The 57,671-nt window shown below is 34.3% G+C and carries 46 protein-coding genes (1 of these 46 running past the window's edge); 22 read left to right on the plus strand and 24 right to left on the minus strand.

All coding sequences use genetic code 11. The features are described from left to right. Window positions 1-473 precede the first annotated feature (473 nt). The 5 genes from PQO00_RS15185 to PQO00_RS15205 all read right to left on the minus strand — a co-directional run bounded on the left by PQO00_RS15185 (window position 474) and on the right by PQO00_RS15205 (window position 7,506). Window positions 474-1,445 carry a nitronate monooxygenase family protein gene (locus PQO00_RS15185; RefSeq protein ID WP_274185807.1) on the minus strand — a complete coding sequence of 324 codons (972 nt, stop codon included), beginning with the start codon at window positions 1,443-1,445 and terminating at the stop codon, window positions 474-476. Then, window positions 1,429-2,616, minus strand: a complete 1,188-nt coding sequence (gene mnmA / locus PQO00_RS15190; protein WP_274185706.1) for a tRNA 2-thiouridine(34) synthase MnmA — start codon at window positions 2,614-2,616, stop codon at window positions 1,429-1,431. The genes PQO00_RS15185 and mnmA overlap by 17 nt, the downstream gene beginning before the upstream one ends. 306 nt (window positions 2,617-2,922) lie before the next feature. Then, entirely contained in the window at window positions 2,923-3,624 is a 702-nt protein-coding gene (locus PQO00_RS15195) for a toxin-antitoxin system YwqK family antitoxin (RefSeq protein WP_274185707.1), read from the minus strand. Window positions 3,625-3,886: 262 nt separating this feature from the next. After that, entirely contained in the window at window positions 3,887-5,791 is a 1,905-nt protein-coding gene (yidC, locus tag PQO00_RS15200; protein ID WP_274185708.1) for a membrane protein insertase YidC, read from the minus strand. A 74-nt stretch (window positions 5,792-5,865) separates the two neighbouring features. Further along, window positions 5,866-7,506: a CTP synthase gene (locus PQO00_RS15205; RefSeq protein WP_274185709.1), complete on the minus strand. Its 1,641-nt coding sequence runs from the start codon at window positions 7,504-7,506 to the stop codon at window positions 5,866-5,868. A 614-nt stretch (window positions 7,507-8,120) separates the two neighbouring features. Here PQO00_RS15205 and PQO00_RS15210 point away from each other — a divergent pair. The 6 genes from PQO00_RS15210 to PQO00_RS15235 all read left to right on the plus strand — a co-directional run bounded on the left by PQO00_RS15210 (window position 8,121) and on the right by PQO00_RS15235 (window position 14,417). Further along, window positions 8,121-10,259 carry a catalase gene (locus PQO00_RS15210; protein WP_274185710.1) on the plus strand — a complete coding sequence of 713 codons (2,139 nt, stop codon included), beginning with the start codon at window positions 8,121-8,123 and terminating at the stop codon, window positions 10,257-10,259. A 269-nt stretch (window positions 10,260-10,528) separates the two neighbouring features. Beyond that, a complete protein-coding gene (locus PQO00_RS15215; RefSeq protein ID WP_274185711.1) occupies window positions 10,529-10,978 on the plus strand; it encodes a PA2169 family four-helix-bundle protein in 450 nt (149 codons plus the stop codon). A gap of 666 nt (window positions 10,979-11,644) precedes the next feature. Then, a complete protein-coding gene (locus PQO00_RS15220; RefSeq protein WP_274185712.1) occupies window positions 11,645-12,298 on the plus strand; it encodes a porin family protein in 654 nt (217 codons plus the stop codon). A gap of 327 nt (window positions 12,299-12,625) precedes the next feature. Next, entirely contained in the window at window positions 12,626-12,892 is a 267-nt protein-coding gene (locus tag PQO00_RS15225; RefSeq protein ID WP_274185713.1) for a SemiSWEET family sugar transporter, read from the plus strand. A 232-nt stretch (window positions 12,893-13,124) separates the two neighbouring features. After that, window positions 13,125-13,784, plus strand: coding sequence for a guanitoxin biosynthesis heme-dependent pre-guanitoxin N-hydroxylase GntA (gntA, locus tag PQO00_RS15230; RefSeq protein WP_274185714.1), 660 nt, complete (start codon window positions 13,125-13,127; stop codon window positions 13,782-13,784). Window positions 13,785-13,790: 6 nt separating this feature from the next. Next, window positions 13,791-14,417: an urea carboxylase-associated family protein gene (locus PQO00_RS15235; protein ID WP_274185715.1), complete on the plus strand. Its 627-nt coding sequence runs from the start codon at window positions 13,791-13,793 to the stop codon at window positions 14,415-14,417. Window positions 14,418-14,547: 130 nt separating this feature from the next. Here the strand turns inward: PQO00_RS15235 and PQO00_RS15240 are convergent, their stop codons facing one another. The 6 genes from PQO00_RS15240 to bshC all read right to left on the minus strand — a co-directional run bounded on the left by PQO00_RS15240 (window position 14,548) and on the right by bshC (window position 22,196). Then, window positions 14,548-14,775: a DUF3820 family protein gene (locus PQO00_RS15240; RefSeq protein ID WP_274185716.1), complete on the minus strand. Its 228-nt coding sequence runs from the start codon at window positions 14,773-14,775 to the stop codon at window positions 14,548-14,550. Between the two features lie 4 nt (window positions 14,776-14,779). Then, window positions 14,780-15,319: a DUF922 domain-containing protein gene (locus PQO00_RS15245; RefSeq protein ID WP_274185717.1), complete on the minus strand. Its 540-nt coding sequence runs from the start codon at window positions 15,317-15,319 to the stop codon at window positions 14,780-14,782. Between the two features lie 146 nt (window positions 15,320-15,465). Then, window positions 15,466-17,403, minus strand: coding sequence for a LysM peptidoglycan-binding domain-containing protein (locus PQO00_RS15250; RefSeq protein ID WP_274185718.1), 1,938 nt, complete (start codon window positions 17,401-17,403; stop codon window positions 15,466-15,468). 229 nt (window positions 17,404-17,632) lie between these two features. Beyond that, window positions 17,633-19,168, minus strand: coding sequence for a glutamine-hydrolyzing GMP synthase (guaA, locus tag PQO00_RS15255; RefSeq protein WP_274185719.1), 1,536 nt, complete (start codon window positions 19,166-19,168; stop codon window positions 17,633-17,635). A 61-nt stretch (window positions 19,169-19,229) separates the two neighbouring features. Continuing rightward, complete coding sequence (locus PQO00_RS15260; RefSeq protein WP_274185720.1) at window positions 19,230-20,600, minus strand: aminotransferase class V-fold PLP-dependent enzyme; 1,371 nt, start codon at window positions 20,598-20,600, stop codon at window positions 19,230-19,232. A 3-nt stretch (window positions 20,601-20,603) separates the two neighbouring features. Further along, window positions 20,604-22,196 (minus strand): bacillithiol biosynthesis cysteine-adding enzyme BshC, encoded by a 1,593-nt coding sequence (bshC, locus tag PQO00_RS15265; RefSeq protein ID WP_274185721.1) that lies wholly within the window; start codon window positions 22,194-22,196, stop codon window positions 20,604-20,606. A 293-nt stretch (window positions 22,197-22,489) separates the two neighbouring features. Here bshC and PQO00_RS15270 point away from each other — a divergent pair, with 293 nt between their 5' ends. The 4 genes from PQO00_RS15270 (at window position 22,490) to PQO00_RS15285 (ending at window position 28,912) form a co-directional block, all read left to right on the plus strand. Then, a complete protein-coding gene (locus tag PQO00_RS15270) occupies window positions 22,490-24,010 on the plus strand; it encodes a phosphatase (protein ID WP_274185722.1) in 1,521 nt (506 codons plus the stop codon). A gap of 4 nt (window positions 24,011-24,014) precedes the next feature. Next, window positions 24,015-25,826 carry a cytochrome-c peroxidase gene (locus PQO00_RS15275; RefSeq protein WP_274185723.1) on the plus strand — a complete coding sequence of 604 codons (1,812 nt, stop codon included), beginning with the start codon at window positions 24,015-24,017 and terminating at the stop codon, window positions 25,824-25,826. 521 nt (window positions 25,827-26,347) lie between these two features. Beyond that, complete coding sequence (locus PQO00_RS15280; protein WP_274185724.1) at window positions 26,348-27,637, plus strand: carboxypeptidase-like regulatory domain-containing protein; 1,290 nt, start codon at window positions 26,348-26,350, stop codon at window positions 27,635-27,637. A 156-nt stretch (window positions 27,638-27,793) separates the two neighbouring features. Further along, the gene (locus PQO00_RS15285) at window positions 27,794-28,912 is read left to right on the plus strand and encodes a hypothetical protein (RefSeq protein WP_274185725.1); all 1,119 of its coding nucleotides are present in this window, start codon (window positions 27,794-27,796) and stop codon (window positions 28,910-28,912) included. 274 nt (window positions 28,913-29,186) lie between these two features. Here PQO00_RS15285 and PQO00_RS15290 read toward each other — a convergent pair whose 3' ends face one another. The 3 genes from PQO00_RS15290 to PQO00_RS15300 form a co-directional block, all read right to left on the minus strand. After that, entirely contained in the window at window positions 29,187-31,859 is a 2,673-nt protein-coding gene (locus PQO00_RS15290) for a DNA gyrase/topoisomerase IV subunit A (protein WP_274185726.1), read from the minus strand. 56 nt (window positions 31,860-31,915) lie between these two features. Continuing rightward, the gene (locus tag PQO00_RS15295; RefSeq protein WP_274185727.1) at window positions 31,916-33,778 is read right to left on the minus strand and encodes a DNA topoisomerase IV subunit B; all 1,863 of its coding nucleotides are present in this window, start codon (window positions 33,776-33,778) and stop codon (window positions 31,916-31,918) included. Between the two features lie 111 nt (window positions 33,779-33,889). Further along, complete coding sequence (locus tag PQO00_RS15300) at window positions 33,890-34,798, minus strand: DMT family transporter (RefSeq protein WP_274185728.1); 909 nt, start codon at window positions 34,796-34,798, stop codon at window positions 33,890-33,892. A 149-nt stretch (window positions 34,799-34,947) separates the two neighbouring features. Between PQO00_RS15300 and PQO00_RS15305 the strand changes: the two genes are divergently transcribed. Then, on the plus strand, window positions 34,948-36,228 hold the full coding sequence (locus PQO00_RS15305) for a transglutaminase-like domain-containing protein (RefSeq protein WP_274185729.1): 1,281 nt from the start codon (window positions 34,948-34,950) through the stop codon (window positions 36,226-36,228). A gap of 161 nt (window positions 36,229-36,389) precedes the next feature. Here the strand turns inward: PQO00_RS15305 and ychF are convergent, their stop codons facing one another. Then, a complete protein-coding gene (gene ychF / locus PQO00_RS15310) occupies window positions 36,390-37,484 on the minus strand; it encodes a redox-regulated ATPase YchF (protein WP_274185730.1) in 1,095 nt (364 codons plus the stop codon). Window positions 37,485-37,842: 358 nt separating this feature from the next. Here ychF and PQO00_RS15315 point away from each other — a divergent pair, with 358 nt between their 5' ends. Both PQO00_RS15315 and PQO00_RS15320 read left to right on the plus strand, forming a co-directional pair. Beyond that, the gene (locus PQO00_RS15315; protein WP_274185731.1) at window positions 37,843-40,533 is read left to right on the plus strand and encodes a TonB-dependent receptor; all 2,691 of its coding nucleotides are present in this window, start codon (window positions 37,843-37,845) and stop codon (window positions 40,531-40,533) included. Between the two features lie 291 nt (window positions 40,534-40,824). Then, the gene (locus tag PQO00_RS15320) at window positions 40,825-42,300 is read left to right on the plus strand and encodes a carboxypeptidase-like regulatory domain-containing protein (RefSeq protein WP_274185732.1); all 1,476 of its coding nucleotides are present in this window, start codon (window positions 40,825-40,827) and stop codon (window positions 42,298-42,300) included. A gap of 180 nt (window positions 42,301-42,480) precedes the next feature. Here the strand turns inward: PQO00_RS15320 and PQO00_RS15325 are convergent, their stop codons facing one another. From PQO00_RS15325 to PQO00_RS15350, 6 genes are all read right to left on the minus strand, one after another. Next, complete coding sequence (locus tag PQO00_RS15325) at window positions 42,481-42,768, minus strand: type II toxin-antitoxin system RelE/ParE family toxin (protein ID WP_274185733.1); 288 nt, start codon at window positions 42,766-42,768, stop codon at window positions 42,481-42,483. Then, entirely contained in the window at window positions 42,761-43,000 is a 240-nt protein-coding gene (locus tag PQO00_RS15330; protein ID WP_274185734.1) for a CopG family transcriptional regulator, read from the minus strand. Before PQO00_RS15330 ends, PQO00_RS15325 begins: the two co-directional genes overlap by 8 nt. Window positions 43,001-43,330: 330 nt before the next feature. After that, a complete protein-coding gene (locus PQO00_RS15335; protein ID WP_274185735.1) occupies window positions 43,331-43,969 on the minus strand; it encodes a class I SAM-dependent methyltransferase in 639 nt (212 codons plus the stop codon). 6 nt (window positions 43,970-43,975) lie between these two features. After that, window positions 43,976-44,908, minus strand: coding sequence for a M43 family zinc metalloprotease (locus PQO00_RS15340; RefSeq protein WP_274185736.1), 933 nt, complete (start codon window positions 44,906-44,908; stop codon window positions 43,976-43,978). A gap of 44 nt (window positions 44,909-44,952) precedes the next feature. Beyond that, complete coding sequence (locus PQO00_RS15345; RefSeq protein ID WP_274185737.1) at window positions 44,953-45,420, minus strand: hypothetical protein; 468 nt, start codon at window positions 45,418-45,420, stop codon at window positions 44,953-44,955. A 30-nt stretch (window positions 45,421-45,450) separates the two neighbouring features. After that, window positions 45,451-46,233 carry a sterol desaturase family protein gene (locus tag PQO00_RS15350; RefSeq protein WP_274185738.1) on the minus strand — a complete coding sequence of 261 codons (783 nt, stop codon included), beginning with the start codon at window positions 46,231-46,233 and terminating at the stop codon, window positions 45,451-45,453. 186 nt (window positions 46,234-46,419) lie between these two features. Here PQO00_RS15350 and PQO00_RS15355 point away from each other — a divergent pair, with 186 nt between their 5' ends. After that, window positions 46,420-47,196: a hypothetical protein gene (locus PQO00_RS15355; RefSeq protein ID WP_274185739.1), complete on the plus strand. Its 777-nt coding sequence runs from the start codon at window positions 46,420-46,422 to the stop codon at window positions 47,194-47,196. Window positions 47,197-47,208: 12 nt separating this feature from the next. Here PQO00_RS15355 and PQO00_RS15360 read toward each other — a convergent pair whose 3' ends face one another. After that, window positions 47,209-47,775: a Crp/Fnr family transcriptional regulator gene (locus tag PQO00_RS15360; protein ID WP_274185740.1), complete on the minus strand. Its 567-nt coding sequence runs from the start codon at window positions 47,773-47,775 to the stop codon at window positions 47,209-47,211. Window positions 47,776-48,015: 240 nt separating this feature from the next. Next, window positions 48,016-48,369: a 4Fe-4S dicluster domain-containing protein gene (locus PQO00_RS15365; RefSeq protein ID WP_274185741.1), complete on the minus strand. Its 354-nt coding sequence runs from the start codon at window positions 48,367-48,369 to the stop codon at window positions 48,016-48,018. Window positions 48,370-48,445: 76 nt separating this feature from the next. Here PQO00_RS15365 and PQO00_RS15370 point away from each other — a divergent pair, with 76 nt between their 5' ends. From PQO00_RS15370 to PQO00_RS15405, 8 genes are all read left to right on the plus strand, one after another. Beyond that, window positions 48,446-49,504, plus strand: a complete 1,059-nt coding sequence (locus PQO00_RS15370) for an acyl-CoA reductase (RefSeq protein WP_274185742.1) — start codon at window positions 48,446-48,448, stop codon at window positions 49,502-49,504. A gap of 178 nt (window positions 49,505-49,682) precedes the next feature. Then, window positions 49,683-50,747, plus strand: coding sequence for a 3-phosphoserine/phosphohydroxythreonine transaminase (gene serC, locus PQO00_RS15375; RefSeq protein ID WP_274185743.1), 1,065 nt, complete (start codon window positions 49,683-49,685; stop codon window positions 50,745-50,747). 217 nt (window positions 50,748-50,964) lie between these two features. Continuing rightward, window positions 50,965-51,915: a D-2-hydroxyacid dehydrogenase gene (locus tag PQO00_RS15380; protein WP_274185744.1), complete on the plus strand. Its 951-nt coding sequence runs from the start codon at window positions 50,965-50,967 to the stop codon at window positions 51,913-51,915. A 140-nt stretch (window positions 51,916-52,055) separates the two neighbouring features. Next, window positions 52,056-52,694 (plus strand): DUF937 domain-containing protein, encoded by a 639-nt coding sequence (locus tag PQO00_RS15385; protein ID WP_274185745.1) that lies wholly within the window; start codon window positions 52,056-52,058, stop codon window positions 52,692-52,694. A 250-nt stretch (window positions 52,695-52,944) separates the two neighbouring features. Beyond that, entirely contained in the window at window positions 52,945-53,388 is a 444-nt protein-coding gene (locus tag PQO00_RS15390; protein ID WP_274185746.1) for a DUF6146 family protein, read from the plus strand. A gap of 35 nt (window positions 53,389-53,423) precedes the next feature. Beyond that, on the plus strand, window positions 53,424-53,726 hold the full coding sequence (locus PQO00_RS15395) for a DUF6787 family protein (protein ID WP_274185747.1): 303 nt from the start codon (window positions 53,424-53,426) through the stop codon (window positions 53,724-53,726). A 368-nt stretch (window positions 53,727-54,094) separates the two neighbouring features. Further along, a complete protein-coding gene (locus PQO00_RS15400) occupies window positions 54,095-56,494 on the plus strand; it encodes a TonB-dependent receptor (RefSeq protein WP_274185748.1) in 2,400 nt (799 codons plus the stop codon). A gap of 17 nt (window positions 56,495-56,511) precedes the next feature. Then, the gene (locus PQO00_RS15405) at window positions 56,512-57,081 is read left to right on the plus strand and encodes a type 1 periplasmic binding fold superfamily protein (RefSeq protein WP_274185749.1); all 570 of its coding nucleotides are present in this window, start codon (window positions 56,512-56,514) and stop codon (window positions 57,079-57,081) included. A 397-nt stretch (window positions 57,082-57,478) separates the two neighbouring features. Here the strand turns inward: PQO00_RS15405 and PQO00_RS15410 are convergent, their stop codons facing one another. Continuing rightward, window positions 57,479-57,671, minus strand: partial view of a hypothetical protein gene (locus tag PQO00_RS15410; RefSeq protein ID WP_274185750.1) — the 3' portion only. It continues 86 nt past the right edge of the window; only the last 193 of its 279 coding nucleotides appear in the window; its start codon lies beyond the right edge, outside the window — the gene reads right to left on this strand; its stop codon occupies window positions 57,479-57,481.

Below are 57,671 nucleotides of genomic sequence, written 5' to 3' on the forward strand. Positions count from 1 at the left end.
TATTTATTCATCAATTCAAAGTTATTAACATTTTTATTAGCTATGAGTCTCCCCCTGCACCCCCTCTTTAATCATCATCATCATTATAGATATAATCTATTATACAAATCTAAAGGACTGCGCTCAAGGCGACAAATCGCTTTATTAGTGAATTTATTGTTAAAAATTCCCTTGTTTTAAATCGAACTCACGTTAATTATTCTGTCTATTGACAGATTTCAAGCCTATATAGTCTAGGGATTCTTATTCATGCCGTGTCCAATCTATTCCATAATGTATTGGATTCGTGTGAATTTGTGCCATTCGCGTCTTTTTTATAGATGTGTACTCTCGGTAGTTAAATTTAAGAAGAGATGAATTCCAATTTTAAGCTTAAAATTGGAAGAAAGAAGTATTTTTATGGGGTCAAATATGTAATGGGTTAAGCCGAATACAATAAACTCCAGTGAGCGAATTAACTAAGGGGTAATCACTTAAAAACCTGACGCCTCTTTTTTAGCGTCCTCAAACTCTCGCATCATATCTTCAACAATTTTTGATACTGGTTTTACATCGTGAATCAAGCCTGCAATTTGCCCTATTTCTAATTCTCCTTCTTCCAACTGGCCTTCAAACATGCCTTTTTTTGCTCTGGCACGACCTAATAAATCTCTAAGCGCCTCAACTGTTGGTCCCGTTTTGTATAAAGCTTGTATATCGTTATAAAATTTATTCTTTATTAAACGTACCGGGGCCAGTTCTTTTAAAGTTAATTGCGTATCTCCTTCTTTAGCATCTACCACTACTTTTTTAAAGGCTTCGTGCGCAGAGCTTTCTATACTGGCAACAAACCGACTCCCCACTTGTACACCGTCTGCTCCCAAAATCATGGTTGCCAACATCGCTTTTCCCGTAGCTATACCACCTGCGGCTATTAATGGAATATGCACCTGCTCTTTAACCATCGGGATAAGTGTCAATGTAGTCGTTTCATCCCTACCATTGTGTCCTCCTGCTTCAAAACCTTCTGCTACCACAGCATCAACTCCAGCTTCTTGTGCTTTTAAAGCAAACTTTACACTACTAACAACATGCACGACCGTGATGCCTTTTTCCTTTAGCCAATGCGTCCATGTTTTAGGGTTTCCCGCCGATGTAAATACAATTTTCACACCTTCCTCTACAATAATATCCATGATTTCCTCAATATTAGGATATAACATAGGAACATTAACCCCAAAAGGTTTATGGGTCGCTTTTTTACATTTTTGAATATGCTCCCTTAAAACATTAGGATACATAGAACCTGCTCCAATGAGTCCTAAAATACCAGAATTACTTGCTGCCGATGCTAATCGCCAACCACTGTTCCAAATCATACCCGCTTGAATAATTGGGTATTTAATATCAAATAATTCAGTTATTCTGTTATTCATATCATTTTGTCTATTAAGAAATAACCCCAGAACCTACCAATTCATCTTCTAAATACCAAGCTACAAATTGGCCTTCGGTGATTGCAGATTGAAATGCTTCAAATTCAACATACAAACCACTTTCTACTTTATATAATACGGCCTTTTGCAATGATTGCCTATAACGAATCCTAGCCATAACCTCCATGGTTTCGTTTAAATCAAGTTTTAAATCTTCGCGAATCCAATGTAATTCTTGATTTGTTACAAACAATGCTTTTTTAAATAAACCAGGATGTTCTTTTCCTTGTCCGGTATAAATAACATTTTCATCCACATCTGTATCAATAACAAATAATGGCTCTAAAGTACCGCCAACTGCCAACCCTTTACGTTGCCCTTTTGTGAAATAATGAGCGCCTTGATGCTTGCCCACTATTTTACCATAATCAACTTTATAAGCTATCTTACGAGACAAATATTTTAACTTCTCTTCTACAGAATTAAATTCAGGCTCCATATTACCAAAAACAGCTTGCTCTTTGGGTATTTCTACAATAACACCTTCTTTTTGTTTTAGCTGTTGCTGAAGAAAATCCGGTAATTTTACTTTCCCTATAAAACATAATCCTTGAGAATCTTTCTTCTCGGCAGTTACCAAATCCAATTTAGCAGCTATGTCACGTACCTCTGGTTTTGTTAGCTCTCCAATAGGAAATAAGGACTTCGCCAATTGGTCTTGGGATAACTGACATAAAAAATAAGACTGGTCTTTATTCTCATCAACCCCTGCAAGCAACTGATATATTTCCTTGCCATCTTTTTGAATGGTTCCTTTTCTACAATAATGACCGGTAGCGACATAATCCGCTCCGAGGTCCAGGGCAATTTTCATAAAAACATCAAACTTGATCTCTCGGTTGCATAGAACATCTGGATTTGGTGTCCTGCCTTTTTCGTACTCATGAAACATATAATCTACTATACGCTCTTTATACTGCTCACTTAAATCTACCGTTTGAAATGGTATTCCTAATTTTTCAGCAACTAACATAGCATCATTACTATCATCTAACCAAGGACATTCGTTAGATATAGTCACAGAATCATCATGCCAATTTTTCATAAATAAGCCAATAACCTCATAGCCCTGCTCTTTTAACAAATAAGCAGCAACACTAGAATCCACGCCTCCAGAAAGTCCAATAATGACTCTTTTCATTTCTTAAAAATTAAGCAACAAAGATACGTATAATTAGAGAAAATGATATACTTGATAGGGATTGGATAAATGGTTTAATATAAGGTCAAAAAAACGAAATTATGATATTTAGATGACTCATGCATTTTATTTGATTAAATAGGAAATCGTGACATCGAAGATTTGCTTACCAAATCAAGATTCGGCGAAGCCAATGCCTTGCTTTTCCCTTTTTATTCATTCTTTTCTATTTTATATGAATGAATTCATGAATCTTACAATTTCACGGGAATGGCAATAAGGAGCATGTTAGCTAGGTGTACTGTTTTATTGCTTCTTCCTGTAATTCCCTTTTGGAGAAAAGTCTTTCTCGTTTATTAATTTGCCATTTTCATAGTATTTCCAAATACCGTGCTTTTTTCCTTGTTTGTAGCGCCCTTCGATTATCAATTCTCCTTTTGAATCATAATATTTTGAATCCCCGTGCAACTCTCCGTTAACATAAATAAAAGCTTTTAAGACAACATGGTCAACAGAGTACCACGTGGAGACACCATCCAATGTCCCATCATTATAATTTTGTTCTTCTGCTATTTGCCCATTCGGGTAATAAACAAAACGCTCTCCATGCAAATTCCCTTTATTGTTATAATGCTCTAAAGTCAATAGCCCATCAGAGTCTTTTTGATAATATTTCCATGCGCCTATATAAAGCCTTCCATCCATGGCCCCTTCGCTAATAACTTTTCCCTTGGACGTAAAAAATTTGACATAGGTTTTATTATCATTCTCATTGAAAGTTTTTGTTGCTGTTAAAACCGCTTTCTTTCTTATATTCTTGTAAAATTTAAAAACGCCTATTTCCTTGCCGTGCAAAAATTCACCCTCGTATCTAAGAATATTGGTGTTTTTAAATGTCTTTTTCCAAATACCATGACGTTTGCCATTTTCATCAAATTGATTGATACTTTGGGAAAAGCTTAAACCATGAATTAATAAAATAAGTAGCGTTACTATTATCTTTTTCATTTTTCTTTTGAATAAATTTAAATCGAAACTGGTATATAGCTAAATCAGAATGATTTGTCGTAAAATATTCTGACGCTAGAGATCAATTAAACATATGACAGGTCTAAAACTTATGATATTTTTATCTTGACTCGACTATATAACAATTAATTAAACGATAATATTATTTTCAAATTGTATAACAAAAAAGTTGCCATATTTAAATAAATATGACAACTTCTCTTATTAATTCTTAACTCTTATCTCGTTAAGAAAAGGATATTTACTTTTTTCGTTTTTGTTGTGCTTGTTTTTGTTTTTCGGCCTGCTCCATCATTTCCTGCATGCGTGCCTGAAATTTATTTTGTTTCTTAGGTTTCTTTTTATTCTCTTGAATCTGAGCATGAATTTTGTCTTCATCAAGAATATAGTTTTTAATAACCAAGATAATTCCAATACTAATTAAGTTTGAGATAAAATAATATAAACTTAATCCGGATGCATAATTATTAAAGAAAAACAACATCATTATTGGTGAGAAGTACATCATATACTTCATCATTTTTGCCATATCCGGCATACCTTCTTGCTGTGGCTGTGTATTAACCTGTTGCCCCGTCGTTAAGCGCATGTAAAAGAAAATAGCAATGGATGCCAATATGGGAAACAAACTTACGTGATCGCCATAGAATGGAATATTAAATGGAAGGTTAGCCACAGTATCGTATGATGATAGATCATTCACCCACAAGAAACTTTTCTGTCTTAAATCGAAAGCAGATGGAAAAAACTGAAACAGTGCGTAAAACACCGGTAACTGTACTAAAGCCGGTAAACAACCACTCAATGGGCTCGCTCCCGCTTTAGTTTGCAGCGCCATAGTTTCCTGTTGCGCTTTCATTTTATTATTTTTATGCTTCTCCCGAATAGCATCCAATTCCGGTTTCAGGATTTTCATCTTTGCCTGCGATAAAAATTGTTTATACTGTACAAAAGACAGTAATAATTTGATTAATATCGTCATAACAATAATAGCGATACCGTATGGTAAAAAATCACCTAAGAAAGCAAATAAAGGAATAAAAACATACTCATTGATCCAGCCAAAAATACCCCAACCAAGTGGCACCACTTCATCTAAATTTCTATCGTATGCATCTAATATTTTAAAATCACTTGGACCATAATACCAGTCCATGGTTTTATTAATCTCTCCCCCAGCTAATTCCAAAGGTAGTTTTGCTGCAAATGCCTTAGTATAAACGGTATCCACTTCTTCATCCTGAACCAAGTTTTTAGATTCAAAAGTTGCCGTTTTAAATGGTGCATCTGCTAACAATATGGATGTAAAAAAATGTTGCTTAAATGCCACATAACTAACATCTTCCGCCGTATCGTCTGTTTGCTCTTGTTGCCCTAAATAATCATCTTTACCATCTTCATATTCAAAAATCACTTCAGTATATCTATTTTCATAAGAAATACTTTTTGCATGACGATAGGTTTTTAGGTTCCAATCTAAATGAACCGCTTGCGAACTGTTTATAACATCGTTGAATCCTTGTGAACGGATCGTGAAGTCGATCATATAATCGTCCTTTTTCAACTCGTAACGATATTCCAAAAATTTACTTTCAGACACCTTAAGTTTCATTGAAACGATCGTATGGTCACCATTTTTAGTTACAGAAGGTGTAAAATATCTATCCTTGGTGTTAACCGTTCTACTTTCGGTAGTCCCAAAATTAATATTAAAAGAAGCATTATTATCTTTTACAATGTAAATGGGTTCATCATTAAAATCTACGAACTTCTTTAATTTGACCTCAGATAAATACCCGCCTCTATTATTAAACTTTAAAGCCAATAGATCTGTTTCAACAAGGGTTTCTTTTTCTCCGGAATCCAAGGTTTCTGAATAAGCAAATGCACCAAGTTTATTTTTTAGATGGATCAATTGAAGTGAATCTGAAACCTCCCCTGCTGTTGTATAATCTTCTGAAGATGTTATTTTGGTTTGGTTTTGTGCTTCGGCTTTCTTCTCTGCAGCAACCTGTTCTTGTTTTGCTTTTTCTTGAGCTTCCAGCTCTTCTGGCGTTGGTTGGTTTTGCCAAAGCATGTACATTAATATTCCGAAAATAAGTAAAAACCCTATGACCGAATTAATATCTAATTTTTTTTCTTCCATTTATTCTTCCCGTATGTATTAAAAAGATGTCTGCCTACGCAGGAATTATTAGCTAATCAATAAGCTATCCAATTTTAATTTCGTGCCATACTGGCACTTTTTTTATTTTTTTTATGTTTCAAGGCTGCTCTTACAAAAGCCACAAACAATGGATGTGGGTTAGCAACCGTACTTTTATATTCTGGATGGTATTGTACGCCTACAAACCAAGGATGATTAGCTATTTCAATTATCTCGACTAAGCCCGTATCTGGATTTAAACCTGTCGCCAGTAAACCAGCAGCTTCCATTTGTTCCATGTAGGTACTATTAAATTCGTAACGGTGCCTGTGACGTTCTTTTATAATATCGCTCTTATAGGTTTCATGGACAATGCTCCCTTTTTTAAGCTCACATGACCAAGCACCTAAACGCATCGTGCCCCCTTTATCTGTAATACTTTTTTGCTCTTCCATTAAATCGATTACTGGATTCTTGGCAGTCACATCCATTTCAGTTGAATTTGCATCGGCCATACCTAAAACATTTCGTGCAAACTCAATAACAGCCATTTGCATGCCCAAACAAATTCCTAAAAATGGAATGTTATTTTCCCTAACAAATTTTACCGCCGTAATTTTTCCTTCAATACCACGTTCTCCAAAACCTGGAGCTACTAAAACGCCATCTAAGTGCCCCAGTTTTAGTTTTATATTGTCATTATTCAAGTATTCTGAATGAATAGATTCTATTTTTACATTAACCTCGTTCTCTGCGCCCCCATGAATAAAGGCTTCTAAAATAGATTTATACGAATCTTGTAATTCTACATATTTTCCGATCAACCCAATAGTAACTTCTGTCTTTGGGTTTTTATGACGGTGTACAAAATTATTCCATCTAGCTATATCTGGCGTAGAGCTTTCTAAATTCAATCGTTTTAAAACGACCTTATCCAAGCCTTCTTTTAACATTAAATTTGGAACATCATAAATAGTAGAAGCATCGATAGATTGAATAACGGCCTCTTCTTTAACATTACAAAATAAGGCCAATTTACGACGTAAGTCTTTTGGCAGATCATGTTCTGTTCTACAAACCAGTATATCTGCCTGTACACCACTTTCCATAAGTGTTTTAACACTATGCTGCGTTGGTTTTGTTTTTAATTCGCCGGCTGCAGATAAATAAGGTACTAAGGTTAAGTGAATAACAACACCATTATTTTCTCCTAAATCCCAACGTAATTGACGTACTGCTTCTATATATGGTAACGATTCTATATCACCAACCGTTCCGCCTATTTCTGTAATAACAATATCATAATCACCAGACTTGCCCAAAAGTTGTACACGGCGTTTTATTTCATCGGTAATATGAGGAACGACCTGTACCGTTTTCCCTAAAAATTCACCGCGACGCTCTTTTTGAATAACGCTTTGATAAATGCGTCCTGTTGTTACATTATTAGCCTGACTTGTTGGTACGTTTAAAAAACGCTCGTAATGTCCTAAATCCAAATCGGTTTCAGCGCCATCTTCAGTCACATAACATTCCCCATGTTCATATGGGTTTAGTGTTCCTGGATCTACGTTAATGTATGGATCTAATTTTTGAATGGTTACCCGATAACCTTGAGCTTGTAATAATTTAGCTAGCGATGCTGCTATGATACCTTTTCCTAAAGATGATGTAACTCCTCCTGTTACAAATATGTATTTTGTTGTAGTTGTCATGTTGCGCTTATAAACGCAGGCAAATTTACAAAATTAAAATAGTTATTTCAGAATTAGTTTCGGGTTATTTAAAGGGAATTTTAAGCCCTATTTTGGATATAATAAAAATACTTTATTATTCATATAATAAAGTATTTCTTGAACCACACTATCTTCAAGACAAGCCATAGGGGTGTTTCGCTCATTTCCTACCCTCTTCCCTAACCTGGCGCATCCTAGTATAAAACCAAATATTTTATTACTAATAAATTTAATCAATCGTCCTAAACCGATGCAAAATCCTACCAACATAACAGCAACAACGAAAATAATGAAATCTACATTAGTGTTGTCTCATGGTTCCAAAATTTGAATTAACGTAAAGTATAATGTCATTTTAATAATCAATTATAACTCAAAAAATAATCAAGAGTACCATACAAAATCAATTCTCTACTTTTTAAATTCAGTTAATTATTTGATTCTTTGATTACCGTAATACGAAGGGGGCGTTTGTTTGAGGTAATTTTTTTATTAATAGTGTTAATCTATATGTCTAAAAATGAAGAATTTCGAAACAATATTATGAGCAGAACTGGAAGCATATTTATTTACAATACACAAATCATAAAAAAATGGCTAAAGACAAAAAACATCCATTGGAATTAAAAAAAATAAAAGATTTGAAAGCGTCACAAAAGGAAATAAATGACACTATCATGACGACAAATCAAGGATTGAAAATTAATGACACAAACAATTCGTTAAAATCGGGAGAGAGAGGTTCAACACTTTTGGAAGATTTTTTATTACGTGAGAAAATTACAAATTTCGATCATGAACGCATTCCTGAACGAATTGTTCACGCTAGAGGAAGTGCAGCACATGGTTATTTTGAGCTTTATGAAAGTATAGAGCAATTTAGTAAAGCAGGAATTTTTACAGATGTTAATAGAAAAACGCCTGTTTTTGTAAGGTTTTCTACGGTTGCAGGCTCTAAAGGCTCAACCGATTTAGCACGCGATGTACGAGGTTTTGCAGTGAAATTTTATACAGAAGAAGGGACTTGGGATTTGGTAGGCAATAATATGCCCATCTTTTTTATTCAAGACGCAATGAAGTTTCCGGATCTTATTCATGCAGTGAAACCAGAACCTAATAGGGAAATCCCCCAGGCAGCATCGGCTCATGATACTTTTTATGATTTTGTATCACGTACTACCGAAACGCTTCACAATCAAATTTGGGTAATGAGTGATAGAGCCATTCCTCGTAGTTTTCGAATGATGGAAGGTTTTGGTATTCATACATTTAGATTAATAAATGAAAAAGGAGCTTCCCATTTTGTTAAGTTTCATTGGAAACCAATACTAGGTGTGCATTCTGTAACATGGGATGAAGCGGTTAAAATTAGTGGAGCTGATTCCGATTTTCATAGACGCGATTTATGGGATGCTATAGAGGCGGGTGAATTTCCGGAATGGGAATTAGGGATTCAAATAGTTCCTCAAGAAGATGAATTTAAATTTGAATTCGATTTGTTAGACCCTACCAAATTAATTCCAGAAGAACTAGTTCCGGTACAGATTATTGGAAAAATGACCTTAAATAGAAATCCCGAAAACTTTTTTGCAGAAACCGAGCAGGTGGCTTTCTTGCCCGGGCATATTGTTCCAGGTATAGATTTTACTAACGATCCCTTATTACAAGGGCGCTTATTTTCTTATAGAGACACACAGTTATCTAGATTAGGCGGACCGAATTTTCATCAAATTCCAATAAACCGCCCTGTGGCAGAATCCCACAACAATCAACGCGATGGTCACATGCAAATGGAGATCCCAAAAGGGCAAACTGCTTATTTTCCAAATAGTTTAAGTGGTGGCTGCCCTCATTTATCCAAAATAGCCGAAGGTGCATTTCACTCATACGAAGAGCGTATAGACGCCAAAAAGATTAGAACTCGTAGTGAAAGTTTTAATGATCATTTTTCACAACCAGCACTATTTTACAGAAGTTTAGCTCCCTGGGAGCAACAACATATTGCAGAGGCCTATACATTCGAACTTGGTAAATGTAACCAGACTCATATACAAGAACGGATGCTCTGGCTCGTTTCTCAAATTGATACAGATTTGGCAAAAAAAGTAGCGGAAGGGTTAGGTCTTGAAATTCCTGCATCCATCCAACACCCCATTAATCAAGCCATAGGCGCAGATGCCGATGTAGAGCAACAACAACCGCCTAAAAAGAAAAATTACCTCGATGCTGCACCTACACTAAGTCAGGCCAATACTAAATTTGAAAGTATTGCTACAAGACACATTGCGGTATTAGTAGCTGATGGTTTTTCTATGAAAAATTTAAAAAAAATGAAAAGTGTTCTCGAAAAAAAAGGGGCCTTTGTAAAATTAATAGCACCTCATGGTGGTAAAGTAATGTGCGACGAGAATATGGGCCATACCGTAGATGCAGCAATCATGACTACTGAAAGTGTTTTGTTTGATGCACTATATATTCCTGGGGGTAAAAAATCTATTGAAGGATTGAAGAAAGAACCAAAATTTATAAAGTTTATAAATGAAGCCTTTAAGCACTGTAAAGCTATCGCCGTAGATGATGAAGGTGAAGACCTAATTAACGATACTTTTGTTTCACAATCCAAACAGGATCCTGCTATTTTAATTAATAAAGACCCTATAAACTTTGTAGATGCTCTTGCAAAACATCGCAATTGGGATAGAATGGAATTTGTTAAAAACATACCCGTTTAAAAGCTTTTTTTAGGACATTCAATGAAATAGTTATAGTGCATCAACTCGATTCTGGAATCCAGTTAATAAAACAAGTTATTAGAAAAATGACCATTAACGTATTAGTAGGAGTCGTACTTGGATATGTAATTTTTAATATAGGAAAGATAATTCTATATAGACCTTACAGTAACAATGATAAGCAAAATGATATTAGTAAACAGTAAAAAAAGATGTCATCCAATGGGCATCGTTAAAATAAGCCATTGTTAATTTAAAATGTAAAAGTTATGAGTACATACACAGAAAACATAAGTAGTAAATTAAATGATCTTTTAGAAAAAACTTATGATGCAGAAAAAGGTTTTAAAAAAGCCGCAGCGAACACAGATCACACTTACTTAAAAAGATATTTTGAAAGAAAGTCCAAAGAGCGACATAATTTTGGACAAGACTTAAATAATGAGATCCGATCGTTTGGAGAACGTGGTATTGAAAGCGGAAGCATAACAGCTGCTGCCCACCGTACCTGGATGGACATTAAAGCCTTGTTTTCAGTCGATAATGACGAATCTATGCTTGAAGAAGCAATTAGAGGCGAAAAGGCAGCTGTACAGGAATATAAGGATGTTCTTACTGAAACATCACTGCCCATGAGCACGCATACTATATTGCTAAAACAACAAGATGCCATTGAAAGTGATTTAAGAACCATTAAAAGTTTGGAAGATCTACATTAGTTTTTAATGTCATTTCATAGAGAAGAGGGAAGTTTTATACTTCTCTTTTTTTGTGTCTATTATTTATAATATTTTTTTGTGAACTCGTTTAAAATACCCGGTCAATCTGAGCACATGTTTTTGTATGGCAGTAAAAATTAACAATTTCCTCAGGATTCTTTATTAAACAAATGAACCTCCTTTAATGAAATTTTACTTAGCAGGAATAATAGCTTAAGTTCATTTTATTAATAAGTATCATTAGTGTCCGACTAAAGACATAAGACCGCTCCGCTATAAGAACCAAGAATAAAGACTTGACTGTAACTAACTAACAAGCAAAACACATATCATCATTACTTTCCTGAAATCAGAATAATTCAGATAGTCTTAGTCAATATTAAAAGTAAAGTGGCTAAACAGCAAAGCTTTTACAAATACTCTTATAATCAAGTTTCAAACAGTATTCAATAGTTTTAATCGGACAACAATAAATAAGTATAATAAACTATATTTTATATACGATTGCATTTTAGTAATGCTATTGGCATGCTTTTAATAAAAGAAAATTTGTTTGTTAAAAAGGAAAATGGAAATTCTATAAAACATCAATAATATCTTATAATAAACAAGCTTTCAGTATGTCGCATCTTTGTAGCATAAACAAACAATAAAATTTTAATTATTATGAAAAATAAAATTCAATTAGTCGCAGCTCTACTTTTAACTTTTGGAGCATCCATACTACCATTACAAGCTCAAAAGGTTTCATCTTCTGGTGCAGGATTTGGTATAAAAGGCGGTGCTAATTTTTCAAATATGTACACGGACGATGTTGATGATAACAATGTATTAACGAGCTTTAATGCTGGTTTATACGTAAGTATGCCAATTTCTGAGTCCTTAGCTATTCAACCTGAATTTCTGTTTAGCAGAAAAGGATCAGAATTAACGTATGATAATGTCTTTGCAGAAGGAAAAGCCAAATTTAAATTAAACTATATTGAAGTACCCGTGTTGCTTAAGGCAAATATAACTCCAAATTTTAACATTCATGTGGGACCGTATGTAGCCTATTTAATTGATGCACAAATCACCAATGAAACAGAAGGTGGTACGTTCGATTTTGAAGATAATTTTGATAATGATGACTTCAATAAAATTGATGCAGGTATTTCTGCTGGTATTGGTTTTGATTTTGAATCCATTGGAATTGGAGCACGTTACAATTATGGACTTACAACGGTTGGTAAAGAAAGAACGATAGGCACAGATAATTATACTATTCCCGATGGTAAAAATAGTAACCTAAGTGTATATATAGCATTTAAATTAAACTAAATGAAGTAGCTAATATAATGCAATTATTAGGGTATAGGTGGCGTTGCAGAATGGTTGTCCTATTGGTAAATATTAATTTAAGCGTATAGTAGAGAGCGCTTTTTAAAGAGTTAATTATTTAGACTTTTTAGTGTTGTACTTAAAATCTATTTAAATTAACTCTTTATTTGGTTACAACAGAAATAAAATGATTGAAATTCCAATTATTAACAACAAAATCAAACCCCACCAATTCCATTATACAGGTGCTTTTTTTAACTACTAAAGAATATAATAACAATAATGCCATGATTTTTTCACCTAGTGTTGAATTTAAAAAAGATTAGAATGAAACTAGAAGAAATTATAGGGATTTTAGCTGGGGTCTTCACCACTATAGCTGTACTACCACAAATTACGAAAGCTATTAAAACAGGAAGTGTAGAAGATGTCAACCCTTATATGTTTGTAATCTTGTGTATGGGTGTTGGACTGTGGGTCGTATATGGAATTATGAAACAGGATTGGCCAATCATTATTACAAATGGTATTTCCTTCTTTCTTAATGGCATCATGCTTTGCTTAATAATTTTCCCTATTTCCCGAGGAAATTAATCCCATGAGATTACAAGATCAATTTTCTTAATAGATCAGGCTTATTTAGTATTTGAATAGCTTTTTAAACCATTGTAAAATCTATTTATAATTATAAACCCTTTCTAGTAAAGCATCTCTAAAATGAGAAAGAATGATCTTGTTCAATAGAATTCTTAATATTATTCTTTGAGCACATTTAATCATACTGTTATTTATAATTTTAGTATGAACGCATTTAAAAAATATAATTATGAAACAACTAGAATTAAATAAAATTCAACTGGAATATAGAGATTTTATAATTAATAAAAAGCATCCATGTGTCATGGCAAAGACGGTTTTTGCCATGAATAAGTATCACTTAAATATTTATGATGATATATCTTCCGATAAAGTGATCATGCCTATCCTTTTGGACATTAAAAACTATTTAGATAAATATGATGACAAATCTAAGGAATTTGAATCGTTAATAATTTGTTTTAAAAACAGTAAATTTAAATCTGATCTAGAATTTGAAAATGCTTTGTGGAACTTTTTACAAAAACTTCATGATCATGATCATACCGCTTGGGATTCTAATGTAAGTCAAGATCCAAATAATCCAAATTTTAGCTTTAGTTTAAAAGGCAAAGCTTTTTATATTGTAGGTATGCATCCAGGAAGTTCTAGATTGGCAAGAAAAGCTCCTTATTGTACCATAGTTTTTAATTTACATTCGCAGTTTGAAAAATTAAGACAAATGGGGATATACAAAAATATTAAGAAAAGGATTCGAAAACGTGATATGGCATTACAAGGTTCTATAAACCCTGTATTAGCTGATTATGGTTCAGATACGGAAGCGAAACAATATAGTGGCAGGGCAGTTGAGAAAGAATGGACATGCCCTTTTTCTGCCAAAAATTAAAAATACATGAGAACGGTCAATATTATACCACCTCAATCGGGTAAGGCATTTGAAATGAACAAAGGTGATCTCCTCACTGTAATTGATCCAGAGGGAAAGCAAGTAAGCGATATGGTTCTTTTTAATCGTGCAGATAAAAGAGAAAAAATTTCTTCCGGAAAAACTATGGATTTTGAAGAAACCATTTTATTAACGAAAGGAAATTTTTTATGGAGCAATCGCTCCAAAAAAATGATGGAGATAAAAGAGGATACTAACGGAAGAAATGATTTTTTATTAGCACCGTGCAGTCCAGAAACTTTTAAGATTATGTACAACGATCCGTCTTACCATCCTAGTTGTTTGGAAAATCTCCATAAAAATTTGACTAGATTCAGTATTGAAATTGATAATATCCCTACTGCATTCAATATTTTTATGAATGTTCAGTTTGATGAAACTGGTAAACTTAAAGTGCTACCTCCAACTTCTAGACAAGGAGACTTTATTCGTTTTAAAGCTGAAATGGATTTAATAGTAGGGTTAACAGCTTGTTCTGCAGAAGATAGTAATGGCGGTTTTTTTAAACCTATTCATTTTATTGTTACGAATGGTAAAGGTGTCATAAAAAATATTGTAAACGATTTTACATAATTTTCGATGGATTAAAAATATAAAAAGTAGTTCTTTTTTTTGGTTTTTAATGTTTAATTCTAAATAATTCCCCGAAGGCTCTGCCTCGAGGATAGTCTGTTTCAAGATTTTTTTTATTTTGAAATAAACATTATTTAGGAAACTGCCTCTGGATATTCCGAATCAAATCCTCCAGTCCATTCATTTTTAAATCATAAACCTGAGCAAGCATATCCCCTAGTTTTCCTTTTGGAAATCCTTTGTTATGGTACCATACCACGTAATATTCTGGCAAATCAATGAGGTAACGGTCTTTGTATTTACCAAAAGGCATTTTGGTATGTGCCAAATCTATAAGAAATTGTTTATCCGGAAGCATATATTTAATCTACCTGTTTATATTGGGATCGTTTTTTTAATTCGTCGGCAATATATATTTTCCACTTTGTTTGGGCATCAACATTTCTGGAATAATTGGTTTCAGAATCATACCTGTTTTGCATCTGTGAAAGTTCCTTATTAATTGTGTTCTGAATACTTTTTAATTGATTTCTAACACCATTGGATACTTTAACCTGATCTATTCGCTGTCTAAATTTACGAGCATGCAACTCTGTAATATCAAAATGTAACCGTTCATGATCTAACACATGAGAATCTGCTTGTTCTTTTTTATACCATGATTTTTGGGGGTAAAAATGCGCATGCACTTCAGAAGTAAAATTGACGACCTCATCATCTGATGTGCTTATCGAAAAGCCAAACGTAATACCCGATGCCGTTACGGCTACTGCGCGCTCATTTTTAGTAGGCGTACCTTTAAAATCTGACCAGGATAATTTATAAGATTCGTTCCAGGCTATAATGGGCTCCTCTTGTTGGATACAAAAAAAACAACATATAATAAAGAATAGTCTAATCACAAGGTTTATTAAAATTAAATTTATTGCCAGGAATTTTTATAAAACATTTATTTCTGTTAGACATTCAACAGATTGCCGCAGTCGTACCTCCCTGTCTGCCGACAGGCAGGCTTCGCAATGGCATAAGCAAAACTTATAACCTGTATTTATTGTTTTACCTCAACAATGGTTAAGTCGTCATACTTAACCAAATACACCGTATTGTTATAATAACCGCCAAAAAGCTTCTTTTTGTATGCGAATTTATTTTCTACATACTCTGTAAGCTGAGCCTCATTAACAGACAGATATAGATCTTCTGAAGATACTAAACGTAATACAACATCCATAGTTAAATCAAAACCTTTAACGGCCCTATTGTTAGGTGTCATATTATAAGTTTGTTTATATTTTTTAACAAAGGTGTTATTATCGTTTTCATTATAGGCTCTTGACATGGTTGCAAAATGAAATTGTAAATCTGATAAATGGGTGTTATCCACCGCATCATCCTCAAAAGCAGAATTGATATTGGTAGTAACCAACACAATCTCTATAGCTTCTTTTCTTTCTTGCCTATTCTCTTCTTGAATTAGTGATGCCAAAATACTTGTGACATTGGAAACAAATCCAGAATCATGAGTTTCTAAAAACACGATGTTTCTTCCTGGGTTTAATTTATCTTGAATATCATCTTTATTCACGAAATATTTATCGTCACCCTTTTTATCTTTTCTGGAAAGAATTTGCTTAGCGTAATTAAACTCGCGCTTAAGGTCATCTGAAACTTTTTTATTTTTAGTGTCAGAGATAATTATAATATTATTGGTCAAAGTATCAGCCCTTACAAAATTTACAATCTTCTTTTTTAATAGATCATTTGATGGTCTTGATTGGAATACATTATTGTACAACTTTAAGTTTGTTCCTATGGGAGATATAACCGGGATATTAAACTTCCCTAATTTCAAAGCAGCTTCTTCAAAATTACTAGGTGTTAATGGCCCAATAACGGCATCAACATTTTCAAAGTCATTTTTATCAATGATATCCTTAACCACACCTACTTCATTTCTAGTATCGTACACATTTACTTTAAGGGAAATCCCTAATGCTTTAAGAGAATCCAGTGCCATCAAAACACCTGAATGAAAATCTAGTGAGGCATTTAAATAAGGATCTTTTTCAATACTGTTCTTAGTATCGGATACAGAATCAAAATCCACACGGTTTAGCCTGAAGGGCAACATAATAGCTATGTGCTTTGTATTAAAATCGGTAATACTATCCACTAAATTAACCTTATGAGAATCCAATCCTATAATACCATCGGCTAAACTAGAATACGGTATTTTTAAGATCATTCCTGATTTTAATCCCCCTTCTTTTAAAGCGGGGTTTAAAGCTTCCAGTTCTGGCTGCTCTAAACCTAATTTAATCTTTAGTCTATAAAATCCTTCTTTTGGTAATACTTTATAATAGCTGTACCTCTCATCTACTACTTTTTCTTCTTCATCCCCTATATTTGGTACATTTAAGACCTGTCCTTCTTTTAATACCTCGCCCATTTCGGGGTTAAGATCTTCAAGTTCTTTAACGGTTATCCCAAATTTATAAGCAATGCGCCATTTACCTTCTTTGGGAAGTACTGTATAAGTTTTAGTAAGTTTGTTAACTTCTTCAACTTCTGTAACTTTAAATATTGGAATTTGAAGTTTGTCACCTTTACGTAAAGGTTCGGCATATAAAAACTTATTATGCTTTTTTATCTCTTCTACAGTGACATTATACTGTTGCGATAAACTATAAAGTGTTTGCTTTTTTTTAGTTCTATGCTTTTTAAAGCCTTCTAATTCTTTTATGATAGTTACCTTGGGAGTCTCCGATATCTTAGACTTAGGAATAATTAAAACGGAATTAACTCTTAATTCTGTTTTGGCATCCGGGTTTAAACTATAAATATCTGAAGGTGTTATTAAGTATTTCTTTGCTATACTTTCAATGGTTTCTCCTTGCTGAACTTTATGAGTGCTGTAATTTTGGGCTTGAGCAGTACCAAAACTAAATAATAGTACTAAGCATAAAACGAAAAAGAATTTATTCATGTAATCTGTTTTTAAATGGCGCTTAAGGGGTATTCCCGCAATTTTATTCAGGAAAACCATCCTCTCCTTTTTAAGGATACATATAGTATGCCAAAAAAAGAAAAATATGATGTATAACCTAAAAATACTTTTGAACTCACTTAGCTATATACGGTTATTTATAATAACTGGGATGATTTCAAAAAATAAATATAATTTATAATTATTATAACGTCTAATTTAAAATTTATTACTCCCACTCAATAGTGGCCGGTGGTTTTGAACTAATATCGTAAACTACCCTATTAACGCCTTTTACTTTATTTATTATATCATTTGATGTTTTTTGTAAAAATTCATAAGGTAAATTCACCCAATCGGCTGTCATACCATCCGTACTTTCTACCGCTCTAAGCGCTACACATTTTTCATAAGTGCGCTCATCTCCCATAACACCAACACTATTAACAGGAAGTAACATGGCACCTGCTTGCCAAACTTTATCATACAGATTCCATTCTTTTAAACCATTTATAAAAATAGCATCCACTTCTTGTAGAATACGTACTTTTTCTGCGGTTATATCTCCTAGAATACGAATCCCCAATCCTGGTCCAGGAAATGGATGGCGTCCTAAAAGTTCTGGATCAATTCCCAAAGTGGCTCCTACGCGTCTAACCTCATCCTTAAAAATAGCCCTTAACGGTTCTACTATTTTAAGTTTCATAAAATCCGGTAAGCCTCCAACATTATGATGGCTTTTAATAGTTGCAGAGGGACCTCCATTTGCTGAAACACTTTCGATAACATCGGGATAAATAGTACCTTGTGCCAACCATTTGACATCTTCCAGCTTATGTGCTTCATCATCAAAGACTTCAATAAATGCATTTCCTATAGCTTTACGTTTTTTCTCAGGGTCCTCTATACCTGCCAAAGCATCTAAAAAACGTTGTGAAGCGTCAACCCCCTTTACGTTGAGCCCCATCCCTTTATATTGATTTAAAACATTTTGGAATTCGTTTTTACGAAGCAAACCGTTGTTTACAAATATGCAATATAGATTTTCACCAATCGCTTTATTTAGCAAAACGGCTGCCACAGTAGAATCTACGCCTCCCGAAAGCCCTAGTACGACTTTACCATCTCCTACCTTTTCTTGAATGGCCTCAACGGTTTCTTCTACAAAAGAGTCTGGTGTCCAATCTTGATGAAGTCCAGCTATATGCACTAAAAAATTTTCTAATATTTGCTTTCCATCAGTTGAATGATATACTTCTGGGTGAAATTGAATACCATACGTTTGCTCGCCTTCAATTTTATATGCTGCATTTTTAACATCATGTGTACTCGCTATTAAAACACTACCTGTTGGTAATTCCTTAATCGTATCGCTATGACTCATCCAAACTTGACTCCCTTCACTAACATTTTCGAAAAAAGGCGCTTCTGTTTTTATGAACGACAAATGGGCCCGACCATATTCCCTGGTATTTGAAGGTGCCACTTCCCCACCCGAGAAATGTGCCAGATATTGTGCGCCATAGCAAACTCCTAAAAGAGGTTTTTTACCACGTATTTGAGATAAATCCGGATGTAATGCTTCCTTGCCTCTTACAGAATATGGGCTACCAGAAAGTATAACAGCTTTATAGCTTTCTATATTTGTTGGAATCTTATTAAATGGGTGTATTTCGGAATATATGTTGAGTTCCCTAACTCGACGGGCAATAAGTTGTGTGTATTGCGATCCGAAGTCTAAAATTAGTACCTTGTCATGTTGCATGCGCAAAAGTAATAATTGATTTTAGAATGACGAATATATGACTATCGATTTTTTTAATTTTTTATTTCATAGTATCTAAAATCATCTCAATATCTTTGCCTGTGGTATCCGGGTTAATAAAACAGAAACGCGAAACAGTCTCGTAAGTATCTCCTACCTTCCATTTAGTTGGAGTTACCAAAGCAAAACCTTTTTTATGATTTTCATAAGTCCAATGGGTATAATCTTCGGGCTTCCATCCTATTCTTCTATACAATACACAAGATAAACTTGGTTCTCGAACGAGTTCCACATGCGGACTTTCGGTAATCATCTTCCCGGCCATTTGAGCTAGTTCTATGCCGCGCTCTACAGCTTTTTTATATTGATCTGTTCCATGGGTCGCCAACGAAAACCATAAAGGCAGGCCTCTTACTCGACGCGTCAACTGTATTTGGTAATCGGTGGGATTAAAACCATGAGCGCCCTCATCCTTAAAAATATCGAGATAGGAGCCTTCCTGTGAATGTGCTTGTTTAGCCAATTCGGGGTTTTTATAAATAACCGCTCCACAATCATAAGGAGAAAACATCCATTTATGGGGATCTATGGTAATACTATCGGCTTTTTCGATCCCGTTAAACAAATGTCTAACAGAATCTGCGGCCAAAGCACCACCACCATAAGCCGCATCGACATGAAACCATAGGTTTTCTTTTTTACAAACATGGGCAATACCATCTAAATTATCAATAATACCAGCATTCGTTGTTCCTCCTGTTGCTACCACAGAAAATAACCGTTTACGTTGATGCTCGGTTAAACCATTAATAGTATGCTGCAATGCTTCTCCAAGCAGCCTCTCTTCAGAATCTACCAATAGCACATCCACATCAATAACCTTTGCCATGGCCTTAATTGAAGAATGGGCACCAACGGAGGTTATTATAAGTCCTTTTTCTCCTTTAAAAGCTTCATTTTTTCTCCAATGTTCCCGAGCGGTTACCATAGCCGAAAGGTTTGCTGCCGTACCACCACTTGTAAACACACCAAAGGCTCCTTCTGGTAAACCTGTTAATGAAACAATCCATTTCATGGCTTCATTTTCACAGAAAATACCACCAGCACCTTCCATCCAATAAGCACCATGAATACTGGAAGCAGATGTTACTAAATCGAACATAATGGAAGCTCTAGTTGGAGATGCAGGTACAAAAGCCAAATTTCTTGGATGGTCTACCGGTACCGTAGCCTTCATTAAATATTTCTTCCATAAATTAAAAGCATATTCGCCACCAACACCTTTATCAGTAATCGTTTCACCTACTAGTTCCTTAAGCTTGGCTTCAGTTTTAGGCTTTCCAATTTTACTTTGTGTAGCAGAAAGCCTATCTATGGCATACTTCATGACATCCATAGTCATTTCAACCAATTCAATATCAATTTTGTGCATCTGTTAAAGAGTTAGTATTAAGAATTCACTATTTAAAGGGTCAAGGTTTTTAATAAGATTAGGAATGAGTTGCTCGCCATATTCCAAATAAAGCTCAGAGAAATTGGTATGTCGTTCTTGTAAACTTTGTCCAGGGAATAATTGCTCTTGCAACTCGGTCATTCTGGAAACTTGATCTGCCAAGGTTTTTTTTTGGGCTTTAAGCAATCGTTGTTCCAAATTCCCTAAGCCTTTTAACTGTTTTGCCTCTTGGGCCTTCACTGCTCCTAAAAAAGATTTATCTGTTTGCTCTGCCAACTTGAACAAGGCCTTAAATTGTGCTTCTAGATGTTCTCTTTGAGGCGAAAAGTCTATATTTATGTTCGATATTTCCCTTACTTTCCTATTAATAAAAGCATCTCGCTTTAAAAAGATATCTTCATTGGAAATATTTAGTCTTTTTAATTTATCAGCTTGTTGCTTGGTCTTGATTAAAACAGAGTTACGTAACAGCAGTACAGGGAACGGAACATTTACTGTGTTAAAAAACTGCTTTAATTGAAACCAATAAGCTAATTCTCCACCCCCTCCAATATAACAGAGATTGGGCAGTATAACTTCTTGATACAACGGACGCATGATCACATTTGGCGAAAACCTTTCCGGCGCCTCATGAAGGTGCTTTAGTATCTCACTCTTGCTCCATGAGATATTGGTGTTGTTCACCTTGAATATATCATCTTCAAAAAGGATACGCTCCCTTAGGTTTTCTTTTAAATAGAACAAATTAATCTCTCGTGGGTTCACCTGGATACCATATGCTTTAGAAAGATCTTTGTTCGTTTCCAAAACAGAATTATAAGATTTTTGATATAATAATTCTTCTTCAATAAAAGGCACAAATCGCTTCTTTAAGCCAGCATCATTGGCATCAATAATAACTAAGCCATACGCCTTAAACAATATATTTGCAAGATATCGTGTAGCATCTGCTAAATTGGTATGGTTTAAGTAAGCACTCCTGAACAAGTCCCTTAAATAATTGGCATTTTCACTAACTCCCAACTCTTTTGAATATAAATTAAATACCGCTTCCAAACCTTCTAGCGACAGCTCTCCAACAGCACCTTGAGATGCCCTGTTCCATTGTACCTTCTTTCCTTTAAAATTGAAATAATTAATTTCATCAAAATCATGGTCTTCAGTTGCCATCCAATAAACGGGGACAAAATTATATGATGGATATGTTTCTTTTAATGCTTTTGAAAGATTGATCGTAGAAACTATTTTATATAAAAAATATAAAGGTCCGGTAAATAAATTGAGCTGATGCCCTGTTGTAATAGTGAATGTATTTTCCTGTTTTAAAGCGTCAATATTTTGACGTGTTAAACCTGATGTGTCTATAGCTTTATATTGCTGTTTTAAACGATCTACCAGAACAGCTCTGGACGGCTCATCAAAGGATAAACTTTTTTCTTTTATCTGACTTTTAAAATTTTCAAGATTAGGGAAATCGTGATAGAACGGTTTCAATTCTGATTTCTCTTCAAGATAATCACAGATTAGTGATGAAAAATAGCCTGTTTTTTTAAATGAGAGCCTCTCCGATGACATAGATAATGTTGAAAATTAAAAGTGTAAAGATACAGATATTCAATTTCGGAATTCTAAAAAATTCGTTAAGAGTTTGCTCTTAATCCTGACTATTTATGTGTCATTATAGCTTAAAAAGTATTGAACTTAATTAACCAATAACGTTAACTACGCGCTTTTAATGTTCCCATAACCTTAATAACCTTACAATAACCCTAAATTAATACAGTAATATTAATGACTTAACAAGTTTCGAATAGGTTAACTATAAATTTGGTATAAAATTAATAACCAAAAATATTCCTAATTAGATTATGAAAAAATCACTCAAATTTCTTTTATTATTTGTTATCTTAACTTCAACCAGTATATCCGTTATAAGCTGTGATATTGAAGACGGAAAAGATGGAAAAGACGGTGTGAACGGTGTCGATGGTACCGATGGAACAAATGGTACGAACGGTAGTGATGCCTCTATTTATTTAACGGCATCAAAATCACCTAACTTACTAAAAGTAACACCTGATTTTGTGGGCTTAAAAATTACACCAATCTTATCTTCAGAAGATGCTATCCCAAACACGCCCGACTTTGTATATGGTTCTATGGCCGATGGTGCTGGATTAATTAACAATGGCGATGAAACCTTTACCTTGATTAATAATATTGAAGCAGATTACTCTATTGCTCGTATTATGCTAAATAAAAACCTAAGACCTTACCACGGTGAATATATCTTAAATGCCACAGCTACTGCCGAGACAGCTCAATGCTCGGGGTCTTTGATCAGTCCTGAAGAGCACGGGTTTGGTCCTTTATACCTATCTGGTGGAGAATGGGGAGGTGCATCTAAAGGTGTATTTTTAACAGATCCAGCAAAAGATGCTGCCGATGCCAGTGCCGGAAAAATATTAACTGCGTTCGGACAGTGGTCTACCGAAAATGCTGTTGTGATAGGCAAAGATGCTTATGAAAACAAAACTGTTGCCTTTATTGGAGATGACCATTCCGATAACAGTGTGCCTTCTGGACAATTAGGTATGTACGTTGGAAATAGAGGCGATTTAGAAGGCGGTAAATTATATGGCCTAAAAGTAACTTCTGCTGGTATCGATTTTGAAGTAGATATGATTGAAGGTACGGAATACGAAGCTGAATTCGTTGAATTGACCGAAAGGGAAATCGGGGCTTTAGATGCTGAAGCAAAATCCAAAAGTATCATGGGTTTCTCTAGATTAGAGGATATCGATTGGAGAAGAGGTTCTGCCGCAAACCAAAGAGAAATTTATTTTGCTGTTACCGGTAGGGATAAACCAGACTTAGTTGGAAAAGGGAGTATACTAGGCAGGATTTACAAAGTTATATTAAACGATACAGATCCAACTGGAGCTTGTAAAATTACCTGTGTGCTAGATGGTGATAAAGTGGGCGGTAAAGCTGAAGGCTTCCACTCGCCCGATAATATCTTAGTCACCGAGAACTATGCTTATATACAAGAAGATCCAAACGGGTATTTAGATACTTCTGTTAACGGTTTTGCCAAATTATATCAGTATAACTTAAGTACCGGTACCCTGAAAACTGTTTTAGAATGTGACCAAAACAGAGCAGCAGATTTAGGCTATGGCACTATTAATAACAACTGGGAAATTACAGGTATGATAGATGTTACCGATGTTGTTAATAACGGAGATAACACATTCTTTTTAATAACCCAAAACCATGGTTGGGAGCCTGCTGATGGCACTTCGTTTACAGACCCGAAAGCCAATGCAGACCTTGCAAACAGTAAAGAAGGATCTATGCTGTACATAATCAAAGGTTTAGAAAGATAATCTTATGAACATATATTTGAATTTTATATTCAAAGCGAAGACATACACCATGGGTGTATGTCTTTTGCTTTTAAGCATTTCTTGTATTGATAAGGAAAAAAACAATACAGAAACACCCATTACAAAAACAGACAAACTAGAAAAGTTATATAGCAACCACCTTGTTATGGCCTATAAGTATATGGACAGTATTGACATTACAAACCATAATGAGATCAACAAGAAACACTATATAAATTCAAGAACATATTTTAAAAAGAGCGAACCTATACTAGCATACATAGAAAAAGAAAACTACAAGTCCCTAAATTCCCCAAACTTATTACGAATCCAGGAAGAAGACCCTACAGATATAAAAATAAACCAGCCCATAGGCTATCAAGTCATAGAAGAAAACTTGTTTTCTGAAACCATGGATACTTTGGTTTTATCCAGAGCCCTAAACGTAACCAGTGGGAGGTTAAAATTAATAGTAAATAATACAGACTTAAATTTTAAAGATTATCATGTATTATGGGTTGTCAGGGATGCTATCGTTAGGCTGGCAACCACAGGCTTATCTAATTTCGATTCCCCGGTATTGGGAACATCATTAAACGAATCCAGTTATGCTTTAGGCACACTGAACGATATTTTAGACATTTACCAAAGTAATTTTAAGGACAAAGATCTCTTTCTGAAATGGAAAACCACTTTAGTAAATTCCCAAAAAACACTAAATACGGATTTTGACAGCTTGGATAGATACGGATTTATTAAAAACCACACCAATAAACAATTAGAACTTTTAAAAGCTACCCAAGAGGATTGGAACGTGGAATTCCCTCTAGAATTTGCCTTAAAAAACAATGCGACCAGCTTATTTAGTAAAAATACCTTTAACTGGGAATACTTCTCAGATTATAAAAATGATACCATACATTTAAGTACAAAAATGGCGTTGGGCAAAAAACTATTTAATGACAAAAGGTTTTCTATAAAAAACAATATGTCTTGTGCGACTTGTCATATTAAGGAAAAAGCCTTTACGGATGGCAAAGTAACCTTTAATAAAAATTTAAAGAGAAACACGCCAGCCCTTACATATTCGGGTTTACAGAAAGCCTTCTTTTTAGATAACAGATCAGGTAGCTTAGAAGGACAAATAGTGGGAGTGGTTACTAATCATGATGAGTTTAACACAGACCTGCAGCATATTATCAAGACCGTAAAAAGTGATAAAAACTATTCAAAGGCATTCGATACATTATATTCAAGGGGAACGACCGATATGAATATCAGGCACTCCATAGCTTCGTACGTTAGATCGCTCAATGAGTTTAATTCAAAATTTGACAACAACATTAACGGCAAAGAAAATACGCTTACCCATGTAGAAAAAAGAGGTTTTAATTTATTTATGGGCAAAGCGGCTTGCGCTACCTGCCATTTTCCTCCATTATTCAATGGCACGGTACCTCCTTACTTTAACGAATCGGAACTCGAAATTATTGGTGTCCCTGAAACAAAAGAAAACAAAAAGCTAGATGATGACCTAGGCCGCTATGACCTTTTTAAAACAGAGGAACGAAAAGGCGCTTTTAAAACGCCCTCTATCCGAAATGCAGAACTTACGGGACCATACATGCACAATGGTGTTTATGAAACCCTAGAAGAAGTCATGGATTTTTATAACAAAGGTGGTGGCGCTGGATTAGGTTTCAATGTACCACATCAAACATTACCGTTTGATAACCTGGAGCTTTCTGAAGAAGAAACACAAGCTATTATAGCCTTTATGAAAACATTGACCGACGAAAATTTGCACAAGATATAACCAATACCATCTACACTTTTTAAATAAAGAATTTCTTGAGACCGTCCATCCCCTTGCCAATCACTTACCGTGTGCACACAAATTATTGTATAATAAAAAGATTTGGACACATTAGTGTCTTTCCTACCAGAAAGGGATGATAAAAAGGATAGTTCGTTTCAATAAATTCTTTATTTAGCTATTAAAAATAAAAGGGATATACTTTTTATATTGAAGTGGTTTAAACTACCCAGTCAAGCTGAGCACATGTTTTTTGATTGAAGCGAAAAATAGTGATTTTATTCCCAAATGAATGCTTTTTTGCACTGCATAGCATCGCTACGGAGTAATAAAAAGATAAAATATAGGGATAAAAGGACATTTTGCAGCCAATTATAAAAAGTTTAAACCACTTCTTTATATATTACTACTGTGCACTCCAATAACTGGTACGATTTACTCTAAATACAAAATGTTAAAAACCATTCGGCTGATTATTATTTATTTATTTTTTCGTACCTTTTAGGTTAAATCCTAACATCATGAAAAGAGCTATACCCCTAACATTAAGAATTTTTATTCTACTTTTAGTCTTTAGCTTTTCTACAGTAATAGCACAAGATAAGCAATTCGCAAAAGAGATTAAAGGAGAGGTTATTGACCAAAAAACCAAAGATGCTTTGGTTTTTGCAGACATCGTTATTGCTGATTCCAATATTAGCACGGTAACTAACACCGACGGTGAATTTCTATTAAAAATACCCCAAGACTTATTAAATGGTACTTTAGTTGTTTCCCATTTAGGCTACGAGAAAAAAGAAATTAAAATCTCAACCTTAGAAAACAGATTAAAAATAGCACTAACACCTGCAGTTACCGAATTAACTGCTGTTGAAATTGACACATACAAAGATGCTAAATCCCTTTTAGAAGCCACACTAAAAAATAGAAGCTCGTTATACAATAATAGCAATACATTAATGACCGCTTTTTATAGGGAAACCATCAAAAAGAGAAGAAGAAATGCATCGCTATCTGAAGCTATTGTACAAATACATAAACGTCCTTACAGCAGTGACAAAAGAGACGCTATAGAGCTTATTAAGGCAAGAAAAAAAACAGATTATACAAAACTTGACACCCTTGCCGTAAAACTACAAGGGGGGCCTTTTAGTAACTTGTATACCGATATTATTAAATATCCAGAATACATTTTCACAAGTGAAGATATCGCTCTTTATGATTTTAGCTTTGATCCATCTACCCGAATAAATGAAAATTTGGTTTATGTTATTAATTTTAAACAAAAACCAAATGTTACCACGCCCCTATTTTATGGTAAACTTTATATTGATGCCGAAACGTTGGCTCTCACAAATGCTGTTTATAGCTTAAATGTTGAGAACAAAAAGCTAACCAGCCAAATGTATGTCCGCAAAAAACCAGGGTCTGTTACCGTCTATCCAACCCAAGCTACTTATAGGGTTAATTATAGGACTAAAAATGGTAAATGGCAGTATGCCTATAGTAATATCTCATTGACTTTTAAAGTTAATTGGAAAAGAAAATTATTTAATAATGTTTATACACTAAATAGTGAAATGGCCATTACCGATTGGAGGGTTAAAGACATAGTTACCAAAAAACCCCGAAATAAAATGATCCGTCCAACGACCATTTTAGCCGATGCGACCTCTGGCTTTTCCGATCCAAAATTCTGGGGCCTGTACAACATTATAGAACCCGAAAAATCTATAGAATCTGCTATAAAGAAAATACAAAAACAATTAAAAAAAGCTAAAGAAAATCGGGATAAAGCAAAAAAGGCATAATGTGGATCGGTAGCCCCCAAGATAGCTTCACCTGAAAGTCTTATAAAATTTACCCTCTCGGCTAAAGCTGGGAGTTTTTTTAGCCATTAGTAATGAAATAAATAACATCTAAAGACATTATAACCATCGTATATATGTTTTTAACCTATTTCACAGATGAAAAACTTAACCTACAGAATCATCAAGAGCACCTTTATTATAGCGCTTATTTTTACTTTCACCAATTGTTCCAAAGAGAATAACGATACCATAAATGCCATCCATAATCCTCTTGAAAACCCTGAAAATGGTCCTGCGGCCGGAAATCCAGAAGGAAATTCACCCATTCCTATTGAGGCAAGTTTAGAAGATGTTTCTAATCCTGATGTTATTATTGGCGACGGAACTCCAGAAAGTTGCACTTGCGAAGCTGTTATAGATGCCGTAGCCCAAGGCGGGAAAATAGTATTCAATTGTGGTCCAAACCCACATACCATTATTATGGATAGACCTGCCAAAGTGTTTAATAATGCCAATCCCAATATTGTTATTGATGGTGGTGGATTAATTACCTTAAGTGGTGGTGGAAACACCCGTATTTTATATATGAATACCTGTGATTCCGATCAAGTATGGACCACAGACCATTGTCAGAACCAAGACCATCCAAAACTTACGGTACAAAATATCACTTTTGCCGACGGCAACTCTACTTCCGAAACCGAGTATACTGGCGGTGGTGCTATATGGATTCGAGGCGGGCGGTTTAAAGTTATAAATTCACGTTTTTTTAATAATTTTTGTGAAAGTAACGGGCCCGATGTTGGCGGGGCTGCTATTCGTGTTTTTAGTCAATACAACAATCAACCTGTCTATGTTGTAAATACTACTTTTGGAGGAGCAGACGGTTATGGGAACGTAGGATCTAATGGTGGTGGTATAAGTAGTATTGGTGTGTCCTGGACCATTATAAACAGTCTTTTTTCTCATAACAAGGCTATTGGTCATGGCGGAAACCCTGCAGAATCGGGCACGCCTGGTGGGGGCAGCGGAGGGGCTATTTATAATGATGGGAACACCATGACCTTAAAAGTATTGGGGACACGTATGGAAGAAAACGAGGTCAACGCCTTTGGTGCTTCTATTTTCTTTGTTAGTAATGACCATTCAGGAAACATTATTATAGATAACTCCATAATAAAAAATAACATGGGCGGCTCTTGGTATCCTGCTTACCCCAGTATTTCCATGCATGACGATACACCGATAACAGTAACGAATTCGACTATAGAATAAGGGGATTAGGAATTAGGTGTGAGGTATTCAGTGTTCAATTTCGATTTCGATTTCGGTACCCAGACATTAGGTATGAGGCATTCAATTTCAATTTCGACTTCAATTTCAGCATTCAAAATTCATTTGCGCCTTAGCGTCTTAGCGAGATAAGAACATCTGGTATTCAATTTCGATTTCGATTTCAACTTCGGTACCAGGCATTAGGGATTAGGGATGAGGCATTCAATTTCGACTTCAACTTCAATTTCAGCATCCAGTGATTAAGGATTAGGTATTAGAACAACGTTTTTTGCCCTGCTTCATCAGCATCATTATCATGGGATGATTTCATATCATTTGAGTTTGAAGTTTCTGTTCCATCACTTGCAGTGTTATTTGCGTTAACTTCTGTTTCATCAACGACTTCTAAATCATCTGCATGTATTTCTTCAGGGGCCTCATAAGGTAACGGATCTAACAAATTAACTTGATTAACCTTATCCTTTGTTAACTGATTTCCTAAAGCGTTAATACCCTTAATCGCAATAAATTCCTCTAGGTTTATTTCTAGGTTGTCTTTTCTGTCTTTGCCTCTTTCTTTAGCAAATACAACTTCTGCCACAGGTATCCAATCTGTAGATACAATTTCTAATTGTGAATTTGGGTGTTCTGAAATAAATGATTCTTCCCGCCCTTCGTTTTCGATTAAAAATCGTTTTACATAATAAATTTCTTTTTCTCCATTGAAATAAATTGCAGAAATAGGTTTTTTAGGAATCCATTTTTCCATAACTATCATATCGTCATCAAAATGCATAGTGACTTCTGGCGTAACCGTTTTAACTATTCCCGATTGATTGATAATAAGCAATTTATCTTCACCTCTAAATTCTCCAATCAGCTCACCTCTACCATCTACATTGAGACGTCGAACCGTATCATCAAACCAGATCTTACGTGGCTTTAATGTAGAAACGCCTTTTTCTTTTAGCTCTACGCGTTTTATAGAATATTTTGTCACTAAATTTCCTTTGGAGACCCTGCCTTTAATAAGTATATCTGCAAAATCAATATCCCATTTTAATTTCTTGATACTACCTGCTTGCCTTAATAAAATAGTAATAACTTCTGCTTCTCCATTCGGATTTGCCGAGAAGTAAAGCGTTGTAGATCCTTTGTTCCCATTTGTTAAATCATACTCCTTATCTCTTGTTATACCAGTAACAGCAAACCTTTTTATATAGGACGGTCCATTTTTACCATCACGATAAATCATGTTATAAATAGTACGTTTGTCCTTTTTCTTAAATACAGCTACATGTATAATATTCTTACCGATAAAGGTTTTTGAGTCTACCTTGGTAACCATCATCTTCCCTTCCTTGGTAAATACTATAATATCATCTATATCACTACAATCTCCCACATATTCATCACGACGAAGTGATGTACCTATAAAGCCTTCCTCCCTATTTACATAAAGCTTCGTGTTTCGTATAACCACTTTAGTAGCATCAACATCATCAAACGCACGAATTTCGGTTTTGCGCTCTCTTCCTTCTCCATAATCTTTCTTCAATCTTGTAAAATATGCAATCGCATAATCAATAAGATGTTCTAAATGATGCTTTATTTCTGCTATCTGTTCTTCTAAAGCTTCAATTTTTTGCTGTGCCTTATCAATATCAAATTTTGAGATACGTTTAATTCGTATCTCGGTCAATCTTGTAATATCATCTTCAGTCACAGCTCGTTTTAAATGCTTTATATGCGGTTGCAATCCTTTATCAATAGCACCTATAACACCTTCCCAGGTTTCTTCTTCTTCAATATCACGATAAATTCTATTTTCAATAAAAATACGTTCTAAACTAGCAAAATGCCACTGTTCTTCAAACTCTCCTAATTTAATCTCAAGTTCACTTTTAAGAAGTTGCACCGTATTATCTGTGGAACGGCGTAGCATTTCAGAAACCCCTATGAATAAAGGCTTATTATCTTCAATAACACAACCTAGAGGTGAAATAGACGATTCGCAACTAGTAAATGCATATAACGCATCAATGGTTTTATCTGGAGATAATCCCGAAGGCAAATGCACTAAAATTTCCACTTCTGCCGCTGTGTTATCTTCTATCTTCTTAACCTTTATCTTCCCTTTGTCATTTGCTTTTAAAATAGAATCTATAAGTGATGATGTGGTCGTTCCATATGGAATTTCAGAGATAACAAGTGTATTTTTATCTAACTGTGAAATTTTGGCCCGCACTCTTACTTTACCCCCACGTAAACCTTCATTATAATTAGAAAAATCAGCAATTCCTGCCGTTGGAAAATCTGGTAGTATCGTAAACCGTTTCCCTTGCAAATGCTTAATAGAAGCCTCTATAAGTTCAATGAAATTGTGCGGTAATATTTTTGTTGATAGCCCTACTGCAATACCCTCACCTCCTTGAGCCAAAAGTAAAGGGAACATAACCGGCAAGTTAACAGGCTCTTTACGCCTGCCATCGTAACTAGCTTGCCATTCGGTTATTTTAGGGTTATATACAACATCCAACCCAAATTTAGAAATACGGGCTTCTATATAACGTGATGCAGCAGCACGATCTCCTGTTAAAATATTCCCCCAGTTTCCTTGGGTATCTATTAATAAATCTTTCTGACCAATCTGTACCATGGCATCTGCAATACTCGCATCACCATGCGGATGGTATTGCATGGTATGACCAACAATATTGGCTACTTTATTGTAACGTCCATCATCTAAATCTTTCATAGAATGCATGATACGGCGTTGTACTGGCTTAAAACCATCTTCTATGGCTGGTACGGCACGTTCTAAAATAACATAAGAGGCATAATCCAAAAACCAATCTTTATACATACCCGTAACTCGGGTAATAGTTTCTTGGGGCTCTTCTTGTTCGTTTATTAAATTGTCATTTGGGTCTTCGTCTTGGGTCATGCTTTTACCGTTCCTGCGGAAGCAGGAACCTATTTTAGTTTTTCTTGATTATATAGTTATTTAATCTCTTCTTCAATTAAATCCATTTCAACCTTTAAGTTATCAATGATAAACTCCTGTCGTGTTGGCGTATTTTTACCCATATAAAAGGATAGCAATTCCTCTACAGACATATTATCATCTAGCATAATGGGGTCTAACCGAATATCATCACCTATAAAGTGTTTAAATTCATCTGGTGAAATCTCACCTAATCCTTTAAATCGCGTTATTTCTGGTTTTGGTTTTAATTTCTCAATGGCATTTTTACGCTCATCTTCTGAATAGCAATAAATGGTTTCCTTTTTATTTCTCACACGAAACAAAGGTGTCTGCAAGATATACAAATGTCCTTCTTTGATGACTTCGGGGAAAAATTGAAGAAAAAATGTAATTAACAATAGTCGTATATGCATGCCGTCTACATCGGCATCCGTTGCAATAACGACATTATTATAACGTAAATCCTCTAAGGATTCTTCTATATTTAAAGCTGCTTGTAATAGATTAAACTCTTCATTTTCGTAAACAATTTTCTTGCTTAATCCATAACAGTTTAAAGGTTTTCCTTTTAAGCTAAAAACGGCCTGAGTATTAACATCTCGAGATTTTGTAATACTTCCAGAGGCCGAATCCCCCTCTGTAATAAAAAGGGTCGTTTCTAAATTACGTTCGTTTTTAGTATCACCAAAATGCACCCTGCAATCTCGTAATTTCTTATTATGGAGACTAGCCTTTTTAGCACGATCTTTGGCTAGTTTTCGGATACCTGAAAGTTCCTTTCGTTCTCTTTCCGCCTGCAATATTTTACGCTGAATGGCTTCGGCTGTTTTCTGGTTTTTATGTAGAAAATTATCTAATTGTGTTTTTACAAAATCATTTATATAGGTTCTAACGGTAGGTAAATCACCACCCATATCCGTAGACCCTAATTTTGTTTTAGTCTGGCTTTCAAAAACAGGCTCCATCACCTTAATGGCTATGGCACTAACTACAGATTTCCTAACATCGGATGCATCATAATTTTTACCATAAAATTCACGTATGGTTTTTACCAATGCTTCTCTATATGCATTTAAATGTGTGCCACCTTGAGTGGTATTTTGTCCATTAACAAACGAATGATACTCTTCGCTATATTGTGTTTTACTATGTGTGAGTGCCACCTCTATATCGTCGCCCCTTAAATGGATAATAGGATATAGCCTATCCGACTCATTGATATTTTCACTTAATAAATCCTTTAACCCGTTTTCACTATAGTACTTTTCTCCATTAAAAACAATGGTCAATCCCGGATTTAAATACACATAGTTTTTAAGCATCTTAACGATGTACTCATTTCTAAATTTATAGTTTTTGAAAATAAGATCATCTGGAATAAAAGACACCTTGGTTCCTTTTCTTCTCGTTGTCGTATCTAACGATTCCTCGTTAGTTAGATTTCCTTTTTCAAATTCCGCGGAAGCAGATTTATTATCGCGCGTTGATTCTACTCTAAAATATGACGAAAGGGCATTTACCGCTTTGGTACCGACCCCATTTAATCCTACAGATTTTTTGAAAGCTTTAGAATCATACTTTCCTCCCGTGTTCATTTTAGAAACCACATCAACAACTTTTCCCAAAGGAATGCCTCGGCCATAATCACGAACCGTCACTTTAGTTCCCTGAATAGATATTTCAATAGTTTTTCCAGCCCCCATGACATACTCGTCAATAGAGTTATCCAAAACCTCCTTTAACAGGATATAAATACCATCATCTGGAGAGGATCCATCACCTAGTTTACCAATATACATCCCAGGACGCATGCGAATATGTTCCTTCCAGTCTAGTGAACGTATATTATCTTCGGTATAATTGGATTGTGCAGACATAGAATTGAGCAAAATTTTATGATAGATCGCTAATATAAGACAACGCTACAAAAAATAAAACCTCCATTACACAAAGTAATTAACAATATAAAATTGTTTTTGTTGAGAACCTTATTCTTTGGTTTTAGGCTTCTTTAAAGATACTAATAGAATGCCTATTATAACAGCTAGAGCGCCAAAAAGTTGTAAAAATGTCAGGCTTTCATTTAAGAAAATAGCAGCCAAAACAATGGTGGAAATAGGTCCGACTCCTGCAATAATCGCAAAATTCGACGAACTGATCATTTTAATAGAAGCTGACACTAAAAATGAAGGAATCACCGTAGCAAAAATGGCAATTAAAAATCCAAGAAAATAAACTTCCCATGAAAAGCCGAACAAATCAATTTCACTTATAATACTATAATGAACAAACACGCAAATACATGAAACAATCATGGCATAGGCTGTAAATTTCATCACACCAAATTTAGGAATCAACCAACCACTACCAACCAAATATGAAGCATATGTTATGGCGCTGAGTAAAATAAAAAAACCTCCAATATAAGTATCACTTCCAGAAATAGCGACTTCATCCCAAAAAGCAATTACGATCCCCAAATAGGTTAAGGCAATAGCACCTCCTTGAATTTTGTTTATGGGCTGTTTTAAAAAGAACCTATTTAAAAGCAGTACGATAGTAGGGTACAAAAACAAAATGATACGCTCTAAACTTGCTTTTATATAAGTAAGCCCTACAAAATCAAAATAACTCGCCAAATAATACCCCACAAACCCAAAGAAAACAACCCAGGCATAATCTTTGTTTTTTATGGCAACCGCCCTATTTTGTTTCCGATATAAATAAGCAACAATGATGTAAAAAGGAAAAGAAAACAGCATTCTAAGTAGTAAAATACTAATAGTATCCACTTTATATTGATAAGCTAATTTTACCATAACCGCTTTCGAGGAAAACAGTACAATCCCCAGAATTCCTAAAAAAATACCATAAATAAACGTTTTTGTTGCTTGCATAAAACGAATATATAGGAAGCTTATTTAAATGGTATTTGCTTTACTAAAAAAATACGATGCCCATACTAAACTTAAAGTAGACCTCATCATTAATCATTATTGTTTTTTATATATTGCAGTATCAAATAAATCACAGTGAACCCAAACAAATGAAAAAACTATTTTTCCTTCTTATTACTTTCTATGCATTTACAGCCTGTCAATCAAAATATAAAGATATTCCAGACACGTATCATACCCTTTTAGATACTGCTCTTATAAAAGCCGGTTCAAATACGCCACAAATTTTAAAAGCATTAACAGAGGCTCCTAAAAACCAAAAAGAAGGTATGGCATTTCTTATAAGCTATATGCCAACAAGGGATTTAACGACGCTATCTGCTTCTTTTCTTTTAGAAAATGCGACATATGCTTATAAAGCAAGAGAAAAATACCCCTGGTGCAAAGCCTTGCCAGATACTATTTTTTTTAATGAAGTCCTCCCTTATACAAATGTAGCCGAAACCCGAGACCCTTGGCGAAAAGATTTTTATGAACGCTTTTCTAAGTATGTGGAAGATAAAAAAAGTTTAAAGGCTGCCATTTTTGCTATCGCCAACCCCATTAAAGACGAAGTCAAGGTTGAATATAATGTAAAACGCTCTAAAATGGATTCCAGTCCAAAAGAAGCTATGGCAGAAAATATGGCAACATGTACGGGCTTGTCCATTATATTAACAGATGCCTTTCGCTCGGTAGGAATCCCATCAAGATTGGCAGGTACCCCGATGTGGACCAACATGAAAGGAAATCATACCTGGTCTGAGGTCTATATAGATAACGAATGGAAATTCATAGAATATTACCCTGAAGGTCTTAATAAATCATGGTTTTTGGCCGATGCCGGAAAAGCAGACATCAACAACCCATTACATTGGATCTATGCCGTATCATATAAACCAACCGACCAATACTATTATGCAGGAAGAGCTGTAAAGCATTTGATAAATAAAATGGACCTGAACGACATGCCGCCTCAAATGCGCAGACATTATGAAAACCCAAAAGAACGAGACAGCATTAAGGAAGGACCTTATATTTATGGCGTTAATGTCACCCAGCGCTATATAGATTTATATGAAAAATCCTTGGAAAACAAAAAACTCGAAGAAGATGAGCTCATGGCTAAATTTATAATATTTAAGGATCAAGACATGACAAAAAGCGATTCGAGATTAGACTGTCGTGTTGATATTTTTATGGAAGATAAAAAAATAGATTTTGGGTATGCGCCAAGCACTACAGACGATATGAACAAATTTTTAAAATTAAAGTTAAAAAAGCACACCGATTATACCGTAAAGGTTAGCAATACAAAAAACAATGTGGACCACTCTTTTTCCATATCAACAGGTGATGCCCCTTCTCAAGAGTTTAAATTAATATTATAGATTTCTTGTTTTTAAGAGGTTGTGTATCATTCAGTAATCAGTATTCAGTGTTCAGTTGGCAGTCCATAATTAATCTAATCCCTCATACCTCATGCCTGGTACCGAAATTGAAGTCGAAATTGAATCCCTAATCCCTATTACCTATTACCTATTACCTAAAATCATACATTAAACAAAAAATGCATCACATCCCCATCTTTAACGACATAGTTCTTACCTTCAACACGCATTTTTCCTGCTTCTTTTACTTTTGCTTCACTACCGTAAGACACATAGTCTTCATAGCCAATAACCTCAGCACGGATAAAGCCTTTTTCAAAATCGGTATGTATAACGCCCGCTGCTTGTGGTGCACTGGCCCCTATATCAATAGTCCAGGCACGTACTTCTTTGACTCCAGCAGTAAAATAGGTTTGTTGATTTAACAGTTTATATGCCGAACGAATTAATTTAGCAGAACCTGGTTCTTCTAATCCAATATCCTGTAAAAACATTTGACGCTCTTCATAATCATCCAATTCATTAATATCGGCTTCTGTACCAACCGCTAATACTAAAACCTCGGCATTTTCATCTTTAACGACTTCTTTTACTTTTTCAACATAAGCGTTACCAGAAACTGCCGCACTTTCATCCACATTACAAACATACATAACAGGTTTATCGGTAATAAACTGGGATGGTTTCACAAAATCGGCATAATCATCTTCGCTAAATTCTAAAGCCCGAACCGATGTTCCTGCCTCTAAACCAGCCTTTATAGCCAACAATACGGCCTCTTCTTTTTGTGCATCCTTATTTCCTGTTTTTGCAGCACGCTTAACCTTATCAAGCTTTTTATCGACAGTTTCCAAATCTTTAAGCTGTAACTCCATATCGATAGTTTCTTTATCCCGTATGGGGTCTACATGGCCGTCAACATGCACGATATTGTCATTATCAAAACAACGCAATACATGTAGAATCGCATCAGTTTCCCTAATATTTGCCAAAAACTGATTCCCTAAACCTTCGCCCTTACTGGCCCCTTTAACCAATCCGGCAATATCCACAATCTCAACCGTTGCAGGTTGTACGCGTTCTGGGGCAACCAACTTCTCTAATTTTTCCAATCTTTGGTCCGGTACATTAACCACTCCAATATTAGGCTCTATAGTACAAAAGGGAAAGTTAGCACTTTGCGCTTTGGCATTAGATAAACAATTAAATAAAGTTGACTTTCCTACATTAGGTAATCCTACAATTCCTGCTTTCATTGAAAATTTATTTTTTATTCCCGTAAACCTGCCTGCCGGCAGGAACGGAAACCTATTTTTGCGAGTGCAAAGATATATTATATTAATAGTATTTTATAATTTGAAATGGTTTAAACTTTCTTGAAAGGAGCAAAAAATAATGATTTTATATCAATTTGGGTTGCAGAGCATCGCTATGACGTAATAAACTTACCAAATGTAAAGATGAAAAAGCCTCTTACGGCCCATTATAAAAGCCCTCATTTAACAAGGCTTTTGATCTATTATTGATACAGGCACAAATATTAAGTAACTCTTTCACAGCTATTAAATAATTTTAATATAGTATATTTACTACAACTCAAAATAAATAATACATATGAAAAGCATTTTTACATTTACATTAAGCTTATTTAGCTTTATTCTTTCGTTCGCACAGCAAGATATTTCTGGTCTTATCTCTGATACTTCTGGTGTACCAATTGCAGGTGTGAATGTTGTAGAAAAGGGAACAACCAACGGCGTTGTTTCAGATTTCGACGGAAAGTTCACCATTTCTGTTGATGGAAATTCAACTTTGGTTTTCACCTATGTAGGTTACAATTCGTTAGAGGTTCCTGTTAATAATCAATCCATAATTAATGTGACCTTAGAAGATGGTGTCAGTCTCGATGAAGTCATTTTAGTCGGCTCTCGAAGCCCTAGAAGAACTGCTACGGATACCCCCGTTCCTGTAGATGTTTTGGATGTCTCGAATATTGCATCAACTACAGGTAAGGTAGAAGTCAATGAAATATTGCAGTATGCCGCACCTTCATTTAATGCCAGCAAACAATCTGGTTCAGATGGGGCCGACCATATTGTACCTGCCTCTTTACGTGGTCTAGGACCAGATCAAACCCTTGTCTTAATAAATGGAAAACGGAGACACCAATCGTCCTTAGTAAACGTTTTTGGGACCAGAGGACGTGGAAATTCCGGAACCGACCTTAATGCAATTCCTGCAAATGCCATTAAGAGAATAGAAGTATTAAGGGATGGGGCATCTGCTCAGTATGGGTCTGATGCTATCGCAGGTGTGATCAATATTGTTTTAAAAGATAATACCGATGGTTTTTCTGGCGGTATTACTTACGGTGCTTACAGTACAGCTATTGGTGATGGTTGGGAAGATGCCACTGGCGAAACACTTTATAATGTAGAAGGTAAAAATCGGTTGGATGGTGATGATAAAAGCTGGGATGGTGAAACCGTTAAAATAGATGCCAACTATGGCGTTTCATTAAATGACCAAGGTGGTTTTATAAATTTTACAACAGAGTTTTTATCAAGACAAAATACTTTAAGACCTGGTTTTTCATGGAGGAAAGGTTATGGTAGTGCTGGAATTGACGGTTTTAACTTTATGATCAATGCTGCTTTACCCATAAACGATAATACTGAGGTGTATGCCTTTGGAGGTAGAAACTATAGAGATACAAACGCCTATGCTTTCTCCAGGGACAGTTTTGCGGATGGCGATAATAGATCCGTTCCCAGTTTGTACCCAAACGGTTTTACCCCAAGAATTACTTCAAACATTACAGACGTTTCTGTTTCTGTAGGCGTGAGACATGAAATGGAAAATGGCTGGCACGTAGATTTTAATAATACCTACGGAAAAAACAACTTTCACTATTTTATAAAAGATAGCAATAATGCTTCTATGCAAGATGCGTCTCCAACCGATTTTGATGCTGGTGGGCACTTTCTTTCTCAAAACACGACCGGATTGGATTTCAATAAATATTTAGAAGATGTTGCTTCAGGATTAAGTTTAGCTTTTGGATTTGAATACAGAACGGAAAACTTTGGCATTTTTGCAGGGGAAGTACCTTCTTATGGACTTTATGATGTAAATGGTACGATTATTACAAATCCTGCTACACAAACCGTTGCTTTTGATTCTAATGGGGATGATTTACCTGGAGGTTCGCAAGGTTTTCCTGGATATAGCCCAGATAATGAGGTTGACAGAAGCAGAACTAATTATGGCATTTATTTCGACACCGAACTTAATGTTAGTGACGCATTTATGTTAGGTGCTGCTGTTAGATATGAAAATTATAGTGATTTTGGGAGCACCTTTAATGGTAAATTGGCCAGTAGACTAAAAGTTAGTGATGACTTTACGATAAGAGGTTCTATCTCTACAGGTTTTAGAGCACCTTCCCTAGCCCAATTATACTATAACTTAATCTTTAACAATATTGTTGCCGGTGAATCGGTGCCTTCTTTATTATCTGCAAATAATAGTACGGTAACAAAAGCTTTTGGTATTGGACAATTAAATGAGGAAAAGGCTTTTAATGCCAGTATTGGTTTTACTTATAAAAATAGTGGCTTCACAGCAACTGTTGATGCTTACTCTATTACTGTAGACGATAGAATTATTTTAACAGATAATTTCACAGACCAAGCCATCTTAGGACCTTTAAATGTAGATGCTGCGCAGTTTTTTGCTAACGGAGTAGATACCAGAACCAAAGGCCTTGATGTTGTTCTAGGGTATGAAATTAATGTTGGCGAAAATAGCAAGGTTAAAATTGGAGTGGTCGGTAATGTGAACGATTTAGAGATTAAGAGTATTAATAATGGTAACCTCAATGAGTTTACTTTCTTTGGGCCATTCTCTCAAGCTTATCTCGAAGCTGCTGCTCCTGACTATAAATTCGGACTTAACCTAGGGTATTCATGCAATAAGTTTGATGCCACAGTGTCCTTAACACAGTTTAGCGAGGTCACCCTTCAAGATTTTCAGTGGGTGGATACACCAGCTACAAATCAAGCAGAAGCAGATGCCCTTTACGCTGTAGCAACCGATGTGTATAAAGCAGCTTTGGTTGTAGACCTTAGCCTGGGATACCAGCTAACCGAAAAAGTAAAATTTAGCTTAGGAGCTAATAACCTGTTTAATAAATATCCAACACCTCAATTTGATGGCTGGACAGACCAAGGGGGGTTAGCCGATTCTGTTCAAATGGGATCAGACGGTACCTATGTTTTTGGAAGACTTAATTTTAGTTTATAATATTATACTTATTGGTGAAAAACCGGGTATATATAATGAATAATAAAAGTTGGACACGAATGACACGAATTCTCACCAATCAATCTGCCTATCCACAGGTTTCGTCTATACATCATATTTCATGTTTAACACCATGCTCTATTATGTTAGATTCGTGTAAATTCGTGCAATTCGTGTCTTTTTTAAAAATCTGCCAAATGTAGGTTATATACTCGGTTTATTATATCTATCCTTTGATTTCTATGTAACATTATCCTAATTTATTCGTCGATCTTATGAAACCATCTGTTTATGAAAAAATTAGTCTTACTTACGATGTTTTTGTTTATCAGCATGTGTATAAATTCCCAAAATATTACAGCTAAACTGGTAGATAAAAATAATGGCAACCCCATACCATACGCAACTATTAAAACAGGTGAATTTAGCGGTGTTATTTCTAATGAAGAAGGTTATTTTAGTTTAAATTTAGAAGGCCTTCAAACCAAAACCATTACTATTTCTTGTATGGGTTATCAAAACAAAACACTTCATATCAAAACTCTCAAGACCTTCAACTTTGTGATTCCTTTGGAAGCAGCTATTAATCAACTTAATGAGGTTTATATTAGTAATAAACGACCAAACGCAGATTCTATTATCGCCAAAGTAAAAGCAAAACTCGACGAGAATTATGATATCAACCTTAACACATACAATATATTCTATAGAGGGACAGATTACATCAATTTTAAAAGCTTGGATTTCGAAATTGAAAAAGCATCGCATGTTAAATCCAAAAATTTAAAGCAAGCGAATAAAAGTTTAGATTCCCTATCAAAACATATTATATCCAGCAATATCATTCATTTTTCAGATTTTAAAGGGGAGCTATCAAGCTTAGATAAAGACAGCATTAAACTGGTAGTCAATAAAGCGACCAAACTTATTGACCATAAAAATGATTTCTCTATTGAAGCTGTACAAGAAAAAGCACAAACATTGGTTTTAAAATATCTAGACACGACGAAAACCTACAAAGTAAAAACGGGATGGTTTAAAATTGAGGATTCATTGGCTTTAAAAGATGAAGATTTTAAAGACGATAAAGAAAATGAATATGAAGTATCTTATTTAAAAAGTACGACGGGTTCATTATTGCTCAAATCGATGTTTGTAGGGAATTCCTTTTTAAAAACCATTTTAGACCCCAAACTATATGATTATACCTTTGAAGATGTAGGCTATAATAATGACGACCTCACCTATATTATAAGTTATAAACCAAGAAAAGGAAAAGCAAAATTTACAGGAAAACTATTTATATCGGACGAAAATTATGCCATCAACAAAGTAGACTATAAATATTATGGATCGCGCCACGGCGAAAAGTTTAACTTAAAACTCATTCTGGGTATCAAGTTTATAGAAAATGTTAGTGAAGGTACTTATATCTATGAAAAAAACAGCGATAATAAATACCAACCAAAATATATTAAAAGAATAAAAGGCAATTACTTTTATGTAAATAGGGATTTAAAACTTATTGAAAATAGCCGAGAGAAAAACAAGGTCGGTTTTAGCATTAAAATTGAAGGCGACAATCGCCATAAAGAAGAAATACTTTTTACAAGCGTTAAAGCTATTAGCTTAGAAGATTTCGCTTTAATCAAACAAGAAAAAGTAGCACCGTTCACCATATTAAAAGCTTTCGAAAAAACGATCTGGCAAAATGAGGAAACTTTGGAGCCCTTGGAAGAAATGAAACGGTTTGGGAGTGGGGAGTGATTTTTATTGAGAATTTGGGTTACGCTTATCGGCTACGTATAAGAATAGCGCGGTTTTGTGTCCGAGGAATTTCCGCAGGAAAATCAGAGTGACCAAAGGAGCACTAACTTTTAGATTTGGGATTAAACTTAAACATTATTTTTATACGACTTTGTTGGCAACAGTTTTTAATTTATTCAGTTATAATTTTTCATTCAAGTCTTGTCTTCCGATAATTGCCATTATTTCTACAATGTTTTCGTTGATTTTGTAGTAAATATTATCAACTCCACATACGCAACGCCTATGTCCTTTTTTAATGTAATCCACAGATTCAAAGGAAAAAGGACGTTCAGCAATAATGTCAAAGTACTTAAAAAGTGATTCAAAGTATTTATCGGCTTGAGTCATTCCAAATTTTCTCGCATCGTAATGATGAATTCTTATCAAGTCATTTTTCGCTTCATTACTTAATTTGTATTTAGCCATTAAGTAAAGACTTTGATTGAGCTAAAATTTCATTTTTACTATCGCTTGTAAATCCGCTGTTTTCAGCTTTTTCCAATTTAGCACGAACCCAGTTAATTTCAACTTGTTGTTTTCGGGCTTGTCTTATTAAATCATTTACGAGTTCACTCTTACTTGAGTACTCTTTTTTGTCCACTTGGGTTTTTAGCCACTCATCATTCGGTTTAGTGAAAGATATGCTTTGTCTTGCCATAATTTAAATTTTTGATGTAAATATACATCAAAATCGCATCATTTATAAATTGTTGCCAACTCAATCGAAACCATTTCCAATAAGTATTATTCTGTTCATGAATTATCTCATTTGTTTTGTTCAGCTTGTTGCTAACGACTTGATATAAAATCGTTTTAATACTGAAACGAGTTCAGTACAGGTTGTTTTATATCCAATGATAAGTGAAGTTATAATTTTTACGCAAGAAAATAAATACAAACTAAATTAGTTTATACAATTTAAATTAACAATAAAAACAAAAATCCTAAACCAAAAGCCTAGGATTCAATATATAAACTCAATAAATTATCATTTAATAGCACGCCCTCGAACTTGAGGAATAATAGGAATAAATGGGGAATATAAATTATATGATTCTAACTCCAGCTTAGTAAAACCAATAGATTCCAACAATTGCTTGGTGTCTCTATTTGTATGACACCCCTCAAAAAACCAATGCCATGGTTTATGAATCAAATTTTGAATAAATGCTAACACAGAATTTTCTCTAGCCCTTACATGCTCTATGAATACAAAAACTCCAGAGGGTTTTAAGATCCGTTTAATTTGTTGTAAACATTGTAAAGGATCATGAACTGAGCATAAAACCAATGTACTAACCACAAAATCATAAGACGCATCAGGTAAATCTATAGCTTCTCCCATAAGTGACTTTATCTCTAAATCGATACCATATCTATCAGCACTTTTTTTTAGGTTATTATGCATATAAATATTAGGCTCAATAGCTATAAGTCTTGTTCCTTTTTTTAGATAACGCATATTGGCACCTGTACCTGGTCCAATTTCAACAATAGTTTCGGGATGGCCTTTAAAAAGCACTCTTTTGGCGCTTCCGAAAAGTCTATCCAAATACCCAGAAAGTATTTTAAAAATAAACGCGTTTATTGGCCCACGAATGGTATTATTATTAAATTCCTTACTCATATTCATTTAAGGTTTTAGCGCATGACTTGATAATAAAGCTTTACGTCCCTTGTGGTGCTCTAAAACATAGTGCATTCTAGCAATCTGATCGTTGGTAAACATGTTCATGGTCTCATCATGAGACCAAGTCATAAAATTGTTAATCATTGCAGGTTCGCCCTCACACCCTATAAAAGCAGTATTATAAACAGGTTTATCTACCGCTGGAGTATCATCACAATAATCATTATTCTCACAATCTCCCACACCCCAAGTATGCAATACGCCTAAATAATGTCCCATTTCATGCGTTAAAGTTCTTCCAAATCGTGCATAGCATGCAATATCCGATTCTCCAAAATGCATCCAATTAATTAAAATACCTTCTGCATCTCCTGGTTGTGGGAATGATAAATGCTCTCTTCCCGGTAAATCTGTTTCCGGTAGTGTAGCTACCCCCAATGCCTGACATTCTAATGTTTCCGGTAGAGGCGTCGTCCAAATGTTAATATAATCTTCAGGATCCCAATAAGCATATTGTGCATAATGATTTTGATTATATCCCAGCTCAGGTATTATTACCTTAGTTGAGTCTATTCTATTGATACCGTTAAAAGGTTTTCCTTCTGGATCTCGTTTTGCTAAAACAAACTCAATTTTAGCATCGCCTCCATCGGGATGATTATTATATCCTCTTGTGCCTTCTTTTTTGCGATAATCCTCATTTAATATTTCAATTTGCCTTTTAATACGTTCAATAGAAAGGTTTGTACCTTCTCCAACGGGTTTACCATTATGTATAATATGGACTACTACAGGTAAATAAAATATATCATCTTTTGGATCAGGATTAGGAGCATTGTGATTATCATCGTTTGAACATGAGCTTATCAATAAACTCAACGACATTATAACAACTATAGCTAGTTGTTGGTAAATAATATTCTTAAAATTTTCCATGACAATTAAATCAAATAGTTTCACTAAATTCACTGTGTTACCAACTAAGGGTTTGTAATTTCTTCTACAATTCTATTACCCCATCCACCGTAACTTCCTACATTTTCTATGTAATTGGTCAATTCAACATCGCTATAGGCACAACCATCATAAATTTCTATTCCTAATTCTACCATTTTCCACGAATCTTCAACAAAATGCCAATTAAATAAATGTGTCGCATTTTTATTGTACCCCAAGCTTCCTTTATCAATTTTACCTAAAGGAAAAAGCCTTCTGGATTCTTTGGGTAACTTTAATTGATCTAAACATTGTTGTATCACCATCGGATTTGATGTTACAGCAACAAATGAGGTGTCCTGCCAATTACCATGACTATTTTCTGGGCAACTTTCAAACCTAAAATAACGTTTTATCGATATGGGTGTACCTTCATCATCTTTATTACAGGATGTTATAAACAAACCTGTAATACACATAATTATACTCCATTTTACTAGTACTTTTTTCATCTATCTTTTTTTATGTGAGACAACTGGTCTCTATTGTTTTTGCTTAGTGGCATCTTTAAACAATAGCATATCTAATACACGATTAGAAGCTCCTAAATAATACCCCGTTTCATGTTCATGACTTTTTGGATTTTTAAACGTACCAAATAACATATCTATGATAGGTAAATCTGTATAATTATACTTATGAATACCTTTCGCATGGTGTACCGTATGACTTTCTGGGCGCTGAATAATATAACCGATCCATCTTGGCGTATTAATATTGGCATGCTGAAACACTCCTAAAAAAGTAGTTGATAGAATAACTACAGTAATAGCTTGTGGAGATAACCCCATAATGAAAGCAAAACTGATAGAACCAACTAACGATAAACCAATCATATCATTGATGCTAAAGATAAATGTACTAGGTACATCTATACGTTCTGAACTGTGATGCATTTGATGAGAAACCCGAAACAAAAAATTAGATTTATGCATACCAATATGCCAACCATATTGTACAAGTTCGAATAAAAATATGCCTAATATGATTTGTACAGTTAAACTTAAATAGCTTAAATCAATCAATAGAAACGTCGCAAAAAAGCCATCCCAAAATAAAGGAATATATGTTGTAAGCAACAAAAAGGCAATAAAGAAAAGAAGCCCTCTTAGTTTCCAAAACTTTATTTTAGGTAGCTGTCTTGCTGGAAATAAAGATTCCCAAATAAATAAGCCACCAAAAATCGCATAAACGATTAGTGAAACCGGGTCAAGTAAAATCTCAATAGGAGTTGGTAATTGTGAAATGATAGTTTCTAAATTCATAGTTTAATGTTTTTTTTACAAAACTATGTACTACATAAAAAACAAATCAAAAATGACACTTGATCTATGTTAGGAATTCACTTTTTATAACGCTATCAAGTCATTTTTAAGGGCATACTTAATTTTTTTTTATAAATTTACGACTCAACGCCCTCTAAATCTCCCTCATAATTACAATCTACTATTATGAAATACTATTCATTATTATTCGTATTATTCATTGCGTTATCATGTTCTAAAAAAGAGGATGAAACACCACTACAAAACGAAGACAATCAAGACAACACTAACATCGTTGATAATTTTGATGGTACTGGTCCCTTAATTGACTTTGTAACTAATAATGCGCCATCTTTACCAGATGTTTCTAGAGTATCAGATAGATACCGTGCTGTTTTAACAGACAACTCAGATAATAAGACTTTGCATTTCAATCAAGATCAAGGGCGATTGGATGCAAAATTAGTAGCTTTTCCTTTCGAGTTTATAGCAAGAAATATTGGTATTGGCACTATAGACGATTCGCAAATAGCTCCAACATCGGAAAACGATCCTTATAATTTTGCAGGTGTTCAGGTTCATGTAGAAGATTTTAATTCTATAAATTCATCACATGTTGTTGTAGGACACAGAGGTTCTACCGCTTTTACAATCGAAGGCAAAAATACTTTAAATGGAGATTCTTCGGTGAACGATATAGGAGAAAATACAGTACCAGAAGGAAGAGCCGATATAAGAATTGTGGGGAATGAAAACAAAACAATTACGGTTTACTGGCAACTCCCTAACCTAACAAGTAATAGTACATCTGATAATTGGACACTTTATAATGGAACCGGAAACCTACCTGGAACGGCTCCAACTTATGGTGATACTGTTTATGTTGGATTGATTACCTATGCTTTCTATACTACGGGCGTTCCTTTTGTAGGAACCTGTGATTCCATTGAAATTAAAAAATAAAATTGACTCATGTCAGGAATGTAATTTCTTTCTGATTCTGCTTAAACTTTCAGGATGAATTCCTAAATATTTGGCTATTTTATTAACCGGAATGTTAGATATATATTGGGAGTGTGTTTGAAACATTTCAGCATAACGCTCTTCGGCTGTTTTTGTTAAAAGGTCCTTTTCTCTATTCGATTTTCTTATATAACCGTATTCAGTCATAATTCTTGCAAACTTATTTACATTTAATGAAAAATTATAGGCTTGCATCAAAACCTCACGCTCGATCACTTCCATTTCGCAATCTACTAATGCTAAAATTTGTACATCTGTAGGCTGCTGATCTAAAAAAGAGGTAAATCCACAAAACATTTCTTTTTCAAAAAAGAAATCTATTATTTTTTCAGACATGTAACTTTTAATCGACATTTCTACAATACCACTATTCATAAAATATAAAGAATCTTCAACCTGTCCATATTTGGTAATGACTTCTCCTTTTTTAAAATAACTTTTTTTTACTGGAAAAGGAGAATCTTCGTATGATGCAACAGATGTATTTAAGATAGCGTTATAAAAGTCTAGAAAAGTCATATACTAGTATAGGTTAAAATTTGATGTTAATGATTCGATTTGATCATAAGTAGGTGTTCTGTAAATTTAACGATATACAAATTCCTTGTAAAATATAGGTTTATTTTCTATGTAGACGTCATTTTCTGTTAATGGTTGCGTCTATTTGTATTAGCCCATGGTATATTTAACATTTTAACAAAAAAAATCCCAAGCCAAAAGCTCAGGATTAATTATTAATTATTAACTTTTAATTATTAATTAGTCTTCAGGATGCATAAATCGCTGCTTAGCCAACAATTCTTCTTCTGTTTCTACCACATCTTCATCAGGCACACAACAATCTACAGGGCAAACGGCAGCGCATTGCGGTTCATCATGAAACCCTTTACATTCTGTACACTTATCCGGAACTATATAATATATCTCATCGCTTATAGGTTCTTGTGCCTCATCTGCATCTACTTCATTTCCGTTAGTCAATACAACGGTCCCTTCCAGACTCGTACCATCTTTATAGCGCCAATCATCAGCACCTTCATATATTGCCGTGTTTGGGCACTCAGGTTCACAAGCACCACAATTTATACATTCATCTGTTATTATAATAGCCATAGCATTTTTTCTCTTGAGTTTGCTTAAATTTGCAGTTGCAAAAATAACGCCAAAACCATTCATAACCAAATACAGAATGAATTTACAACAAAGAATTAACGCTTTTGTAAAATTAGGGGATTTTTTAAGCCAATTTTCTAACAAAGTTATTCTAAAAAAAGATAATGTTGAACATAATGCTCTATACTTCGATGGTTTTAAGCACCAACTAAAATTAGCAGAAGAAAACAATGGGTGGTTTACACAGGAGAATATTCGATATTCACTTAAAGGCTGGGCAGAATCTTTAACAAAAGATCACCTGAATAAATGGTTAGCACTGTATCAAATTAATAGCACGCAGCCTAAACAAGTTGCCATTATTATGGCTGGAAATATCCCGTTGGTAGGTTTTCATGATTTTTTGTCGGTACTTATTTCTGGACATCATGTTTTAATAAAACAATCATCAAACGATAAACATCTATTGCCCTATTTGGCAAAATACTTAGAATCTGTTCAGCCAGAATTTAAAGGAACTATCACTTTTACCGAAGAAAAAATAGAAGGTTTTGATGCCGTAATTGCCACAGGAAGCAATAATACAGCACGCTATTTTGAACATTATTTTAAAAACAAGCCATCTATTATAAGAAATAACAGAAATTCTGTGGCCGTTTTAAACGGCAAAGAGACCCAAGAAGATCTCGAAGCGCTTTCTGAAGATATTTTTAGATATTATGGTTTAGGCTGTAGAAATGTATCTAAATTGTTTGTTCCTAAAAATTACCGTTTTGATGCCTTTTTCGAAGCCATGTACCACTGGCACCCTATTATTGATAAAGCCAAATATGCTAACAATTATGACTATAATAAAGCAGTATACTTAATGAGTGAATTTGATATGTTGGAGAATGGCTTCTTAATGGTAAAGGAAGATAAAAGTTACGCCTCCCCTATCGCTACTGTTTTTTATGAATATTATGATTCCCCTGAACAATTGAAAGAAAAACTAAATACAGATAAGCAACAAATTCAATGTATGGTCTCTAATGGATTTATAGAAAATGAAATCCCTTTTGGAAGGACTCAAAAACCTCAACTTTGGGATTATGCGGATAGTGTCGATTCTATTGAATTTTTGTTAGCAATTTAATCAAAAAATTATTAAATTTTTAATACTAAATACCCAATTAATTAGGAACTTTGCATCTTAAATTTCATCCCATCCTTTATCCTTCCCAAAGAGAAGTAAGGTTGGAACCAAAATAAATATTAACTAAAAATTCACCCATAAAATTCCCTTTCCTTATGAAAGGGTTAGGGATAGAAAAATGAAGAAACATAACTTTAGTGCAGGCCCATGTATTTTACCTCAAGAAGTATTACTTAAAGCTTCAGGGGCAGTCGTTGATTTAGATAACAGCGGTTTATCTTTAATTGAAATATCACACAGAAGTAAAGCTTTTGTAGACATTATGGAAAAAGCTAGAGCATTAGCTTTAGAATTACTTGGGTTAGAGGGCAAAGGTTATAAAGCTTTGTTTTTACAAGGAGGTGCCAGCACACAATTTTTAATGGTCGCCTTAAACCTTTTGGAAAAAAGAGCCGGTTACTTAAACTCAGGTACCTGGGCAGATAAAGCCATAAAGGAAGCCAAAATTTATGATGACATTTACGAGGTTGCTTCTTCAAAAGAAGCCAATTATAATTACATCCCTAAAGGCTACGAAATACCTTCAGATTACGATTATTTTCACTGTACTTCAAACAATACTATTTTTGGAACACAAATGAAAGCATTTCCAAAATGCGATATTCCATTAGTTTGTGATATGAGTAGCGATATTTTTTCTCGTACACTGGATTTTTCCAAATTCGATTTAATTTATGCTGGCGCACAAAAAAATATGGGCCCGGCAGGAACAACCCTTGTAGTTATTAAAGAAGATATTCTTGGAAAAGTATCACGTAAAATCCCTTCAATGTTGGATTATAAAGTACACATAAGCAAAGGCAGTATGTTTAATACACCTCCTGTATTTGCAGTGTATACTTCTATGTTAACTTTAGAATGGTTGAAAAACCTAGGGGGTATTGCAGCCATTGAAAAAGAGAACGAAAAGAAAGCGCGATTAATGTATTCTGAAATTGATCTCAATCCATTATTTAAAGGGTATGCTACTAAAGAAGATCGTTCTGATATGAATGCGACTTTTACATTAGAAAACGAAAACTTAAAGGAAACTTTTGAGACCATGCTCAAAGAAGCTGGAATTAATGGTTTAAACGGTCATAGAAGTGTTGGTGGGTATCGAGCATCTATGTACAATGCCTTACCTCTAGATAGTGTAAAAGTATTGGTTGAAGTTATGAGTGAATTAGAAAGTAAAGCTTAAAAAGTAGTTAGCAGTTTGCAGTAGACAGTATGCAGTCTCTGCTTAAATGCTTAAATACTAAAAAACATAAAAAAATAAATTATTAAAAAGATTCCCATCTTACTGAAACAAGTTCAGCACATGTCGTGGGAATGACAAAAATAAATTTAATAGAAGTTATAAAGTTAACAAGTTCCAGTAACTTTAAACTTTAAACTTTAAACTTTAAACTTAAAGAATGAAAGTATTAGCAAACGATGGTATTTCACAAAGCGGAATTGCTGCATTAGAAAAAAGTGGTTTTGAAGTCATCACAACAACCGTAGCTCAAGAGCAGTTAATTAACTACATTAACGAAAAAAACATTACTGTTCTATTGGTACGTAGTGCTACTACAGTACGTAAAGACTTAATTGATGCTTGTCCAAACTTAAAAGTTATTGGTCGTGGTGGCGTTGGTATGGATAATATCGATGTTGAATATGCAAAAGAACAAGGTCGTAGTGTTATTAACACGCCTGCTGCATCTTCCCACTCGGTTGCAGAGTTAGTATTTGGTCACTTATTTGGACTGGCCCGTTTTTTACATAACTCAAATAGAGACATGCCCTTAGAAGGCGACTCTAACTTTAAAGGCCTAAAGAAAGCTTATGCAAAAGGAACAGAGTTAAAAGGGAAAACCTTAGGTGTTTTTGGGTTTGGCCGTATTGGTCAAGCAACAGCAAAGGTTGCCATTGGAGTAGGTATGAAAGTCGTTGCTTTCGATCCATTTATAGAAGAAGCTAATTTAGAACTTGACTTTTTTGATGGGCAAAAATTGAACTTTAATGTTAAGACTACTTCTAAAGAAGATGTTTTAAAACAAGCGGATTTCTTAACGCTACATGTTCCCGCACAAAACGATTACGTCATCGGAAAACCTGAATTAGAAATCATGAAAGATGGTGCTATTCTTGTTAATGCTGCTCGTGGTGGTGTAGTTGATGAAGTGGCTCTTGTCGAAGCTCTTAAAAGTGGAAAAATTGCCAGAGCTGCTCTAGATGTTTTTGAAAAAGAACCAAAACCAGAAATTCAATTGTTAATGAACCCTGCTTTATCGTTGACCCCTCATACGGGTGCCGCAACAAATGAAGCCCAAGATAGAATTGGCACAGAATTAGCTGAACAAATTATCAGTATCTTAAAATAATTTTAGGCTACTGTAGCCTAAGCGGTATAATAAAGTCCTAACATTTATAAATGTTAGGACTTTTTTGTACATTGAACAAATAATACCATTTCTTGTTTGAAATGGTATAACTTTGATTAACCAATTAACAATATAATATTATGGCAGGAATTTTAGACTTATTAAATAGCGACCTAGGAAAAACAATCATTAATGGTGTAGCAGGCCAAACAGGGCAAGATGAGAACAAAACAGAAAACGTTCTAACAATGGCTTTACCTGTGTTAATGCAAGCCATGAAACGCAATACAAAGACGCCTCAAGGAGCAGAAGGCTTACTTAGCGCATTAAACGGCAAACACGACGGAAGTATTTTAGATAACCTGGGCGGTTTATTTGATGGTGGTGTAGATTCTAATGTTACAGATGATGGCGGAAAAATACTAGGTCATATTCTAGGAGGCAAACAACAGCATGTTGAAAATGCTTTAAGTCAGAAATCCGGTATAGATGCAGCATCTGTAGCTCAAATATTAAAAGTGGCAGCACCTTTATTAATGGGTATTTTAGGAAAAAAAAGCAGACAGCAAAATGTAAACACCTCTAGTGGCATTGAAGAACTCTTAGGAGGTTTACTTAGTGGTAACTCTCCTCAACAAGAACAAAGCTTTTTAGAATCTATTCTAGATGCAGATGGCGATGGCAGTGTTATTGATGATGTAGCAGGTATGGTACTGGGAGGCAACAAAAAGAAAAGTGGTCTTGGAGGATTGCTTGGTGGCCTATTTGGAGGAAAATAACATAATAAATAACACAAAGCACTAAGCGTCAAATAGTCATATTTGGCGCTTTTTTGTTAAAATCATTAAAAAAACAATCATTTAAGGTATGATTTTTGTAAATTTATTAGAAACAATACCATTTTAAGGTAGAAATGGTATAAAAAGACCTTTAAAAGTAAGCTTTCCTCAATGAGACTAGTTGTAGACTTTTTCTTGTTTTTATAATTATAGCACTTTTAAAAGAATAAATTGAAATCCATGAAAAGCTATGAAAAAAGTTATTTATATCTTACTATTGTGTGTATTTATTTTTAATTGTAATACATCTAAAACTACAGCATCCGATAAAAGTAGATCTGAAAAAGAACTTGCACAAACTGTGAGTGATACTGTAACGATTGCTAATGACGAGTTAGAGTACGAAATAATCATTATAGAACCTGGTTTTAATACCTGGCTATTGACCACTGCCAGACCTGAAGGTTTCTATTCCCAGCAGTATCTTGAAAATAGAAATCAGATCTATGTAATGGAATGGAACCAAAGAGTACTTCAACCTCAACGTTTCAATCCTAATTTATATGAAATGCGAATTGATTACCAACCAGGTATAGATTACGGTTATGAAGTTAATTACAAACTTTATAACTACTTTATCTATTTTCAGTTGAATTATAAACAACGATTAGCTGGATTTGTTCCTAGAATTTAAACTCTTTTATTTATTTTTGCATCTAAATTGTATTTGTGAAAAAGTTAAAAGAACGTTGGGGCATTGAAAAAAATTGGCAAATCATTGTCATTTTATGTGTGTTTGCCATTACTGGATCTACAGCTTCCTATATAGGTAAGCCTATTTTAATCTATTTAAACATTACACCAGAAGCATTTGGAAGTTTCGGCTATTGGACCGTCCGAATTCTTATATTATTTATCATGTATCAATTTATGCTTGTTTTCTTCGGATGGCTTTTTGGTCAATACAGGTTTTTTTGGAATTTTGAAAAGAAAATGTTGCGCAGAATAGGCCTTAAACGTTTTGTAGATTAGTGAATCAAATCAAACAACATATTATATTTAGAATAATAACCCTACTGTTGGTTGTTTCGTTGCTAGTGCCTACTGTTGTTAAATTTGCCCATATTTTTGAGCACCATAAACATGAAGTTTGTTTAGGAAAAAAAGCGACACACTTACATAGATTAGATTTGGATTGTGAATTTTACAAGTTCAAATTAAATAACCAATATTTACATTTGTTTAAATATGATGACATCATAAGTATTTCGTCTTATTTTAAAATTCCAATATTAACATACAAATTTCTTGATAATCATCGGCAATTATCTTTTTCTCTTCGAGGTCCTCCTGTTTTAGTTTAAAGCATCTATTTTTTAAACTAAAACATATTTACAATAATGAAACACTATATGTTGATTATGGCTTGTTGTTTTATCAGCATAGCTCATAGTCATAACTGTAACTCCAAGTTTTATGGAGAAGTTCATGATTTCCATGATGGTTTACCTATTATAGGTGCTGCCATTTACATTGAAACTCTTGATAAATACACTACTACAGATATTAATGGGAAATTTTCCGTTGAAAATCTCTGTGATGGAAAAATAATCGTCTCTGTATCTCATTTGGCATGTGAAACAAAACGATTGGAAATTCAAATCAGTGGCGATACGTTTTATATAATTAATTTAGAACATCATATTGAGGAACTTAACGAAGTTAAAGTTGAAGGAAATAGGATTGCTAAATTAACCAAAACATCACAAGAAACACTTTTAAAAACTGATGTTATTGAACGTTTCAGTTCTTTTAGCCTTGGTGATGCATTAAAACAAATTAGCGGTGTATCTTCTATAAACACAGGGAATTCTATTGTAAAGCCTGTTATTAACGGGTTACACAGTAGCAGAATAATAGTAATGACAAATGGTGTTCGTTTACAAGATCAAGAATGGGGCATAGAACATGCTCCAAATATTGATTTAAACACCGCAGGAAGTATCAACGTCATTAAAGGTGCCGATGCGTTGGCGTACGGCGGGGATGCTATTGGAGGTGTTATTGTTTTGCGACCCTCAAGTGTTAGTTTAAAAGATTCGCTTTACGGAAAAACAATTACCAGCGGTCATACCAATGGTAAAGGTTTTAGCTTAAATTCCTCATTAACAAAAACCTATAAAAAAGGTTGGTACATGGGTATTCAAGCTACTATGAAACGTTTTGGTGATTTTGAAGCATCTAATTATAACCTGACTAATACTGGATTAAACTCAAAAGGGTTTTCAATTAAATCTGGTTATAAAACCTTTGAACAAGGTTTTAATTTGTATTACAGTTATTTGAATAATGACATAGCAATATTAAAGTCATCCCATATTGGAAGCATTGAAGATTTGGTGAATGCAATTAATAGTCAACAGCCATTAGTGATTGAAAATTTTAGTCATAAAATCAATGCACCAAGACAAGATGTTACCCATCAAATCATTAAAGCTGATTTTTATAAACGGTTTAAAAAGTTTGGGCGTTTACAAGTACAATATGACTTTCAAAATAATAAACGCAATGAGTATGATATTCGAGTTGGAAATGACCGAGATAAGCCGGCAATCGACTTGACTTTAAAAACGCACACCTTTAGAACGAGTATCAAAGCTGATTCTAAAAGCAATAGGACTTATAAATTTGGCCTTAATTTAGGGTATCAAAACAATTTTGCAAATCCAGATACCGGTGTTAGACGTTTGATTCCCGATTATGATAAATATGATACTGGCATATTTGCTATTTCAAATTTTAGGTTAAACGATAAAACCAATTTGAATTTTGGCATCCGATATGATTTTAGTCGAATAGATGCTAAAAAATTCTACCAGACAAGTCGTTGGGAAGAACGAGGTTATGATGAAGATTTTGGTAATATTGTTATTGATGATTTAGGAACACAATTGCTTACTAATCCCGTGTTTGATTACCATAACGTCTCAACTTCTGTTGGAATCGCTTATAATATTGATGAAAATAACTCATTACTATTTAACTATGGTTTATCCAATAGAACCCCCAACCCTTCAGAATTGTTTAGTGATGGCTTACATCATTCTGCCGCTAGAATTGAATTGGGTGATTTACGCTTAAAACAAGAAACATCAAGTAGGGTTTCCGGTACATATTCATATAATAGAAACTCATTATCAATAAACCTTGAAGCGTTTTATAACCATATTAACGATTATATTTTTATTGAACCAACAGGAACCGAGTTAACCATTCGTGGCGCATTTCCTGTTTGGAATTATAATCAAACCAACGCCATGTTATTAGGCTTGGATGTGAATGCTAATTATGAGCTTAACGAACACTGGTTGTTTAATAATAAATCGTCCTTTATAAAAGGAAGGGATTTAACAAACAAACAAGCTTTGATCGATATGCCATCGTTTAAAACAGTAAATACTTTAGGTTATTCGAATAAAAAGTGGTTGCAACTTAATACAGAATTACAAAGTGAGTTGGTCTTAAGACAAAACGATTTTCCAAACAATAACTTTGAGGTATTTATACCTACAACAGAAGAAATGGTTTTGGTGGATGTTAGTACACCACCAAAAAATTATCATTTGTTACATTTTAAAAGTGATATTACTTTAAAAATGTCTCAAAAAACAGACTTAAACATTGGTTTAAATATTACTAACATTTTAAATACCTCTTACCGAGAATATCTTAACAGACTTAGATATTTTGCCGATGATTTGGGAAGAAATATTATGTTACAATTAAAATTTAATTATTAATTATTAAAAAAATCAAAATGAAAATATTAAAAAAAATATCTATTTTACTTATATCAACCTTGGTATTCAATGCATGTTCAAATGATGATGATAATCCAGCTCCTGTAAATGAGGAAGAAGTTATTACAACTCTAACGGCCACTTTAACACCAAATGGAGGTGGTACAGCAATTACGCTTCAAACAAGAGATCTTGATGGTGATGGACCAAACGCTCCAGTAATTACTGTTTCTGGTCCTTTAGCTACAAATACAACATACAATGTTAACTTAGAACTTTTAAATGAAACAGAATCACCTGCAGAATCTATAAATGAAGAAATTGAAGAAGAGGATGATGAGCATCAATTTTTCTATCAAATTACCAATAACCTGGCTACATTTAGTTATCTTGACTTTGATGGTGATAGCAACCCGCTTGGTTTGGAGTTTACGGTAACAACTACAAATACTACGGGTACAGGAAACCTAACAATCACACTTAGGCACGAACCCAATAAAAATGCCAGTGGTGTTAGCGATGGAGATATAACTAATGCAGGTGGAGAAACAGATATACAAGCTGTTTTTTCTATTACTGTTGAGTAAAAAATTAAATAATAATAATAATAGCCCCGGTTTTAATAAAACCGGGGCTATTATTATTTTCCTGTGATAACATAGGTGTGCCTGCGCTTTTTGCCTTGAACTTCATTTTTTTATTTCTAAATATTCTATGCCATTTTATATCGACTTAGCTATAAAATCTGAAATTAAAAAAGGAACGACGTTAATTATAAATTAAGAACATTGCCAAAGATAGATAGCAGGCCGTTTGACTTTGGAATAGAATAATACCAAATAAACTTCAAAATAACTGGTTAAATCCGTTTAGCTCACTATCTTTATTTTTATAATAGGAGTTCATGAATCTTCGATTTCTATTTCCTTTATATTTCAAATTTATTTCCAATCATTTTAAAATTCATTTGGTATAACATACGGGTTAAACCTCTTTAACGGCTTCTTCTTTCTTAAAAACATAGGAGTACAACCACATAAGCGTAAATGTTGGTATCACATCCAGCCCAGGCAAAGCTTCCTCTACAAAAGCAACCACTCCCGCTATTTTGCCAGGCTTTCCTTTATATAATTTAGTCATTATATAGCCAGATAGAGGTGCCCAAATGATATCCGAA

It is taken from the genome of Flavivirga sp. 57AJ16, assembly GCF_028736925.1.
Taxonomy (GTDB): domain Bacteria; phylum Bacteroidota; class Bacteroidia; order Flavobacteriales; family Flavobacteriaceae; genus Flavivirga.

Coding starts and splice junctions, on each gene's coding strand:
- PQO00_RS15365 (WP_274185741.1), bottom strand. CDS start 48,369: ATGGCTATTATAATAACAGATGAATGTATAAATTGTGGTGCTTGTGAA.
- PQO00_RS15360 (WP_274185740.1), bottom strand. CDS start 47,775: ATGACTTTTCTAGACTTTTATAACGCTATCTTAAATACATCTGTTGCA.
- PQO00_RS15380 (WP_274185744.1), top strand. CDS start 50,965: ATGAAAGTATTAGCAAACGATGGTATTTCACAAAGCGGAATTGCTGCA.
- PQO00_RS15405 (WP_274185749.1), top strand. CDS start 56,512: ATGAAAATATTAAAAAAAATATCTATTTTACTTATATCAACCTTGGTA.
- yidC (WP_274185708.1), bottom strand. CDS start 5,791: ATGGAAGAAAAAAAATTAGATATTAATTCGGTCATAGGGTTTTTACTT.
- PQO00_RS15295 (WP_274185727.1), bottom strand. CDS start 33,778: ATGTCTGCACAATCCAATTATACCGAAGATAATATACGTTCACTAGAC.
- PQO00_RS15285 (WP_274185725.1), top strand. CDS start 27,794: ATGAAAAACTTAACCTACAGAATCATCAAGAGCACCTTTATTATAGCG.
- bshC (WP_274185721.1), bottom strand. CDS start 22,196: ATGTCATCGGAGAGGCTCTCATTTAAAAAAACAGGCTATTTTTCATCA.
- PQO00_RS15335 (WP_274185735.1), bottom strand. CDS start 43,969: ATGAGTAAGGAATTTAATAATAATACCATTCGTGGGCCAATAAACGCG.
- gntA (WP_274185714.1), top strand. CDS start 13,125: ATGAAACAACTAGAATTAAATAAAATTCAACTGGAATATAGAGATTTT.
- PQO00_RS15370 (WP_274185742.1), top strand. CDS start 48,446: ATGAATTTACAACAAAGAATTAACGCTTTTGTAAAATTAGGGGATTTT.
- PQO00_RS15385 (WP_274185745.1), top strand. CDS start 52,056: ATGGCAGGAATTTTAGACTTATTAAATAGCGACCTAGGAAAAACAATC.
- PQO00_RS15400 (WP_274185748.1), top strand. CDS start 54,095: ATGAAACACTATATGTTGATTATGGCTTGTTGTTTTATCAGCATAGCT.
- PQO00_RS15350 (WP_274185738.1), bottom strand. CDS start 46,233: ATGAATTTAGAAACTATCATTTCACAATTACCAACTCCTATTGAGATT.
- guaA (WP_274185719.1), bottom strand. CDS start 19,168: ATGCAACATGACAAGGTACTAATTTTAGACTTCGGATCGCAATACACA.
- PQO00_RS15210 (WP_274185710.1), top strand. CDS start 8,121: ATGGCTAAAGACAAAAAACATCCATTGGAATTAAAAAAAATAAAAGAT.
- PQO00_RS15355 (WP_274185739.1), top strand. CDS start 46,420: ATGAAATACTATTCATTATTATTCGTATTATTCATTGCGTTATCATGT.
- PQO00_RS15330 (WP_274185734.1), bottom strand. CDS start 43,000: ATGGCAAGACAAAGCATATCTTTCACTAAACCGAATGATGAGTGGCTA.
- PQO00_RS15300 (WP_274185728.1), bottom strand. CDS start 34,798: ATGCAAGCAACAAAAACGTTTATTTATGGTATTTTTTTAGGAATTCTG.
- mnmA (WP_274185706.1), bottom strand. CDS start 2,616: ATGAAAAGAGTCATTATTGGACTTTCTGGAGGCGTGGATTCTAGTGTT.
- PQO00_RS15240 (WP_274185716.1), bottom strand. CDS start 14,775: ATGCTTCCGGATAAACAATTTCTTATAGATTTGGCACATACCAAAATG.
- PQO00_RS15345 (WP_274185737.1), bottom strand. CDS start 45,420: ATGAAAAAAGTACTAGTAAAATGGAGTATAATTATGTGTATTACAGGT.
- PQO00_RS15205 (WP_274185709.1), bottom strand. CDS start 7,506: ATGACAACTACAACAAAATACATATTTGTAACAGGAGGAGTTACATCA.
- PQO00_RS15235 (WP_274185715.1), top strand. CDS start 13,791: ATGAGAACGGTCAATATTATACCACCTCAATCGGGTAAGGCATTTGAA.
- PQO00_RS15340 (WP_274185736.1), bottom strand. CDS start 44,908: ATGGAAAATTTTAAGAATATTATTTACCAACAACTAGCTATAGTTGTT.
- PQO00_RS15275 (WP_274185723.1), top strand. CDS start 24,015: ATGAACATATATTTGAATTTTATATTCAAAGCGAAGACATACACCATG.
- PQO00_RS15305 (WP_274185729.1), top strand. CDS start 34,948: ATGAAAAAACTATTTTTCCTTCTTATTACTTTCTATGCATTTACAGCC.
- PQO00_RS15250 (WP_274185718.1), bottom strand. CDS start 17,403: ATGAATAAATTCTTTTTCGTTTTATGCTTAGTACTATTATTTAGTTTT.
- PQO00_RS15260 (WP_274185720.1), bottom strand. CDS start 20,600: ATGCACAAAATTGATATTGAATTGGTTGAAATGACTATGGATGTCATG.
- PQO00_RS15280 (WP_274185724.1), top strand. CDS start 26,348: ATGAAAAGAGCTATACCCCTAACATTAAGAATTTTTATTCTACTTTTA.
- PQO00_RS15325 (WP_274185733.1), bottom strand. CDS start 42,768: ATGGCTAAATACAAATTAAGTAATGAAGCGAAAAATGACTTGATAAGA.
- PQO00_RS15220 (WP_274185712.1), top strand. CDS start 11,645: ATGAAAAATAAAATTCAATTAGTCGCAGCTCTACTTTTAACTTTTGGA.
- PQO00_RS15215 (WP_274185711.1), top strand. CDS start 10,529: ATGAGTACATACACAGAAAACATAAGTAGTAAATTAAATGATCTTTTA.
- PQO00_RS15225 (WP_274185713.1), top strand. CDS start 12,626: ATGAAACTAGAAGAAATTATAGGGATTTTAGCTGGGGTCTTCACCACT.
- PQO00_RS15390 (WP_274185746.1), top strand. CDS start 52,945: ATGAAAAAAGTTATTTATATCTTACTATTGTGTGTATTTATTTTTAAT.
- PQO00_RS15290 (WP_274185726.1), bottom strand. CDS start 31,859: ATGACCCAAGACGAAGACCCAAATGACAATTTAATAAACGAACAAGAA.
- PQO00_RS15270 (WP_274185722.1), top strand. CDS start 22,490: ATGAAAAAATCACTCAAATTTCTTTTATTATTTGTTATCTTAACTTCA.
- PQO00_RS15320 (WP_274185732.1), top strand. CDS start 40,825: ATGAAAAAATTAGTCTTACTTACGATGTTTTTGTTTATCAGCATGTGT.
- ychF (WP_274185730.1), bottom strand. CDS start 37,484: ATGAAAGCAGGAATTGTAGGATTACCTAATGTAGGAAAGTCAACTTTA.
- serC (WP_274185743.1), top strand. CDS start 49,683: ATGAAGAAACATAACTTTAGTGCAGGCCCATGTATTTTACCTCAAGAA.
- PQO00_RS15195 (WP_274185707.1), bottom strand. CDS start 3,624: ATGAAAAAGATAATAGTAACGCTACTTATTTTATTAATTCATGGTTTA.
- PQO00_RS15315 (WP_274185731.1), top strand. CDS start 37,843: ATGAAAAGCATTTTTACATTTACATTAAGCTTATTTAGCTTTATTCTT.